This is a genomic window from Loktanella salsilacus (assembly GCF_024206795.1).
Lineage (GTDB): Bacteria > Pseudomonadota > Alphaproteobacteria > Rhodobacterales > Rhodobacteraceae > Loktanella > Loktanella salsilacus.
This window is the reverse complement of the sequence record NZ_CP072995.1, coordinates 117,501-175,171: the sequence shown is the minus strand read 5'-3', so window position 1 is coordinate 175,171 and position 57,671 is coordinate 117,501. Positions and strand designations below refer to the sequence as shown.

General features: G+C 57.5%; 49 protein-coding genes, 1 tRNA gene, 2 rRNA genes and 5 pseudogenes (2 of these 57 cut by a window edge). 25 read left to right on the top strand and 32 right to left on the bottom strand.

Annotated elements, in window-relative coordinates; genetic code table 11:
* The 4 genes in view from argH to KBW81_RS17265 are tightly spaced (at most 26 nt apart) and all read right to left on the bottom strand, a layout consistent with a single transcriptional unit that may run on beyond the window.
* A protein-coding gene (gene argH / locus KBW81_RS17280) for an argininosuccinate lyase (RefSeq protein WP_254249369.1) crosses the window boundary here: on the bottom strand, nucleotides 1–288 show its 5' portion. The gene continues 1,212 nt to the left of window position 1, outside the view; only the first 288 of its 1,500 coding nucleotides appear in the window; it begins with the start codon at nucleotides 286–288; its stop codon lies beyond the left edge, outside the window.
* Nucleotides 285–1,142, bottom strand: coding sequence for a carbohydrate ABC transporter permease (locus tag KBW81_RS17275; RefSeq protein WP_090189083.1), 858 nt, complete (start codon nucleotides 1,140–1,142; stop codon nucleotides 285–287). Before KBW81_RS17275 ends, argH begins: the two co-directional genes overlap by 4 nt.
* A complete protein-coding gene (locus KBW81_RS17270) occupies nucleotides 1,142–2,056 on the bottom strand; it encodes a carbohydrate ABC transporter permease (RefSeq protein WP_245754204.1) in 915 nt (304 codons plus the stop codon). The genes KBW81_RS17275 and KBW81_RS17270 overlap by 1 nt, the downstream gene beginning before the upstream one ends.
* 26 nt (nucleotides 2,057–2,082) lie before the next feature.
* Nucleotides 2,083–3,324 (bottom strand): extracellular solute-binding protein, encoded by a 1,242-nt coding sequence (locus KBW81_RS17265; protein WP_254249368.1) that lies wholly within the window; start codon nucleotides 3,322–3,324, stop codon nucleotides 2,083–2,085.
* A 281-nt stretch (nucleotides 3,325–3,605) separates the two neighbouring features.
* Between KBW81_RS17265 and KBW81_RS17260 the strand changes: the two genes are divergently transcribed.
* From KBW81_RS17260 to nagB, 3 genes are all read left to right on the top strand, one after another.
* Complete coding sequence (locus tag KBW81_RS17260; RefSeq protein ID WP_254249367.1) at nucleotides 3,606–4,844, top strand: ROK family transcriptional regulator; 1,239 nt, start codon at nucleotides 3,606–3,608, stop codon at nucleotides 4,842–4,844.
* Between the two features lie 19 nt (nucleotides 4,845–4,863).
* Entirely contained in the window at nucleotides 4,864–7,221 is a 2,358-nt protein-coding gene (locus tag KBW81_RS17255; RefSeq protein WP_254249366.1) for a PIG-L family deacetylase, read from the top strand.
* Nucleotides 7,222–7,354: 133 nt separating this feature from the next.
* Nucleotides 7,355–8,122 (top strand): glucosamine-6-phosphate deaminase, encoded by a 768-nt coding sequence (nagB, locus tag KBW81_RS17250; protein WP_254249365.1) that lies wholly within the window; start codon nucleotides 7,355–7,357, stop codon nucleotides 8,120–8,122.
* A 391-nt stretch (nucleotides 8,123–8,513) separates the two neighbouring features.
* Here the strand turns inward: nagB and KBW81_RS17245 are convergent, their stop codons facing one another.
* Together KBW81_RS17245 and KBW81_RS17240 are read right to left on the bottom strand one after the other, a co-directional pair.
* Nucleotides 8,514–8,711, bottom strand: a complete 198-nt coding sequence (locus tag KBW81_RS17245) for an MBL fold metallo-hydrolase (RefSeq protein ID WP_254249364.1) — start codon at nucleotides 8,709–8,711, stop codon at nucleotides 8,514–8,516.
* Nucleotides 8,698–9,120 (bottom strand): hypothetical protein, encoded by a 423-nt coding sequence (locus KBW81_RS17240; protein WP_254249363.1) that lies wholly within the window; start codon nucleotides 9,118–9,120, stop codon nucleotides 8,698–8,700. The genes KBW81_RS17245 and KBW81_RS17240 overlap by 14 nt, the downstream gene beginning before the upstream one ends.
* A 13-nt stretch (nucleotides 9,121–9,133) precedes the next feature.
* On the opposite strand from KBW81_RS17240, the gene KBW81_RS17235 reads away from it, so the two are divergent.
* From KBW81_RS17235 to arcC, 5 genes are all read left to right on the top strand, one after another.
* Nucleotides 9,134–10,015, top strand: a complete 882-nt coding sequence (locus KBW81_RS17235) for a LysR family transcriptional regulator (RefSeq protein WP_254249362.1) — start codon at nucleotides 9,134–9,136, stop codon at nucleotides 10,013–10,015.
* A 406-nt stretch (nucleotides 10,016–10,421) separates the two neighbouring features.
* Nucleotides 10,422–11,861, top strand: a complete 1,440-nt coding sequence (locus KBW81_RS17230) for a YfcC family protein (RefSeq protein WP_254249361.1) — start codon at nucleotides 10,422–10,424, stop codon at nucleotides 11,859–11,861.
* Nucleotides 11,858–13,075, top strand: coding sequence for an arginine deiminase (locus KBW81_RS17225; RefSeq protein ID WP_254249360.1), 1,218 nt, complete (start codon nucleotides 11,858–11,860; stop codon nucleotides 13,073–13,075). Before KBW81_RS17230 ends, KBW81_RS17225 begins: the two co-directional genes overlap by 4 nt.
* A gap of 10 nt (nucleotides 13,076–13,085) precedes the next feature.
* Nucleotides 13,086–14,087, top strand: coding sequence for an ornithine carbamoyltransferase (argF, locus tag KBW81_RS17220; protein WP_090189095.1), 1,002 nt, complete (start codon nucleotides 13,086–13,088; stop codon nucleotides 14,085–14,087).
* Between the two features lie 2 nt (nucleotides 14,088–14,089).
* Nucleotides 14,090–15,013 carry a carbamate kinase gene (gene arcC, locus KBW81_RS17215; RefSeq protein WP_254249359.1) on the top strand — a complete coding sequence of 308 codons (924 nt, stop codon included), beginning with the start codon at nucleotides 14,090–14,092 and terminating at the stop codon, nucleotides 15,011–15,013.
* A gap of 220 nt (nucleotides 15,014–15,233) precedes the next feature.
* On the opposite strand, the gene rlmF is transcribed toward arcC, so the two are convergent.
* The gene (gene rlmF, locus KBW81_RS17210) at nucleotides 15,234–16,160 is read right to left on the bottom strand and encodes a 23S rRNA (adenine(1618)-N(6))-methyltransferase RlmF (protein WP_254249358.1); all 927 of its coding nucleotides are present in this window, start codon (nucleotides 16,158–16,160) and stop codon (nucleotides 15,234–15,236) included.
* Nucleotides 16,161–16,577: 417 nt separating this feature from the next.
* Here rlmF and KBW81_RS17205 point away from each other — a divergent pair, with 417 nt between their 5' ends.
* The 4 genes from KBW81_RS17205 (at nucleotide 16,578) to KBW81_RS17190 (ending at nucleotide 23,060) form a co-directional block, all read left to right on the top strand.
* Nucleotides 16,578–19,766, top strand: a complete 3,189-nt coding sequence (locus KBW81_RS17205) for an ExeM/NucH family extracellular endonuclease (protein WP_254249357.1) — start codon at nucleotides 16,578–16,580, stop codon at nucleotides 19,764–19,766.
* Between the two features lie 377 nt (nucleotides 19,767–20,143).
* On the top strand, nucleotides 20,144–20,650 hold the full coding sequence (locus KBW81_RS17200; protein ID WP_254249420.1) for a TRAP transporter small permease subunit: 507 nt from the start codon (nucleotides 20,144–20,146) through the stop codon (nucleotides 20,648–20,650).
* The gene (locus KBW81_RS17195; protein ID WP_254249356.1) at nucleotides 20,650–21,969 is read left to right on the top strand and encodes a TRAP transporter large permease; all 1,320 of its coding nucleotides are present in this window, start codon (nucleotides 20,650–20,652) and stop codon (nucleotides 21,967–21,969) included. The genes KBW81_RS17200 and KBW81_RS17195 overlap by 1 nt, the downstream gene beginning before the upstream one ends.
* A 53-nt stretch (nucleotides 21,970–22,022) precedes the next feature.
* Entirely contained in the window at nucleotides 22,023–23,060 is a 1,038-nt protein-coding gene (locus KBW81_RS17190; RefSeq protein ID WP_254249355.1) for a TRAP transporter substrate-binding protein, read from the top strand.
* 176 nt (nucleotides 23,061–23,236) lie between these two features.
* Here KBW81_RS17190 and KBW81_RS18775 read toward each other — a convergent pair.
* The 6 genes and pseudogenes from KBW81_RS18775 to phnD form a co-directional block, all read right to left on the bottom strand.
* Nucleotides 23,237–23,341 (bottom strand): annotated as a pseudogene (locus KBW81_RS18775) (glycerophosphodiester phosphodiesterase family protein); the annotation flags it as partial.
* Nucleotides 23,342–23,564: 223 nt separating this feature from the next.
* Nucleotides 23,565–24,404, bottom strand: a complete 840-nt coding sequence (locus KBW81_RS17185; RefSeq protein ID WP_254249354.1) for an HAD-IIA family hydrolase — start codon at nucleotides 24,402–24,404, stop codon at nucleotides 23,565–23,567.
* A 59-nt stretch (nucleotides 24,405–24,463) separates the two neighbouring features.
* Nucleotides 24,464–25,273, bottom strand: a complete 810-nt coding sequence (gene phnE / locus KBW81_RS17180; RefSeq protein WP_254249353.1) for a phosphonate ABC transporter, permease protein PhnE — start codon at nucleotides 25,271–25,273, stop codon at nucleotides 24,464–24,466.
* The gene (gene phnE, locus KBW81_RS17175; RefSeq protein ID WP_254249352.1) at nucleotides 25,270–26,064 is read right to left on the bottom strand and encodes a phosphonate ABC transporter, permease protein PhnE; all 795 of its coding nucleotides are present in this window, start codon (nucleotides 26,062–26,064) and stop codon (nucleotides 25,270–25,272) included. The genes phnE (KBW81_RS17180) and phnE (KBW81_RS17175) overlap by 4 nt, the downstream gene beginning before the upstream one ends.
* The gene (phnC, locus tag KBW81_RS17170) at nucleotides 26,061–26,837 is read right to left on the bottom strand and encodes a phosphonate ABC transporter ATP-binding protein (protein WP_254249351.1); all 777 of its coding nucleotides are present in this window, start codon (nucleotides 26,835–26,837) and stop codon (nucleotides 26,061–26,063) included. The genes phnE (KBW81_RS17175) and phnC overlap by 4 nt, the downstream gene beginning before the upstream one ends.
* 54 nt (nucleotides 26,838–26,891) lie before the next feature.
* Nucleotides 26,892–27,875: a phosphate/phosphite/phosphonate ABC transporter substrate-binding protein gene (gene phnD / locus KBW81_RS17165; RefSeq protein ID WP_254249350.1), complete on the bottom strand. Its 984-nt coding sequence runs from the start codon at nucleotides 27,873–27,875 to the stop codon at nucleotides 26,892–26,894.
* 138 nt (nucleotides 27,876–28,013) lie between these two features.
* Between phnD and KBW81_RS17160 the strand changes: the two genes are divergently transcribed.
* Nucleotides 28,014–28,841 carry a DeoR/GlpR family DNA-binding transcription regulator gene (locus KBW81_RS17160; RefSeq protein WP_254249349.1) on the top strand — a complete coding sequence of 276 codons (828 nt, stop codon included), beginning with the start codon at nucleotides 28,014–28,016 and terminating at the stop codon, nucleotides 28,839–28,841.
* Nucleotides 28,842–29,163: 322 nt separating this feature from the next.
* Nucleotides 29,164–31,470 (top strand): mechanosensitive ion channel family protein, encoded by a 2,307-nt coding sequence (locus tag KBW81_RS17155; RefSeq protein WP_254249348.1) that lies wholly within the window; start codon nucleotides 29,164–29,166, stop codon nucleotides 31,468–31,470.
* A 277-nt stretch (nucleotides 31,471–31,747) separates the two neighbouring features.
* Here the strand turns inward: KBW81_RS17155 and KBW81_RS17150 are convergent, their stop codons facing one another.
* From KBW81_RS17150 to KBW81_RS17095, 12 genes and pseudogenes are all read right to left on the bottom strand, one after another.
* Nucleotides 31,748–32,602 carry an oxygenase MpaB family protein gene (locus KBW81_RS17150; RefSeq protein WP_254249347.1) on the bottom strand — a complete coding sequence of 285 codons (855 nt, stop codon included), beginning with the start codon at nucleotides 32,600–32,602 and terminating at the stop codon, nucleotides 31,748–31,750.
* A 135-nt stretch (nucleotides 32,603–32,737) separates the two neighbouring features.
* Nucleotides 32,738–33,258: pseudogene (locus KBW81_RS17145) on the bottom strand (hypothetical protein); the annotation flags it as partial.
* A gap of 383 nt (nucleotides 33,259–33,641) precedes the next feature.
* Nucleotides 33,642–33,920: a hypothetical protein gene (locus tag KBW81_RS17140; RefSeq protein WP_254249346.1), complete on the bottom strand. Its 279-nt coding sequence runs from the start codon at nucleotides 33,918–33,920 to the stop codon at nucleotides 33,642–33,644.
* A gap of 61 nt (nucleotides 33,921–33,981) precedes the next feature.
* Complete coding sequence (nthB, locus tag KBW81_RS17135) at nucleotides 33,982–34,635, bottom strand: nitrile hydratase subunit beta (protein ID WP_254249345.1); 654 nt, start codon at nucleotides 34,633–34,635, stop codon at nucleotides 33,982–33,984.
* A complete protein-coding gene (gene nthA, locus KBW81_RS17130) occupies nucleotides 34,635–35,276 on the bottom strand; it encodes a nitrile hydratase subunit alpha (protein ID WP_254249344.1) in 642 nt (213 codons plus the stop codon). The genes nthB and nthA overlap by 1 nt, the downstream gene beginning before the upstream one ends.
* A gap of 1,022 nt (nucleotides 35,277–36,298) precedes the next feature.
* A pseudogene (locus KBW81_RS17125) lies at nucleotides 36,299–36,484 on the bottom strand (IS5/IS1182 family transposase); the annotation flags it as partial.
* A gap of 73 nt (nucleotides 36,485–36,557) precedes the next feature.
* On the bottom strand, nucleotides 36,558–36,962 hold the full coding sequence (locus KBW81_RS17120) for an OsmC family protein (protein WP_254249343.1): 405 nt from the start codon (nucleotides 36,960–36,962) through the stop codon (nucleotides 36,558–36,560).
* Entirely contained in the window at nucleotides 36,955–37,266 is a 312-nt protein-coding gene (locus KBW81_RS17115) for a hypothetical protein (RefSeq protein ID WP_254249342.1), read from the bottom strand. The genes KBW81_RS17120 and KBW81_RS17115 overlap by 8 nt, the downstream gene beginning before the upstream one ends.
* Entirely contained in the window at nucleotides 37,263–37,490 is a 228-nt protein-coding gene (locus tag KBW81_RS17110) for a thioredoxin family protein (RefSeq protein WP_254249341.1), read from the bottom strand. The genes KBW81_RS17115 and KBW81_RS17110 overlap by 4 nt, the downstream gene beginning before the upstream one ends.
* A gap of 11 nt (nucleotides 37,491–37,501) precedes the next feature.
* Nucleotides 37,502–38,500 carry a permease gene (locus KBW81_RS17105; protein ID WP_254249340.1) on the bottom strand — a complete coding sequence of 333 codons (999 nt, stop codon included), beginning with the start codon at nucleotides 38,498–38,500 and terminating at the stop codon, nucleotides 37,502–37,504.
* On the bottom strand, nucleotides 38,497–38,772 hold the full coding sequence (locus tag KBW81_RS17100; RefSeq protein ID WP_254249339.1) for an ArsR/SmtB family transcription factor: 276 nt from the start codon (nucleotides 38,770–38,772) through the stop codon (nucleotides 38,497–38,499). The genes KBW81_RS17105 and KBW81_RS17100 overlap by 4 nt, the downstream gene beginning before the upstream one ends.
* A gap of 480 nt (nucleotides 38,773–39,252) precedes the next feature.
* On the bottom strand, nucleotides 39,253–40,314 hold the full coding sequence (locus KBW81_RS17095) for an IS630 family transposase (protein WP_254246941.1): 1,062 nt from the start codon (nucleotides 40,312–40,314) through the stop codon (nucleotides 39,253–39,255).
* 81 nt (nucleotides 40,315–40,395) lie between these two features.
* Here KBW81_RS17095 and KBW81_RS17090 point away from each other — a divergent pair, with 81 nt between their 5' ends.
* A complete protein-coding gene (locus KBW81_RS17090; protein ID WP_254249338.1) occupies nucleotides 40,396–40,785 on the top strand; it encodes a thiol-disulfide oxidoreductase DCC family protein in 390 nt (129 codons plus the stop codon).
* A 215-nt stretch (nucleotides 40,786–41,000) separates the two neighbouring features.
* Here the strand turns inward: KBW81_RS17090 and KBW81_RS17085 are convergent, their stop codons facing one another.
* The 4 genes from KBW81_RS17085 to KBW81_RS17070 all read right to left on the bottom strand — a co-directional run bounded on the left by KBW81_RS17085 (nucleotide 41,001) and on the right by KBW81_RS17070 (nucleotide 44,702).
* Nucleotides 41,001–41,372 carry a glutaredoxin gene (locus tag KBW81_RS17085; protein WP_254249337.1) on the bottom strand — a complete coding sequence of 124 codons (372 nt, stop codon included), beginning with the start codon at nucleotides 41,370–41,372 and terminating at the stop codon, nucleotides 41,001–41,003.
* 494 nt (nucleotides 41,373–41,866) lie between these two features.
* On the bottom strand, nucleotides 41,867–42,712 hold the full coding sequence (locus KBW81_RS17080) for a sterol desaturase family protein (RefSeq protein ID WP_254249336.1): 846 nt from the start codon (nucleotides 42,710–42,712) through the stop codon (nucleotides 41,867–41,869).
* Nucleotides 42,713–42,755: 43 nt separating this feature from the next.
* Nucleotides 42,756–44,165: a multicopper oxidase domain-containing protein gene (locus KBW81_RS17075; RefSeq protein ID WP_254249335.1), complete on the bottom strand. Its 1,410-nt coding sequence runs from the start codon at nucleotides 44,163–44,165 to the stop codon at nucleotides 42,756–42,758.
* 165 nt (nucleotides 44,166–44,330) lie between these two features.
* On the bottom strand, nucleotides 44,331–44,702 hold the full coding sequence (locus KBW81_RS17070; RefSeq protein WP_254248294.1) for an SHOCT domain-containing protein: 372 nt from the start codon (nucleotides 44,700–44,702) through the stop codon (nucleotides 44,331–44,333).
* Between the two features lie 409 nt (nucleotides 44,703–45,111).
* Between KBW81_RS17070 and KBW81_RS17065 the strand changes: the two genes are divergently transcribed.
* The 10 genes and pseudogenes from KBW81_RS17065 to KBW81_RS17020 all read left to right on the top strand — a co-directional run bounded on the left by KBW81_RS17065 (nucleotide 45,112) and on the right by KBW81_RS17020 (nucleotide 56,080).
* Nucleotides 45,112–45,615: a rhodanese-like domain-containing protein gene (locus tag KBW81_RS17065; RefSeq protein WP_254249334.1), complete on the top strand. Its 504-nt coding sequence runs from the start codon at nucleotides 45,112–45,114 to the stop codon at nucleotides 45,613–45,615.
* A gap of 615 nt (nucleotides 45,616–46,230) precedes the next feature.
* A complete protein-coding gene (locus KBW81_RS17060; protein ID WP_254249333.1) occupies nucleotides 46,231–47,949 on the top strand; it encodes a putative bifunctional diguanylate cyclase/phosphodiesterase in 1,719 nt (572 codons plus the stop codon).
* A 320-nt stretch (nucleotides 47,950–48,269) separates the two neighbouring features.
* Nucleotides 48,270–48,799 (top strand): annotated as a pseudogene (locus KBW81_RS17055) (site-specific integrase).
* 381 nt (nucleotides 48,800–49,180) lie between these two features.
* The gene (locus KBW81_RS17050; protein ID WP_254249332.1) at nucleotides 49,181–49,672 is read left to right on the top strand and encodes an Lrp/AsnC family transcriptional regulator; all 492 of its coding nucleotides are present in this window, start codon (nucleotides 49,181–49,183) and stop codon (nucleotides 49,670–49,672) included.
* Nucleotides 49,673–49,832: 160 nt separating this feature from the next.
* Nucleotides 49,833–50,972, top strand: coding sequence for a glycine cleavage T C-terminal barrel domain-containing protein (locus KBW81_RS17045; RefSeq protein WP_254249331.1), 1,140 nt, complete (start codon nucleotides 49,833–49,835; stop codon nucleotides 50,970–50,972).
* 29 nt (nucleotides 50,973–51,001) lie between these two features.
* Nucleotides 51,002–51,481, top strand: a complete 480-nt coding sequence (locus KBW81_RS17040) for an OsmC family protein (RefSeq protein ID WP_090191458.1) — start codon at nucleotides 51,002–51,004, stop codon at nucleotides 51,479–51,481.
* Nucleotides 51,475–52,275, top strand: a complete 801-nt coding sequence (locus KBW81_RS17035) for an enoyl-CoA hydratase (RefSeq protein WP_254249330.1) — start codon at nucleotides 51,475–51,477, stop codon at nucleotides 52,273–52,275. The genes KBW81_RS17040 and KBW81_RS17035 overlap by 7 nt, the downstream gene beginning before the upstream one ends.
* 1 nt (nucleotide 52,276) lies before the next feature.
* Nucleotides 52,277–53,980, top strand: a complete 1,704-nt coding sequence (locus KBW81_RS17030; RefSeq protein ID WP_254249329.1) for an acyl-CoA synthetase — start codon at nucleotides 52,277–52,279, stop codon at nucleotides 53,978–53,980.
* A gap of 69 nt (nucleotides 53,981–54,049) precedes the next feature.
* Nucleotides 54,050–54,919: pseudogene (locus KBW81_RS17025) on the top strand (selenium-binding protein SBP56-related protein); the annotation flags it as partial.
* A gap of 34 nt (nucleotides 54,920–54,953) precedes the next feature.
* Nucleotides 54,954–56,080 (top strand): IS3 family transposase gene (locus KBW81_RS17020; RefSeq protein WP_254249328.1). Its coding sequence is split into 2 segments (ribosomal slippage): nucleotides 54,954–55,218 and nucleotides 55,218–56,080, totalling 1,128 coding nucleotides; the frame shifts between segments, so codons are not numbered across the junction.
* Between the two features lie 303 nt (nucleotides 56,081–56,383).
* On the opposite strand, the gene KBW81_RS17015 is transcribed toward KBW81_RS17020, so the two are convergent.
* The 3 genes from KBW81_RS17015 to KBW81_RS17005 form a co-directional block, all read right to left on the bottom strand.
* Nucleotides 56,384–56,460 (bottom strand) — tRNA-Met (locus KBW81_RS17015).
* An 84-nt stretch (nucleotides 56,461–56,544) separates the two neighbouring features.
* Nucleotides 56,545–56,659: ribosomal RNA gene (rrf, locus tag KBW81_RS17010) — 5S ribosomal RNA — on the bottom strand.
* A gap of 153 nt (nucleotides 56,660–56,812) precedes the next feature.
* Nucleotides 56,813–57,671 (bottom strand): 23S ribosomal RNA (locus KBW81_RS17005); it runs 1,982 nt beyond the window's last position.

Below are 57,671 nucleotides of genomic sequence, written 5' to 3'. Positions count from 1 at the left end.
AACACGTGCCTTCAGTTCTGCCTCTCGCAAAAAGAAGTAGTCTTCAACCTCACCGGTATAGGTCAGGGCGTTCGGATCAATCTGGCGGTCAATCTGGATCAAGGCAGCCGCGATTTGCGCTGCGGCATCCGTAGGAAGGATGCCCGTACGGTGCAGCATCACCAGATGGGCGCGGTCGATCCGGCGAAAACCTTCGGCGTGATCATGGCGTGCATGATCAAACAGGGGGCCAAGTACCGTGTCTTTGTAGACGGGATCAGGAAAGGTGGTGGTATCAGTCATGGTCATCCTTTGAGGCCCGCAAGCATGACGCCGCGCACGATGTAGCGTTGCAGGACCAGAAACACGACCAGCGTTGGGATCGTCGCAATGGCGGCCCCGGTCATGATCATTTCCCACTGGATCGCCTGTTCGACAGCAAAGCTGGTTAGGCCGACAGGCAGCGTGTAAAGTTCCTTGGACGTGGTCGAAATCAGCGGCCAAAAGAAAGCGGTCCAGTTGCCCAGAAAGGTAAAGATCGCCAGCGCCGACAGCGCCGGTGTGACCAGCGGCATCGCGATTTTCCACCAGATCGTGAATTCATTCAGGCCGTCCATGCGTGCGGCTTCGATGAAATCATCAGGCACAGTTTCAAAGAACTGCTTCATCAAGAAGGTGCCGAAGGCCGTCATCATCCCCGGAAACATGATGCCCCAGTAGCTGTCGAGCCAGCCAAAGTTGGCCGACATCAGATACCAAGGGATCACCAGCATTTCGGTGGGGATCATCAAAGTCGACAGGATCGCGATAAAGACGAACTGGCGCCCGCGAAACCGGAACTTCGCCAGCGTGTAGCCGACAAGGCTGTCAAAAAAGATGTTGGACGCCGTCACGCAAATCGCAACAAAGGACGAGTTTAAGAACCAGCGCGGAAACTGCCCCTCTGTCAGGACCTCGATGTAGTTGGCCAGTGTCGGGCTTTGCGGGATCAGGCGCAAATCGTAAATCTGGCTCGAGGTTTTGAGCGAGGTCGAGAACATGAACAAGATCGGCGTGATCATCAGCAGGCCGCCGATGAACAACACCGTCCACATCACGATCCGCCCAGGCTTAATCCGCGACATCGGCAGCGGCGGCGATAGGGTTGTGTCTATTGCGGCCATCAGCGTGTCCTTAGGATCCAAAGTTGCAGCAAAGAGATGAACAGCAGGATCGTAAACAGCACGACCGTTTGCGCCGCAGCGGCGCCCATCTGGTATGAATTAAAGGCGGTCTGATAGATCATCAGCACCAGCGGTTTGGTGGTTCCAAGCGGGCCGCCCGGATCATTCGTGGTCATGTTGTAGACTTGATCGAAAATGCGCAGGAACCCGATGGACGAGAACACGACAAGGAACACGGTCGTCGGTTTCAAAAGCGGCAGTGTAATCTTGCGCAGGATGGCGAAGTCACCAACGCCGTCAATCTTGGCTGCCTCGTAATAGGTTTGCGGGATCGACCGCAGACCCGCCATAAAGATGATGATCTGAAACCCCAGACCCGCCCAAATTGCCGTCACCATTATGGACGGCAGCGCCCAAGTGGTAGACCGCAGAAAATCAAGCTGCCCCATACCAACACTGCCCAGCACCGAATTGATCACGCCAGTCGGTGCCGGCTGATAAAACCAGCGCCAGACCCAACCCATCGCCGAAGCGGTGGTGATAAACGGCAGGAAATACAGCGCCCGCAGAAACGTATGCCCAAACCGGATCCGGTCTAGGAAGTAGGCGATCAAAAAGGACAATAGCAGACTGATCGGCGTGCCAATAATCAGATACGCAAAGGTGTTGCGAAACACCTTCCAGAACTCGGCCGAGGCAAACATGTCGCGGTAGTTTTGCAGCCCGATATAGGCGGGCTTTGACATCAGGTTCCAGTCAGTGAACGACAACCTAAAGGCATCGATCGTCGGATAGAACCGGATGACACTATAGAAAAGGACGGGTAGGGCCAAAAAGGCCCAAACCCAGATTGCGCGCCGCGTGCGCATCGACAGGCGCGGCGCGGATTGCGGTGATGTCGTGTCCATCGCCATGTCAGCGTCGCTCCTCTCGCTGCCGCTTAACGCGCGCGGTCGATGATGGCTTGTTCGGCAGCGGCGGCTTCGGCCACGCTTTCCTCAACCGATTGCCCTTGCAGGAACACACGGTTCGCCATGTCCATCGCGACCTGACGTTGCGCCTGTTCTTCGACGAATGTTGTCGTGTGGGCGTATTCTAGGCCTTTCAGGAATGGCGCATAGATCGGATCAGCCAAGTTCGCCTCGGTCAGGGCAACCTCTGGGCGGGCGGGCAATTCGCCAACAACTTCAAGCCAAAGCTGCATCGCCTCTGGCGAGGACAGATACGCCAGGAACTTGGCGGCTGCTTCCAGCTCTTCGCCTTCCGACTTAGCCCCGATGCCGTTCGCAAAATACGAGGCGTAGTTTGACCGCAGACCGTCGGCATTCGCCGGCAGTTCTGCCACGGCCCATTCAAAATCAGTGATGTCGCGGAACGAGCCTAGACGGAAAGTGCCGTCGATTGTCATGGCCGCACGGCCCGCGCGGAACGCCGCCTGCCCTTCGTCCATAAAGCCAGTGTAGCCGACTTCGTGTTTTGTCGTCAGGTCCGTATACCACTGCGTCGCGGCGGCACCCGCCGCATCGTTGTAGGTCACTGTGGAATAATCGTCGCTATAAGGCGCGCCGCCGAACTGGCGAACCAGCACTTCACGCCACCACTGGTGATCCTGCCCGCCCATCTCGACCGTCAGGCCGACGGTGGTGTAGTTGCCACCACTGTCCTTCACCGCCATCTGGGACGCGTAATCAACCAGCTGGTCCAGCGTTTCTGGCGGGCCTTCGATACCGGCCTCTGCAAACAGCGCCTTGTTATAGAACAGCGCCAGCGAACGTACGGCAGTGGGCAGGCCATAGTAATCATCGCCCCGCTTCATGGCGGTCACGATCGGAAAGAAGTCAGCTTCGATCTGTTCTGCCGGGAACATATCCTTTGGCAAAGGCTGCAACACGCCGCCATTCACAAAACTATCGGTCCAGCCATAGAACATCTGCAGCACGTCAGGTCCGTTGCCCGCCATGTTCGCGGCAACAACGCGTGTCTGATAATCCGCGTAGGGAAAAGTGACCTGCTTGACGTTAATGTCGGGGTTGGCCTCTTCGAACTTCGCAATCAACTGGTCCACCGCCTCGACGCGGGTGTCGTAGATATACTGCCAATATTCGATATCCACCGCGCTGGCAGCTGTGGCCGAAGCCATGATTGTTCCGGCAAGCAGTGCTGTCTTGGTAAAGCGTTTCATGTCGTCCTCCGTTGGGTGGGTTGAACCCGGTGTGTTGGTGCAACGTGACGGCTCTGGCGAATCTGCTCCGCTCTTGTAACCGCTCCCCAAACGCTGCTGCGGGACTTCGGGTCAGGCTGGACCAAACGCATGCGGTGCGTCAATAAGATAATTTACTTGAGTTAATTAAATGACCATGCGAGCCTTGTTTTGGGTCACGCCACGGCATGTCCCTTGAAAACGTGGCCGCTAGGCGGTCATGCATTTGCGACGGAACGATGGAAAAACCCAAGGATACGGACATGACATTTCCAAAATCATCCGCCGCACTGGAATCTAAGCCGCCTCCCCGCCCATCGCGGACTGCAAAAGGTAAAAATCCTGGCCGCAGCCGCGAACATAACCGGCGCGTGGTGCTAGAACTTTTGCGGCGGGGCGGCGCGCTTGGCCGCAAGGAGCTTGCCGATCTGGCGCATATCTCGACCCAAGCTGTGACCAACATTATTGATGAGCTGATGGCCGAAAATCTGCTGATCGATATGGGCCGCAAGCGCACCGAACGTGGCCTGCCGCCAATTCAATATGCGATCAACCCCGAAGGCGCGATTACCATCGGGCTGGAAATTGCTGTCGGCGCGCTGACCGCCGTGGTGCTTGATCTTGGCGGCAATCTGCGCGCCAAGCAGCAGCTTCCCCTACCCGATATGAAATCAGATATCGTGTTGGACGTGATCTGCGAAACAGTCACCCGCCTGCGCGCCACCTACCAAGCCCAGCTCATGGGGATCGGCGTCGTCATGCCCGGCCCGTTCGAGATTGAGGGCCTGTCTGGCGTCGGCCCCACCACCCTGCCCGACTGGTCCGGTGTCGACGTCGCCCGCCTGCTAAACCAGCGTTGCGGCGTTCCCGTCACCGTCGACAATGACGCCAATGCCGCCGCCGTCGGAGAGATGCTCTTTGGCCTTGGCCAGAACGTATCGCATTTCTGTCTGCTCTATTTCGGTGCCGGCGTCGGCATGGGCGGCATCGTCGCGGACCAGCCGCTACGCGGTGCCTTTGGCAACGCCGGAGAGATTGGCCATATCGTCGTGGCCCCCGGCGGCTTGCCCTGCCAATGCGGTCAGACCGGATGTCTGGAACGCTATGTCTCGCTTCATGCGCTGACAGAATGGATGACCCGCGACGGTGTCGCGCCGGACATGGGCGCATTGCATGACCTGCATGCAGCAGGCGATCCCGCGCTGCTGGCATGGTTAGATCAGGCCGCGCCGCATCTGTCCCTTATGATTGGCCTGCTGGAAAACATCTTTGACCCGCAGACCGTCATTCTGGGCGGCAAAATGCCCCGCGCCATTCTGGACGATCTGATCGGCCGTCTGGCGATCCCCACCAGCGTCGCCAATCGCCGCAACCGCGCCCTGCCACGTGTGCAGCGTGGTCAGACCGGTCAGGAATCGGCGGCTATTGGTGCTGCCGCCCTGCCCTTTTTCAACGCCATCACCCCGCAACTTCACCAGACCGAGGATCAGTCCACACGCTGACCCCGAGCCAAGGATTGCCATGACTGCCCACGATCGCCTTGCCCGCCGCGAAGCCGCGCCAGCCTTAATGCGCCTGTCCCGCGCCCTGTCGCGGCTGGATAGCGTCCTGACCGTGATGAACACCGGCGCGCACCCTGACGATGAACACAGCGGCCTGATGGCATGGCTGCGATTTGGCTGTGGCATGCGGGTGGTGATTGCCTGCTCGACCCGCGGTGAGGGCGGCCAAAATGCACTCGGTCCGGAACGTGGCGGACTGCTGGGCATGGTGCGTACCCGCGAAATGGAAGAAGCCGCGCGCGTTCTTGACTGTGACGTCGCATGGGTCGGCTTCGGACCCAACGATCCCGTACATGATTTCGGCTTTTCCAAAGACGGCGACGATACCTTTGCACGCTGGGGCGAGGCATTGGTGGTCGAGCGTATGGCCCGTGCCTATCGCAGCTATCGCCCAGATATCGTGCTGCCGACCTTCCTTGACGTGCCAGGCCAGCACGGCCACCACCGCGCCATGACGCGTGCGGCAGAACAGGCGATAGCCTTGGCCGCCGACCCCGCCGCCCTAACCGACCACCCGAACGGGCCTTGGACTGTCACGCATCACTACCTGCCGGCGTGGTCAGGCGGCGGTGCGACCTATGACGACGCACTTCCCCCGCCGCCTGCCACACTGCAAGTCACCGCTGACCTGCAAGACCCAGTGACGGGCGCCGCATATCAGGAAATCGGGCAATGGTCCCGCGCCCGCCACGCGTCGCAGGGCATGGGGCACTGGTCCGACACGCCGCAGACTACATGGCAGATGCACCGTGTCGGCGGCGCGGCAGAAGATACAATCGCCCAGTCGCTTGCCCAGACGCTAGATGATCTGGCCGCGCTGGCGGGTCCGGCGGCAGACGCGATTCAAGTCGCCGCCAAGGCCATCGCACAGGCGCAAGACGCCTTTCCCAAAACCGCGCAAATTCGCGAAGCGTTGGCCAAGGCAGACGCCGCGTTGGAAGCCGCGCAAGTGGCAGCCTTACCAGATTTTCAGTCGGCCCACGGCCATCGCCTGACCCGCAAACGCCGGGAACTCGCTGCCGCTTTGGCCGAAGCGGCAGGCCTGTCCCTGATCGTCACCGCTGAACCTGCCGCCCTTATACCCGGCGGCACGTCAACGCTGCGCGTGGTTCAGACAACACCCATCACCGCCCTTGACGTCACGCTGTCCCCGCATCTGCCCGAAGGTGCCACCGGCCCTGCCACAAAACTGGAAAAAGGCACCGCCGCGCTGCAAATCAAGGTAGCAAAAGATGCACCATTCACCACCCCCTTTGGCGCCAATTTCGACCCTTTGGGGGGGAATGGATCCGGTTGGCTTAACATGTCTGCCACCATCGCTGGCCGGACAATTCAGACCCGCGTTGATACAGAAGAGCCTTTGACTGTCGGCCCCGCCCACCGCTTTGCCGTGCGGCCCTTCCAATTCATTCGGCAAATTGGCGATACCGCGCCGCTGATCGCGTCAGTCGGCGCTGGCCCAATTCCCGACTTTCATTGCCCGGTCGGTTGGGACGTGCAGTACGCGGGGAGCACTTTGATGATCACGCCACCGGACGGCAAAGGCTCTGGCCTTGCGACCATACCGGCGCAGATTGACGGGCGCAGGGCGCAGGCCGTGACGCAGGCGCAGTTCCCCCACATCGGCACCGTATCGTACCCCGAAGATGCGAGCCTGCAGGTTCTGACGCTGGACCTAGCTTTGCCGCAAACCGCACGGATCGCCTATATCGGCTCCGGCGATTCCGTCGGAAGCTGGTTGTTGCGACTTGGCCTTGATGTCACCATGCTAGATGACATCGCACCGGACGAAGACTTCGCCGCCTATACAACCGTTCTGGTTGGCGTGGTCAGCTTCGGCAACCGGCCTGACCTTGTTGCTGCCACCCAAAGGCTGCACGAATTTGTGCATGCCGGCGGGCATCTGGTGACACTTTATCAACGCCCGGATCAGGGCTGGAACGCCGACACCACGCCGCCGCGCCCCTTGAAAATCGGCACCCCGTCGCTGCGCTGGCGCGTGACAGATCCTGCGGCGCAGGTCACGATCCTGACCCCCGATCACCCCCTGCTGACGGGGCCAAATCCCATCACGGCCGCCGACTTTGGCGGCTGGGACAAGGAACGCGGGCTCTATTTCGCAGCGGCTTGGGATGACGCTTACACCCCCCTGTTGTCTATGTCTGACGCATCAGAGGAGCCCCTGATCGGTGCGCTTGTATCCGGCCAGATCGGTGCGGGCCGTCATACGCACACCAGCCTCGTGCTGCACCACCAGATGGACCGGTTGGTGCCTGGCGCATTCCGGCTGATGTGTAACCTCGTGCAGCCCGCCTAAACGCCAAGATGCTGGAAATAGTTTTGGGAACCTACCCAGGCGTGCTGCGGCCTTTGCGGGCATGGCAGGCGTTACCTTGCATTGGGGCCATTGCCCTCCGCTCGCATGCCGTCAGGCGACAAAAGAGGTCTAAATGAAGATACTGATTTTCCCCGACGCTGCCACCGCCAGTGCGGAAACTGCGCGCAGGATTTTGGCAACTCTGGCCGCCCAACCCCGTGCGGTACTAGGCCTAGCCACGGGCGGCACCATGAAGCCGGTATATGAGGCGCTGCGCACCGCGCTTGGTCAAAGCCCTGCTACATTCACCAGCTTTAACCTAGACGAATACGTCGGGCTGCCATCCACACACCCGCAAAGCTATGCCTATTATATGAAAACTCATTTGTTCGACGCGGTTGCCCTGCCCGGCGCACAGGCACATTTACCCCGCGGTGACGCGCCGGACCCCGCAGCAGAGGCTACGCGCTATGAAGCCGCCATCGCCGCCGCTGGCGGGATCGACTTACAACTTCTTGGACTAGGGGCGAACGGACATATTGGGTTCAATGAACCAACGTCGTCTCTTGCGTCTCGTACGCGTATCAAGACGTTGACGCACAAGACGGTGACCGACAACGCCCGATATTTCGGCCCAGACGAAGTCGTTCCACGGCTGGCAATCACAATGGGCATAGGCACCATTTTGGACTCTCGTGCCATCCTTTTGCTTGCCACAGGAGCCGGCAAGCGGGACGCGGTGGCCCGCATGATCGAAGGGTCTATCTCTGCCGCCTGCCCGGCCACTGCGCTACAATTGCACGCCAATGTAACCGTCCTGATTGACGAAGCGGCAGCCGCGAACCTGAAGCTACGGGACTACTATGAAACTGTTCATCCAGGCGGAGCCGATGAAATTTAAACCTAAAACTGGCACCGAAGTCCGGTACCTTAGCAACTGCCTGACCTCGATATGGAGGCGCATCGTCCACATTTTGACGCGAAGGCCATAGAATGGGTCCGCATTCAATGAATGGTAGCATTTCAGTTCTTAGCCCAATCAATGAAGGCCCTAAGACGTTCTAGCATGTGCCGCTTGGTTAGGTCGTTGATGGTGTCGCGATGCCATAATGGGACTTGCCCGTCGAACAGGGGCAGCAGGCGCTTCTCTGCGATCTGGTGACTTGCGGCATAGCTATACATATAAGTCAGCCCCAATCCATCTCGCGCAGTGCAACTTTCGCGCCGATCTCTCGTGTGCCGCCGGTGCCCAGTTCTGGGTAGCGCGCGACCATCGCAGCGATCAATTCCTCTTATGTTGCGGCCCGGTCTAACTCCTCCTCAAAGGCCTCGAGGTAGGACTTTGTGAACGTATTCGCAGCGACGCCCATCGGCGCATCGACGCTCATGTGACCGGGCACAACAACGTCCGGCGCACGTGCGATAAGTGCGTCAAGGTTCGCGACCCAAGCCGCCCGCAGGTCTTTAGTCTCTGTGTCAGCCGTCCACACATGAGTGCCCGAGAAAAATCAGCGCGCCGCCAATGACCGCCTGAAGGTCAGGGACCCAAAGGTAACGGCGATTGATCATGTCCTCGGCTGCGACGATCTCGATTGTGCGTCCGTCGACCATCAACGACGGGCCATCAAACGCGGTTGGGATCACCACATCGTCCATAGACTTCGGCCCATTGTCGCCCAGTTGCGGGCTCCATGTTTCGATCTTTTTCGCGACATTGCCGTTGATTGCCGCAATTGTGTCAGACGCCGCGATGACGCGCGCATGCGGCAAAGCGGCGACGACGTCCGGCGATGTCACGTCTTTTCCGCCCGCGTAGCGGGCCTCTTGGATCGCCTTAAGCACTTCAATTTCGCGCTCTGGTGCGTCTTGTGCCACGGCTGTCAGGGCAAGGGTGGCCACACTGGAATCCAGGATGGCACCCTTCGCTGCTGTTGTAGAAACAGGATCGTTCACCCAAGCGGCTACACGGCTTAGCATCACCAAGGCAGTTGTTAGCCAGCAAATCACCAATCTAGAACAAGAGGTTAAGGCAACGCTTTTGACCCGCTCCACCCGGAGCGTGACCCCGACCGAAGCGGGCCGAGAAATTTACCTGCGCTGTCGTCACATCATCAAAGAGGCCGAAGACGCATTCAATTTGCTGTCACAATCCACAGAGGTCCCAACGGGCACTTTGCGCATAGCCGCGCCTTTGGATTACGGCGCGACAATTCTAACGCCAGTTGTGACCGCGTTTCGCCGTGCCTACCCTAGTTGCCGCCTCGCGCTGAAACTCGGCGATCATATCAACGATGTGTTCGCGGAAGACCTGGATTTGGCGATCCGCGTTGGGTGGCTAAGTGACTCCAGCTTGCAGGCCCGAAAGATCGGCAATTTTCAACAACTCGTCGTGGTAAGCACGGCATATGTCGACAGCCTCGGGCTGCTCAATCGTCCTGAAGATGTATTGGAAAAAGCCGAATTTGTCGCCAACCTCGCTCTGACTGATCCCACTATTTTGACCTTTACCCGCGCCAGTAACGAAACCGCAACGGTAAGGTTTGAAAGTGGCTTAATGCTCGACACCTCGGCCGCATTAATCAAGGCCCTCAAAGCTGATGGAGGGCTTTCCGTTTTGCCAGATTATTCCGTATACGATGCGCTAAAAGCAGGTGAGCTTAAAGTCGTATTGCCTGATTGGACATTGCGGGCAGGCGGTATCTATGTGGTCTATCCGCCAGCGAGGTTCCGCCCCGCAAAAGTTTCAAAATTTGTTGAAATGCTTGTCGAAACCGAAAAGCGGCGTAGAATTTGATGATTTACAAAAGCTGGGGCACCCTTTGCGCTAAGGCTTAAACTAGACAGACAAGCATGCATACGCCCCTGCTTTACTGCCGCAGTTGAATCAACGACGCGTTAAAACGGTACTTTGGGATAGCTTCGCAGCTGTCCATCAAACCCAAGTTTCGCATTGCTACGACACTTGTTGATGACACTGCCAAAGGTGTGGAATGCGACGTCCTTTTTAAAATCATCCAAGGCCGTTTCCGTATGCATCAGCAGCTATGCCGCCGTCCGGGACGGGTTGTTTGCTGCAAACTAAACCTTAGCGGTATTCGGAATCTTGTTTGATCCAGATCAGCGCACCTTAGATTTGGGGCGTCTAAGCAAAAGGTGCCTTAAGGCCCTGCGCTGTTGCAGCGATTTCATAGGAGGTATCCATGTCGACACCATCCGCGCCTACCCCTCGCAAGTTCCATTTCCCCTCGGCCTTTACGATCCTGCTGTCGCTGATTGTTATTGTGGCAGCCCTGACGTGGATCATCCCTGCGGGCCAATATGACCGTGTCGCATCAGAGGTCCTTGGCAAAGACGTGCCCATGGCTGGCACCTACGCACCGATGGACGCCAATCCGCAGGGCTTTTTCGATGTCATTCTGGCCCCCATTGCCGGGTTTTATGATCCAGCAAGCTATACAGCCAATGCCATTGATGTGGCTTTGTTCGTCCTGATGATCGGCGGATTCCTTGGTGTCGTCACGGCGACGGGTGCAATTGATGCAGGCATCAAACGCGCCATGGCCCGCCTTAAGGGCCGGGAAAAGTGGATGATCCCGATCTTAATGGGACTCTTCGCTCTTGGCGGCACGACCGAAGGCATGGCCGAGGAGACATTGGTTTTTTACGTTCTACTGACGCCAGTGATGATCGCCGCAGGCTATGACGCGTTGACGGCCGTCGCGGTGATCATGTTGGGCGCTGGTATTGGCGTGCTGGGGTCTACGGTGAACGCCTTTTCCACCGTGATTGCATCGGACGCCGCCGGCGTGCCCTTTACCGATGGCCTTGTGCTGCGTCTCGTGCTGCTGGCCGTCACCTTTGCGGCAACAGTCGCCTACGTCATGCGCTATGCGGCACGTGTCAAAGCGGACCCATCGCAGTCGCTGGTTCGCGATTTGCACGCCGGGCACGTCGCGCATTTTGTGGGCAAAGATACCACCGATACGCTGTTTACCGGCCTGCACAAAATTGTCCTTATTTTAGCAGGCGTCACCTTTGGCGTGATGATCTGGGGTGTATCCCTTGGCGGCTGGTGGATGGCTGAAATGAGCGGCCTATTCCTGTTCGCCGGCATCGGCATCGGCATTGTCGGACGGCTGGGCGAAAAAGGGCTGGTTGACGCTTTTGTTGGCGGCGCACGCGATCTGCTGGGTGTGGCGCTGATTATCGGACTGGCCCGCGGCATCGTCGTCGTCATGGACGCCGGGCACATCACCGACACGATCCTGCACTGGGCCGAAGGCACCGTGGCTGGCCTGAACCGCGTTCTGTTCATCAACGTCATGTACTGGATCGAGGTCGCGTTGTCGTTCTTCGTCCCCTCCACCTCTGGCCTTGCCGTGCTGTCGATGCCGATCTTGGCCCCCGTCGCAGACTTTGCGGACGTATCGCGGTCGCTGGTCGTCACGGCCTTCCAGTCCGCAGAGGGCGTCGTGAACCTCGTTACGCCAACCTCTGCCGTTGTCATGGGCGGCCTCGCCATCGCCAAAGTCCCCTACGAGCGTTGGCTGCGCTTTGTCTGGCCTGTACTTCTGGGCCTGACCATCATCGTCATGGCCACGCTGAGTATCGGCGTGCTTTTGCAAGGAACCCCCACATGAAATATGGCGTCCATTCAGAGGCGGGCACTTTGCGCCGAGTCCTTGTTCACACCCCCGGCACCGAAATGGCGCGCCTGACGCCCGCCAATTGCGCAGAGCTGCTGTTCGACGACGTGCTGTGGGTCAAACAAGCCCGGATCGAGCATATGACTTTCGTCGATGCGATGCGCAATCGCGGGGTAGAGGTCGTCTTTTTGCGCCAGCTTCTAACCGAAACACTGGCCGATCCAGAGGCGCGGCGCTGGCTGCTGTCGGCTCGCGTGACCGATAACACCGTGGGCGTCGGTCTGGCCGATGACCTGATGGCGCATCTGATGGAAGTCGATGCCAATAAACTGTCCACAATCCTGATCGGTGGTCTGTCCCGCGCTGAATTGCCCATCGCGGACAAGGGCGTGCTGGCACCAATGCTTGATCCAGCTGATTTCGTGTTGCCCCCCCTGCCCAACCATATCTTTACCCGCGACACGACGGCTTGGGTTTACGGCGGCGTTGTGTTGAACCCGATGCACTGGCCAGCCCGCCGGTTAGAGACGCTGAACCTTGCTGCGATCTATCGCTTTCATCCCGACTTTAAGGACGCAGGCTTTCCGGTCTGGTGGGGCGACGCCATGACCGACCACGGCCCGGCCACGTCAGAAGGCGGCGACATCATGCCCATCGGTCATGGCACGGTCTTGATCGGTATGGGCGAACGGACAACCCCGCAGGCGGTCAGCCAGATTGCGAAGGGTCTGTTCGCTGGCGGCGGCGCGACCCGCGTTATTGCGTGCCAGTTTCCCCGCGCACGCGGGTCCATGCATCTGGACACGGTGTTCACCTTTTGCGACCGCGATCTGGTGACGGTCTTTGCCGAAGTCACCGACGCGATCCGCTGCACGACACTGCGACCCGGTGACGACGGCGGCATCATCGCCGAAGTCGAAACAAAGCCGTTTCTGGACGTCGTGGCAAAAGCCATTGGGGTCAAGGCGCTGCGCAGCATTCCCACGGGCGGGGACGCCTACGAATCCGCGCGCGAGCAATGGGACGACGCCAACAACCTGCTCTGCCTCTCTCCTGGTGTGGTGGTGGGGTACGAACGGAACGTCCATTCCAACACATTGCTGCGCAAAGCCGGAGTCGAAGTCATCACAATCCCCGGGTCAGAACTCGGACGTGGACGGGGCGGCTCTCATTGCATGACCTGCCCGCTGATCCGCGACGAAATTTAAGGAATATTCCATGCCACAGAACTTGCACGGCCGCAGCTTTCTTAAGCTGCTGGACTTCACCCCCAGCGAAATTCGCCACCTTTTGCAGCTGGCCAGCAGCCTGAAGATGGCCAAGGCAGGCGGCTATGAACGCCCCATGCTAGAGCGTAAAAACATCGCGCTGATCTTTGAAAAAGACAGCACCCGGACCCGCAGCGGGTTCGAAGTTGCGGCCTACGATCAGGGCGCACATGTCACCTATCTTGGACCATCCGGCAGCCATATCGGCCACAAGGAAACCATGAAGGACACGGCCCGCGTGCTGGGCCGTTTCTATGACGGGATCGAATATCGCGGCTTTGGTCAAAAAGACGCCGAGGTGCTGGCCGAATTTTCCGGCGTGCCGGTCTTTAACGGGCTGACGGACGATTTCCACCCAACGCAAACGCTCGCCGACCTGATGACAATGCAGGAATTCACCCGCAAACACCTGTCCGATATCGCCGTTTGCTTTATGGGCGACGCGGGCAACAACACCGGTGCATCGCTCATGATCGGTTGCGCGTTGATCGGTATGGACGTCCGCCTGTGCGGCCCGCACAGCTGCTGGCCTGACGAAGCATTGGTCACACAGTGCCGCAAAATCGCGGAAACAACGGGCGCACGGATCACCCTGACCGAAAAGCACGCCGAAGGGCTGAAGGGCGCTGACTTTGTCTATACAGACGTCTGGGTTTCGATGGGAGAGCCGGATTCAGTCTGGACCGACCGCATCGCATTGTTGTCGCCCTATCAGGTGAACGCAAAGGTCATGGCGCTGACCGGCAACGCCTATGCCAAATTCATGCACTGCCTGCCCGCGTTCCATAACCGAGAGACCGAAGTCGGAGAGGCGACGTTCAAAACCTTCGGTATCGACTGCATGGAGGTGACCGAAGAAGTGTTTGAATCGGCAGCCTCTATCGTCTTTGATCAGGCCGAAAACCGGATGCATACGATCAAGGCGGTCCTTGTCGCCACGATGGGCAACTAGGAATGCGTATCGTCGTAGCCCTTGGCGGCAACGCGTTGCTTCAACGCGGGCAGCCTATGACGGCTGACGCGCAGGTCAAAAACGTGCGCGTTGCCGCTGCCGCACTGGCGGAACTTGCCCGCGATCACCAGATCGTTGTGGCCCACGGCAATGGGCCGCAGGTCGGCCTGTTGGCGCTTCAGGGTGCAGCCTATGCCCCTGACGCGCCTTGGCCGCTAGATGTGCTTGGGGCCGAAACAGAAGGCATGATCGGCTACCTGATCGAACAGGAGTTGATGAATGCCCTACCAGCGGGCGCGCAATGTGCAACATTGTTAACCCGAGTCGAAGTGGCTGCGGACGACCCCGCATTTCAGGCACCGACAAAACCGATCGGACCCGTCTATGCAAAGACCGAAGCCGATGTCGTTGCAAAAGCACACGGCTGGGCGATGATAGAGGAGGCTTCGGGACACTTGCGACGCGTCGTGCCGTCCCCTCTTCCGCTTCGGATCCTGAGTGTGGACGCCATCAAGCTTTTGATGGGTGACGGCCAGACTGTAATCTGCGCCGGCGGCGGCGGCATTCCAGTGGTCCGGGGAACTGATGGAATGATGACGGGCGTGGAAGCTGTCATCGACAAGGACAGAACGGCGGCCCTTCTTGCGCAAGAACTTCAGGCCGATGCGCTGCTTCTGCTGACCGATGTCGCCGCAGTCTTTCGGGATTTTGGCAGCGCGAGCCAAAGCGCCATCGGGAACACGACGCCTTTAGAGCTTGGCTCTCTTGATCTTGCGGCTGGTTCAATGGGGCCAAAAGTCAGCGCTGCATGTGCCTTTGTGAAAGATAGCGGGATGCGTGCTGGCATCGGTCAATTGTCCGACGCTCTGGCCATCTTAGAAGGACGCAAAGGAACCCTCATTTTACCAGAACCGGCAACTGTTTGAATTGGTGCGACTAATTCGACGCCAGATATCACCACGTCCGCAGGACAGACAAAACGAAGCAAAGCAGGCGTCGGGGATGCGACGGACATCTTGGTTTTTGTGTTCCTGACCACCCTCAAGGTCACACTTGGGGTTGCCGCTATATTTTCCTTGGGTGGCAGATCAGCCACCCGAGGTTTCCCCACGTTTTGCCGACCTGTGCATGAGGTCGCTTTCCATCCTACTTATTAATTCCATTCACAAATATCGATCGCTGACTTTCTTTGATGAAAGTCCATGCAATAAAGCGACTCGTTTTTTGCCCCTGCGCCATTTCGACCACTTTGTATTCTTTAACTTTTGCTTTCCCTAATATGCGATAGAGCGTTTGAAGGTTATCTTTTTTCGATACCAGAGAGCTAAACCAAAGACACTGGTCGGCAAATGCGACGCTCTGCTCGATCATGCTCGCGATAAACTTTATCTCGCCCCCCGGGCACCAAAGTTCTGCGTTCTGACCGCCAAAGTTAAGCTTGCTTGTATCGTCCTTACCAAGGTTGCGCCACTTACGTTCCGTGCCTTTACGCGCTTGTTCGATAGAGGAATGAAAAGGTGGGTTACACAAAGTGACATGAAACGCATCACCGGGTTCGATCACGCCTCTGAAGATATTCTTAGGTATTTTTTGTTGTTTAAGCGTGATTTTTAACTTGTTAGCCTCGCAAATATGCCGTGCCGATTTAATAGCAACAGGATCGATATCAACGCCAGTAAAGTGCCAGCCGTATTCGCTCTGCCCAATAAGAGGGTATACCAAATTAGCGCCGGTGCCGATATCGAGCGCTTTGATATAGCGGCCGCGCGGGATTTCTTGATTATTGCTAGAGGCAAGCAAATCCGCCAGATAATGAACGTAATCAGCCCGGCCGGGGATCGGAGGGCAGAGGTAGTTATCAGGGATATCCCAATAATCAATACCGTAATAAGTCTTTAGCAATGCCCGATTAAGTGTGCGAACCGCCCTGTCGTCTTGAAAGTTAATTGTTGTGCGACCGGCGGGATTGCGGGTCGTAAATGCTTCTAGCTCGGGTAACTGCGCCACCAAACGTACAAAATCGTAACCATCTTTGTGTTCATTACGCGGGTGCAGCTTCGTTTCGGTGGCCATGGATAAGCTTTCGTTTGGGTTCGCGGAGGTGATGCGCGACCTTCATCGTGAATGACCGCTATGCCCTTGGTTCGATTGAACTGCAAATCACGGCCCTAGAAACGCGTTCTTACCCGGCGCGGCGTGATCCTTGCCTATCACATGTGCCTGCCCCGCCCCATAGGTCGCGCGGCGGCCCGCAGCCTGCCGCAAATATGGCAATTTGCCAGTTGTATCAGCACAGATCAGGTTTTCCGCATTCCGCAGAGGCGCTGACCTAACGTCACGCGCAATTTGTCACAAAAACTATGCTGATTTTTAATCAGTTGAAAAAAATGTGAGCCCGCAGGAGCAACTATTCATGAAAAAATCGTTTAATTCGGTCTCTTTTTCGGTGGGTTCGGCCCCGATGTCATTGATGGTACGGCCAATAGTGACGTGATCTTTGGTGGATTCGGCAATGACCGCATTAATTCCGGCGCGGGGCGCGATCGGGTTTTCGGTGGTTTTGGCGACGACACGATCTTGGGGGCTGCGGGTAGCGATACCATATTTGGCGGCGCGGGAACGGATACGGCGATCTATGAGGGCGGCGTCGACGATTACGCGATCTCGCTCAAACCTGTACGCGGATCTGGCCCGACGCAAGTTCAGGTCAGCGACGCGTCCGGCGATACGGACACGCTGCGCAGCATAGAGCAGCTTTATTTTGCCGCCGATGATTACACAGCCGATCTGACAGGGCAGAACAACGCAGTCCTGGCGCGTGACGATGTGGCAGCGGCGGCGGCAGATATGGCCACCGTGCTGGCAGGCCTTAGCGACAATGACTTCGACTTTGACGACGACACTTTGCAGATCACCGCGATCGACACCTCTGCCTTGACGGGCACAGCAACGCTGAACCCTGACGGCACAATTTCCTATGACGCCGCCGGCGCGTTCGATGATCTGGCCGAAGGAGAGGTCGCAACAACGACGCTTAGCTATACCGTCACGGACGGGCGCGGCAGCGTCGATACGGCAACGGTGACGATTACCGTGACGGGCGTCAACGATGCGCCCACGCTGGATCTGTCTGACGTGATGGTCTTTGAAAACAGCACCGCTGTGCTGACTGCGGTTGGCGCGGATGTGGACGGCGACGCGCTGACTTACAGCATTTCCGGCGCGGACGCGGCCCTGTTCGTCATTGATTCGGCGACGGGCGCTCTTGCCTTCGCAGAGGAACCAGATTTTGAGGCTCCGTCAGACCTAGACGGCGATAATGTCTATCAGGTCGCCGTCACGGCGACCGACACTGGCGGGCTGTCCGTCACGTCCGACATTGCGGTGACTGTTGCCGACGTGGACGACGCCCCGCAAAACAGCGTCTTCGTCAGCGAAATTCACTATGACAACGCCGGTGCCGATACTGGCGAGTTCATCGAGGTTGCGGGCACTGCGGGTGCCGACCTAACGGGCTGGTCCTTGGTTCTGTATAACGGCAACGGCGGCGCGAGTTACAAGACGATCAGTCTGGACGGCACGCTGTCAGGCACGTCTGGCCAAGGGTATTTTTCCGTTGATGCGATAGGCATCCAAAACGGTGCCCCTGACGGGATCGCCTTGGTTGCCCCCGACGGCACCGTCATTGAGTTTCTATCCTATGAAGGCACCATGACCGCGACCAATGGGCCTGCTGCGGGCCTGACCTCTACCGGTATCGGTGTATCCGAAACCGGCAGCGACGAGGCCGGATTATCCTTGCAGCGGCTAGAAGACGGCACTTGGACCGGCCCAATCACCGCCACCCGCGATGCGGCGAACGAGGCAGAGATTGACACATCCCCGCCGCTGCCAGACGGGACAACGCTGATTTCGACCATTCAAGGCAGTGGCAGCGCCAGCGCCTATGTGGGGCAAACCGTCAGCGTCACGGCAGTGGTCACCATGGTCGCAGAGAACGGTTTTTACATGCAAGAAGAGGACAGCGACGCTGACGGCAATGCGGCAACCTCCGAAGGGATTTTCGTCTTTACCGGCGACACACCGAACGTCACCGTTTCCTACGGCGTGACCGTCGTGGGCGCGGTGGCGGAATACTTTAACGCCACGCAGATCAACGCACAGACTTTTGAAATCATCGGCCCGTTGGTCGATTTGCCAACGGCGGTGGGGCTATCGCTGCCCTTCGCCACGGATGACGCGCTCGAATCCGTCGAAGGCATGCAGGTGTCCTTGGATATCGGCACGGACGACGCCCCCTTGCAGGTCATTGAGACATTCGAGCTTGGCCGCTACGGCGAAATCGTCGTATCCGAGGGGGCCCAGTATCAGCCGACGCAGCTTTATGATGCGCAAACGCAGGCGGCCGAAGTGGACGCCTTGCAAGAGGCGAATGCCGCAAACCGCCTGACCATCGACGACGGCGTTGCCGCGCAGAACCCGACAGAGTTCGCCTATATCCCCAACACGACTGATGGCGACAACGGCAACGGCTATCTGGATACTGGTGATGACCTTAGCGCGGGCGGCACGCTGCGTATCGGGGCCGAAATCACTGCGCCCATCACCGGCGTGATGAGCTACAACTTTGGTGAATACAAACTAATCGCCGACGGTGTGCTACAGATTGACGAGGCCACCAATACAGATGCCCGCGAAGCGGCCCCCGCAGATGTCGGCGGCACGCTGCAAGTCGCCAGCGTCAACACGCTGAACTACTTTACCACGCTCGGCCAGGACGATTCCAATGCACGCGGGGCCGACACAGCAGAGGATTTTGCCCGTCAAACGGACAAGCTGGTCACAGCAATCACCGCGCTGGACGCCGACATCATCGGCCTGCAAGAGCTAGAGAACAACGGCTTCGGCGACGGGTCTGCCATCGCAACCTTGGTCGATGCACTGAACACCCGCTCCGGGGCCGACATCTACGCCTTTGTCGATCCGACTGGTACCGGCGGCGAAATTGGCACCGACGCCATCACGACCGGTCTGATCTACCGCGTCGATGCGGTCAGCGTCGTAAACGCCGGCATCCTTGACTACACGCCAGAGGGCGAGTCCCAGTTGAACCGTCCCACCGTCGCGGCGCTGTTCGAGGATGCGAACGGAGAGCAGATCACCATCGCCGTCAATCACTTTAAATCCAAAGGTGGTTCCGGCACTGGCGACGACGCCGACCTTGGCGACGGTCAGGGGGCCTATAACGCCACCCGCACCGAAGCAGCGATCCAACTGACACAGTGGCTTGCGTCCGATCCATTCGGGTCTGGCGATAGCGACTACCTGATCATCGGCGATCTGAACGCTTACGGCCAAGAGGACCCGGTGCAGGCGATCGAGGATGCGGGCTATACCAGTCTGCTATCCAGCCTGATCGGCGAAGACGCCTTTAGCTATACCTTCGACGGGCAGCGCGGTGCGCTGGATCAGGCGCTGGCCAGCAGTTCGCTGACCGGTCAAGTGACCGGCATTACCGAATGGCACATCAACTCGCTTGAACCCAGCATTCTTGGCTATTCGTCAGAATTCACCGATCCGGCATGGTTCAACGCCGATGATCCCTATTCCGCATCGGACCACGATCCGCTGCTGATTGGCTTGGACCTTGGCAATTACCTAGATTTAGAAGTCGCCTGACCCGAGACCAGATTTTGAAAGGCCCCTGCCATAGCAGCAGGGGCCTTTTGCGTTTGTACGGGGACAACGGTTTTCGCCAACAAAGTCGCTGCCTATTCAGTTTTTTGGCATGTCTTTCGCTGTCCCATTGCGGCGGGTTGAAAATGCCTTCGCCGCCGCTTTTGCGAAAATCCTATAATCTAGGCAGACGCTTATTCTGCGGGCATATGCTGCTGCATTTTAGCGACTTGGCAGGCTTGAAACTTGACGCAGATCGTGTGCCCGGCTGACGCTCGGATCGGTAGAACCCGAAAGGCCATTTCAATGCCAGCTCGCCCCTTTGCCATGCGCAAGGCTGTAAAAATCGGACCAATTGCGAATAGGGCGAGCGGTCTATGATGCCGAAATGGGCCCGTGCCTATGTGCGCTACGTCGAGGCGTTAAACTACCGCGTCGGCCGCTTTGCCATGTATCTACTGTTCGCCATGATGGGCGTCCTTTTGTGGTCGTCCGTGACCAAGATGATCAATGTGCCGGCCCTTTGGACGTTAGAAATGGCGCAATTCATCCTTGTAGCATACTATTTGCTAGGCGCGCCCTACACCTTTCAACTTGATACCAACGTCAGAATGGATCTGCTTTATGCGCGGCAAAGTCCGCGGAAAAAGGCGATTTGGGATGCGATTACTGTCTTCGTTCTGATCTTCTATCTGGGCGTTATGCTTTACGGCGCGCTTGGCAGCACTGTCTATTCCTTCGAGACGTCAGAGCGCGCACCGACCGCCTGGCGCCCTTATATGTGGCCCATCAAGACCATCATCTGCGCCAGCTTTGTGCTGATGATCCTGCAAGCCATCGCCCATCTGATCCGCGACGTCGCCGTCTGGCGCGGAAAGGTGCTGTGATGTCATACGAAATGATCGCAGCCCTGATGTTTTCAACCATGCTGCTGATGATGCTGACCGGGCAGCGGGTGTTCGGCGCCATCGGTTTTGTCGCCGTCGTCGCGGCGATCCTGCTGTGGGGTCCGGGCGGGTCTGACATGGGCTTTTCGTCCATCATGAAGCTGATGAAATGGAACGCGCTGCTTACGCTGCCGATGTTCATCTTCATGGGCTACGTCATGTCCGAAAGCCGCCTGGCCGAGGATCTGTACAAGATGTTCTACGTCTGGTTCGGCCCCCTACCCGGCGGTTTGGCCATCGGGACGATCATGCTGATGGTGATGATTTCAGCGATGAATGGCCTGTCCGTGGCCGGGATGGCCATCGGTGCCACCATCGCCCTGCCGGAACTGCTGAAACGAAACTACGACAAGCTGATGATTTCCGGCGTCATCCAAGGCGGATCAAGCCTTGGCATCCTGATCCCGCCATCGGTCGTTCTGGTGCTGTTCGCACAAATCGCCCGCCAACCGGTCAGCCAGTTGTGGTTGGCGGGGTTGATGCCGGGCCTGCTGATGGCCACGCTTTTCGTCATCTACATCGTCGTGCGTTGCCGCCTGAACCCATCGTTGGCCCCCGCCATGTCCGCCGAAGAACGGGCCGACATTACGTGGGCCGAACGCATCCGTTTGCTGCGGGCAGCTTTACTGCCCATCATCATCTTTGCCGCCATGATGATCCCTTTCATTAAAGGTTGGACAAGCCTGACAGAGGCGTCAGTCATCGGGGCGCTGACCTCTGTTGCAGCCGCCGTCCTCAAGGGCCGCTTTACCCGCGACGTGTTCGAGACGGCGACACGCAACACGCTGGCGATCACCGTGATGTTCATGCTGATCATTATGGCGGCCCTATCCTTTGGCGCGGTCTTCGACGGGCTCGGCGCAGGCCGCGCGATCGAGAATTTGTTCGTCCAAGACCTTGGCCTAACGCCCTGGCAGATCCTGATCCTGATGCAGCTCAGCTTTCTGATCATGGGGATGTTTCTGGACGACACGGCGATGCTGGTCATCGTGGCCCCGATCTATGTCGGGCTGGCCAAAGCGCTTGGCTTTGATCTGATCTGGTACGGCGTGCTTTACACGATCACCTGCCAGATCGCCTATCTGACGCCGCCCTTCGGCTACAACCTGTTCCTGATGCGCGCGCTTGCCCCGCCGGAATTTACCCTAACGCTGATCTACCGTTCGGTTTTTCCCTTCGTCCTCGTGATGCTGGTGACGCTGATCCTCGTGATGATCTTTCCGCAAATCGCCCTGTGGCTGCCGGAAAAGCTGCTTTGACATTTTAACCAGACCCCGCAAACGGGGCGCCCATTTCAACAAGGAAACAGACCATGACCACCAGACGCAAGTTTATCACGGCCGGTGCCCTTGGCGCCGCGGCAACGACCCTTGGCGCACCAGCCGTCACAGCGCAGACACCAATCAAGTGGCGCATGCAGACCTATGCCGGCACTGCATTGGGGGCCGAGGTCATCAAACCGGCCGTCGATGCATTCAACCTGATCGCCCAAGGCCAGATGGAGATCGAGCTGTTCTACGCCGACCAGTTGGTCCCGACGTCCGAGCTTTTCCGCGCCTTGCAAAACGGCACCATCGACGCGGTGCAATCGGACGACGACTCCATGGCGTCGCCGACCGAAGTCACCGTGTTTGGCGGCTACTTCCCCCTCGCGCTGCGCTACTCTTTGGACGTGCCCGCGCTGTTCAACCACTACGGGCTCGATGAGATCTGGAAAGAGGAATACGCCAAGGTCGGCGTCAAACATATCTCTGCCGGCAGCTGGGACCCTTGCCATTTCTCGATGAAGGATCCGGTGACATCGCTGGCCGATCTGCAAGGCAAACGCGTCTTTACCTTCCCCACCGCCGGCCGTTTCCTGGCGCAATTCGGCGTCGTACCCGTCACCCTGCCGTGGGAAGACATCGAAATCGCCCTCCAGACCGGAGAGCTTGACGGCGTCGCATGGTCCGGCATCACCGAGGTTTACACCGCGTCATGGGCCAAACTGGCACCGAACTTTCTGACCAACAACATCTCTGGCGCTTGGATCGGCCACTTCTTTGCCAATATGGACCGTTGGGACGAAGTGCCGCCGCACTTGCAAGAACTGATGCGCGTCTGCTTCGAGCAGTCACACTACTACCGCCAGCACTGGTACTGGGCAGGCGAAGCTCGGCTACGCGTCGAAGGGGCAGAGACAAATCTGACCTCCATCCCTGACGAGGAATGGGCAACAGTCGAAGCCGCCGCGCAGACGTTTTGGGACGAAATCGCAGCCGAAAGCGAGACAAAGGCGAAGGTTGTCAGCATCTTCCGCCAATACAACGAAACGATGGCCAAGGCTGGACGTCCCTATCGCAACGTCTGACCGCTGATCAATGGGGACTAAGCGCGCGCTTGGTTCCCAATGGCTCACGTTTCTTAAGACGTTGTAGAGGTTTGGTATGCCTTGCCTTTATGTCTGACCAAAGCCCCAAGTCTCCTCCAGCTTTGCACGGACCGCTTAGCGCTAACTCTTTGGCGTTAGGCCGCCGTCGCATCCATATAGGTCACGTCGCATGCGACGATCCCCGCACCCATTTGCGCGGCTGCGGTATAAACCTCGACCGAATGTTCAGGAAACATCATCGCAGCACCGCGGTGGCCGACTAGCCAAATCGCTTTTGGCCACCGCAGGCAGCGCGGTCCCGGCCAATAGCAGCGTCGCCAAAGTCGTTCTGGATATCGTTATTTTAAGGTCTCCTCCTTGATTACGGCGGGACCGCATACCGTACGGCGAGCGATAGTCAAAATGCTTGTTTCTAAATGCGTTTGCTTAGGCTGGCCCTGTACGGTTTACCGATCAAGGGATGGCCGTCTTGGCTAAGAAAATTCATATGAACGGCACGACAAAGTCAGGCACGATCCCGGACCGCGTAATCGCGTCTGGTACGTCAAGACCGGCCAGTGACCCATGTTCAGTGACCAGCACCGTGGCGAACCCCGCCTGAAGCCCGCCTAGGATGTCCGTGTGCAGCGTGTCGCCCACCATCAGAACGCGCGCGGGGGGGACGGATTGCGGGTGCCGCGCCAAGGCCAGATCAAACACCTCTGGAAAGGGTTTTCCCAAGAACATTGGGACGGTCTCAGTCCTGTCCGCCAGCTTATGCGCGAACCATCCCGGCTCTAGCGACAGGCCGCTTTCACGCGGGGCGACCAGATCCGGATTGCCGACCAACACGGGCCGGGGATTGTGCAGCAATGTCGCCTCTAGCAGATCTTGCCGCTGGTCGGTCCAGCCGCCTGCGCCCACCAGCAGGAACCCGTCGACGGCGTTATAAGCGGCGGCGTCATCGGCCAAGACGACGGTGTCTAGGTCACCAAGTGCGTCGGTCCCGGCCGAGGAGTCGACCATCAGACCCCACCGCCGCGGCGGCTCTTGCGTGAGGCGCTGTAGCAACGCCTCGCGGCTCGTGACGACTTCGTCAGGGGCAAAATCAAAGCCTAGCCGTGCATACCGTTCCATCATCTGCATCTTTGGATAGGCGGCAGAATTCGATACCACCGCCACCGCTTTGCCCATGGCCCGCAGCGCAGCGATGGTGTCTGCCGCGCCGGGGATTGCAGTTTCTCCGACGTTCAGGACGCCGTAAGCATCGAATAGGACCAAATCGTAGTCCGCCACGATATCGCAGAAATTACCGTTCTGTGCCGCACCTTGGCGGACAGGCATAGGCAGCCTGTCCCGGATCCTAAGATAGACCGCGAAGGCCTTTTCCGGATCCACGCCAATCAAAGGATGCGGCGCCGCAGATAGGCCGAGATCACTTCGCCGATGATGACCAACACGATAATCGCAATCAGGATCGTCGCGACTTCTGGCCAATTGAACGTGTCGATCGCACCCTGCAGGACAATGCCGATGCCCCCCGCGCCGACAAGCCCAAGCACGGTGGATTCGCGCAGGTTGATATCCCAGCGTAAAATCGCGACAGCCCAGAATGTCGGCATGACCTGTGGCACGATGGCGTAGGCGATGACCTTGAACCGCGACGCGCCTGTCGCCTCCAGCGCCTCCACCGGGCGTTTGTCAATTTCCTCGATCGCCTCGCCCAGCAGTTTCCCGATGAACCCGATAGATCGGAACATGATCGCCACGATACCGGCGACGACGCCAGGGCCAAAGATGGCCACGAACAGCAGCGCCCAGATGATCGTATTGACTGACCGGGATGTCACCAAGATCAACCGCCCAAGCCAAAGTGTGGCACGGTTCGGGGTCGTATTCTGCGCCGAGATATAGGCGACTGGCAGTGACAGAAGCACGGCAAAGGCGGTGGCAAAGGTCGCGATGTTCACCGTGTCCCACAGCACTTTCAGGATAGATTCCAGGTTGCTGGCATCCGGCGGATACATGCGCCCGAACAGATCGCCGATCTGCTCTGGTGCGCCCCAAACCCAAGCCCAGATCACCTCGATCGAGGTTAGCGCCCATGCGATGGCCAAGCCGCAGGTCAGCAGGACCGCATAACGGGTCATGCGTTGTTTAGCGGTGAAGCGGGTCCACTCGTCGCGGCCGAATTGCTGCGCGATACTGGTCATTGGATTCGCTTTCGAATAACGCCGCTGACCGCTTCGGACAGCAGGATCACGCCGACGATGACCATCGTGATGGCCAGCGCAAAGTCATAATCGTAGCGGCCAAAGGCATTGGCCAAAGTCGCGCCGATCCCCCCTGCCCCGACAATCCCCACGACAGCCGAGGCGCGCAGGTTCGAGTCCAATTGATAGATCGTCAGACCAATCTGGCGCGGCATGATCTGTGGAAAGATCGCATAGGCCAGCGTGGACAAATAGGGTGCACCGGCAGCCCGCATTGCCTCTACCTGACCGAAGTCGATTTCTTCGATCCGTTCAGCCAGCATCTTGGCGACAAAGCCGATAGAATAGACAATCAGCGTCAGCACGCCCGCAAAGGGACCAAAGCCCACCGCCTTCACGAATAGGATCGCGACAATGACCGGGTGAAAACTGCGGGCAATGATGATGATCGCGCGGCCCAGATAGAAAATCGGCTTGGGCGCAATATTGCTTGCCGACATAAAGGCGATCGGGATCGACAGCAGAACGCCGCCAGCCGTCGCCAGAATAGCGATCTTGAGGCTTTCCATAAACCCGTCGATCAGCAGGCCGCTGCGCTCAAAGCTTGGTGGGAACGCCCCGCCAAAAATCTTCCCGGCACGGCCTATGCCCTCGGCGACGCGGTTCCAGTCGATCGGCATGGTCAACCCAACCCAACCAAAATAGACAATTGCCCCGATATAAACCGCCCACCGCAGCGCGGTATTGGCGATGAACGGAGGCTTTTTCCAAGTATCCCGCGGCGCACTCATGATGCCGCCGCCATGCCATCGCTGCGGTCCGCATGCGGACTGCCAGCATAGATTTCATCCATCGCAGCCTGATCCAGCTTGCTTGGCAGGTCGTCAAAGATGATCCGACCGTACCGCATTCCGACGATCCGGTCGGTGTATTCCTTAGCTTCGGCCACGTTGTGAATGTTGATCAGAACCGGCAGCTTCAGCTCTCCGGCAAGATCGCGCAGCAGACCCATGATCTGCTCCGAGGTTTTTGGATCGAGCGACGCCGTCGGTTCGTCCGCAAGCAAGATGTCAGGTTCCTGCATCAGCGCGCGCACGACACCAACGCGCTGGCGTTCACCGCCCGACAATTGGTCCGCACGCGTATCGGCATAGTGGGCAATGCCCACCCGTTCCATCAACTCAAAGGCGCGGCGAATGTCCTCTTTGGGATAGCGCCGCGAAATGGCGGACCAAGTTGAGATATACCCGAGCCGCCCCGACTGGACGTTCTCCATCACGGTCAGGCGGTCGACAAGGTTGAAGCCTTGGAACACCATCCCGATTTTGCGCCGCGCCGCGCGCAGATCCTTGCCGCGCAGGGTCGTCAGCTCTGTCCCGTTCAGATTGATCGACCCTGACGTCGGTTCGACCAGTCGGTTGATGCAGCGCAAAAGCGTACTTTTGCCAGCGCCGGACGACCCGATGATCGACACGACGCTATCGCCCTCAATCGACAGATCAAGGTTCTTCAGGACCGGATCGCCAGCGCCATAGCGCTTAACGAGGTCTGTAATTTTCAACATGTTTTCAGCCTTTTGTGTGGGGCTGGCCGGATTGCGACCAGCCCCGACAGGTGGTTATTCAGCAGCAAGACCCTGCGGCGTGTATTCGACACCGTTTGCGGATTGGATCTGGCGGATCACGGCCCACTGGTTCTTGTAGGTGATCGGCACAAACTTGCTGACACCGCTAAACTCTTCACCCAAGGCTGTGCCGGTGAAGTCGTAGCTAAAGAACGCTTCTTTGATTTTCTCCTTCAACTCAGGCGCCAAGTCGTGCGCGACGCCATACGATGTGGTTGGAAATGGATCACTTTCCCAAATGATGCGGACTTCGGCCGGGTCGTAAAGACCGCGTTCTGCCATACGGTCGACAACCTCGGACGCGACTGGCGCCGCGTCATAGTCGCCTGCGACCACACCCAGCATCGACTGGTCATGACTGCCCGAATAGGTCACTTCGTAGTCCTGATCCGGCACGACACCTAGGTCAGGAAACAGCGCGCGCGGTGCCTGATTGCCCGAATTGGACGTCGGCGACGTATGCGCGACGCGCTTGCCCTTTAGGTCGGCCATTTCCTTGATGTCGCTGTCGGCCTGCGTGTAGACCTGCAGCTTATAGCCGAACTGGCCATCCTCGGACCCCATGATCGCAAAGGGCTCTACGCCTGCAAGGTTCACCGCAAAAGGTGTCGGGCCCGTGGAAAAGCCCGCGATATGCAGACGGCCAGAACGCATTGCCTCGACCTCGGCAGAGTTCGACTGCACCGCAAAGAACTGTACGTCCTTGCCTGTGACTTCTTCGAGGTGGGCGATGAACGGAGTCCAGATATCCGCATAGATCGCGGGATCTTCGACGGGGGTATAGGCAAAGACCAGGGTGTCCGGGTCTTTCAACAGAGCCGGATCAGTCGGCGCATCGGCCACCAGATCGCCGTCCGCGTCGCAATACATCTCGTCTAGCGTACCGCGCTCGGCGCATGTGTCTTGCGCAAAAGCCGATGTACCCGACGCGGCCAAAGCCGCCAGAAGTCCAGTCGTGAAAATAGTATGCGTCTTCATTCGTTTCTCCTCCCAAAGAACGTATGCCCCGAACACATTGGGGCAATTACCGCAGATACGAACACCGAAGCTTTCTATTTGCAACATTTTCCCGCATAAATTTTGGTATCTACCAAATTAGGGCGCGCTGAGGTCTTCATGGATACACGGGCAGAGTATAAAAATCTGACGAAGGCCGAGCGGCACCAGCAGATTCTACTGGAATTGCGCCTTGCGCCGCATGTGCGGATTTCTGATCTGGCAGAGACGTTCAGCGTCACAACCGAAACCGTGCGCCGCGATATCGCCGACCTTGCAACGCGCGGCCTTTTACAAAAATCCCACGGCGGCGCATCCCCGCGCGCTCCAGGAACACACCGCGTGCTGGACGAGCGGCAGCGCGAGCATGTGAGTGAACGTCGGCAGTTGGCTCAGGTCGCGGTGACGACTGTCGACAATGGTCAATCCATTATGATCGACGCTGGCGCGACGACGATGGAATTTGCCCGCGCACTCGCACTGTCTGGCAAAACGGTGACGGCAATCACAAATAGTCTTCAGGTTGCTATGATCCTTGGCACAGCGCCGGACATCAATGTGATCATGACCCCCGGTCAATATCTGAACGACGAGGCCGCGCTCGTCGGCACGGAAACCTGTCAGTTCCTGCGTCAATATCACGTCGATGCGTGCTATTTAGGGGCGTCAGGTTTGGACGTCAGTGGTGTCAGCGAGACCATTCAAAGCTTTTCTGCTGTAAAACAAACCATGCTGGAACAAAGCAGCGCCCGCAGGTTTCTGATCGACAGCAGCAAATTTGGGACTCGGCACCTAGCGCTCGTGGCGGGAATTGGCGACGTTGGGATACTCATCTCTGACACAATGCCAACGGACGACCTAGCCGCAACTTTGCAGAATAAGCGGGTCACTGTACTTACAAATCGTGTGCTTGGTCGGTCAAAGACTGAAGCACATTTAGATTTGTAAACGCTTGACCTGTCGCGTGCAGAACCAAGCAGAGATGGATAAAATCAACGAAATTCCATCCACAGAATAGTAAGCGCTAAAGCGCCCTCACCTCCCCGCCCGCACCTCATTGATCCGTCGATCCATCGCAAGAACTGCCCACTTTGTGCAAAGTCGCTCCGGTATGTCTCATACGGCGATGCATTGATGGCCCCGCAAGTGCGGACCTACATTCAACCGAACTGACCGCACCGAAAGACCACTTCCCCGGGCGGGTAAAAAGTGGACTTAATCAGGGAACTGCCTATCGTTGTGTCCAAATGCACTTAGGAGGCAACGTCCCTTGATCCGTGTCGGCGTTCTCTGCACTTTCATATTAGCTCTGTGCTCCAGCCACTTGTCTGCTCAAGCTACAGACGGCTGGTCAGGCAGCTGGGATACCTACTGGCGCGACGGAGAAGCGCGTATGCTGTTGGAACAGCAAGGCGAGGATGTCTCGGGGTCCTACGAGCCGGGTAAGGGACGCATCGAAGGGCGGATTGACGGTCAGGTTCTGCGGGGATCCTGGTTTCAGGATGGCACCTCTGGGCCCATCCTGTTTGCCCTGTCCGAGGAGGGGCAGAGCTTCACCGGTCGGTTCGTCGATGGCGAGTATTGGAACGGCAAGAGGGTTTCCGGCACAACTGATTCCAGTGTGGATCACGTCACGCGTGACACCCCACGGTCTGTCTTTCGCTCGTTTGTCTATCTGCAGAATGCGGCCGTCTATGAGGGCGATATCGCTGCAGGTAACGCAGCTGAAACGCTGATGCTATATGTTGGCGAACCTTCGGGCGAGCGTGACAAGCGTCTTCGGCGGCGTTTGCTGTGGACCATGCTTGATCTGTCGACCTTCCGCATCTACGACGCGCCAAAGCGCGTTGAAGGTGAATCCGCCCAATTTTCCATCGGTCCGGATGCGAGGAATTTCGAATACAAAATACAGTTTCGCAAAGTTGGCGATGCGTGGTTTGTCGTCGTCCCGACCGCATCTGAACTGCGGCGAAACTTAAATGACATGATTGCAGCGCTCGGTTACGACACGCTTTCTCAGTTAAGAGAGGCTTCCGCCAACAGCCCGCGCGCCGCGATGCGCGATTTCATTCAGGGTATGCGAAACTGGCACACCGGTGGACGTGAACAAGCGCTTGCAGCTCTCGATCTTTCATTTTTGCCACCAAGGCTTTACAACTTCGAGGCCCCGTTGCTTGCCGAGTACCTTAAACAGGTTATCGACCGGGCCGGCTATGTGACCTGGCAAGAGATTTCTGACGATCCCGACCGGGCCGGATCCTACATCTTTTACCGGCATCCTTTGGGCTTGGTCGTCATTGAACAAGTGCCGAGTTCTGAAGGAGGGGCTGCCCGGTGGACATTTTCGGCCGAGACCCTGCGCAACGCGCCGCAGCTCTTTGCCGAGATGCAGGACCTGCCAGTCGCCGAAGGGATTTCCGCGTCCGAACCCATCACACGGTTTTTCCAACTCCGCGAGCGTATCCGCGAGGTGTTCCCAGTACTTCTCACGCGCCCCGGTCCTCTGGAGCTCTGGCAATGGCTGGTGATCCCGTTGTCGGTCTTATTTGCTGTCGTCCTTGGCCGACTGACTGGAAAGGGCACGTCTTTTTTGTTCAGCCGAGGTTTGCGCAGAGCTGAACGCGGCCTGCGCGTCGGTGCAGCCAGACGACTGGGCAAACCTGCAGCACTTTTGGTAAGCACGGGCTTTGTCGTTCTTGCGTTCACTTGGTCGGGCTTGGCCGAGACAGTCCTTGGTGGAGTGACCGTTGCGCTTGCCGCGACCGCAGCGACAGCACTTGGTTGGCTGCTATTTACCATCATCGAACTGGCCGGAGGCTGCTTTCAGCGCCGAGCCAAGCGCACAAGTGGCTTGGTAGACGAAATCGCCGTTTCGCTGGTCACGGGGGTGCTCAAGATCGTCATTGTGGCTGCGGGGATCATCGCTATCGCAGACATCACTGGCATGCCCTACGAGGGTGTCATTGCGGGGCTTGGGGTGGGCGGCATTGCGCTGGCCTTTGCTGCGCGTGATACCGTCAGCAACCTGATCGGCGGCGTGATCCTGATGAGCGACCGGCCTTTTCATCGCGGCGATCTAATCGAGACCGAAGGGCAGATGGCGACGGTCGAGAACGTTGGCCTTCGGTCAACACGCATGCGAACATTTGACGATTCACTGTTAGTGATCCCGAATTCCGAGTTGACTGATAAGGCCATCGTGAATTGGGGACAGCGGCGCAAGCGCAAGATACGCCTTGAAATTAGCCTGCACTACGACACACCCCGTGAACATCTAGATGTCTTCAAAACCCGACTGCGGGATGTGTATCTTGCTCAGCCTGCAGCAGATGAAACGACCGGATTTGTCGGGCTAAGGTCATTTGGCGACTCGGCATTGAACATTGAACTCTGGGGGTATTTTAACCTCGCGGATTATAAGGACTATATTGCCGCGCGGCACCAACTGATCGGTGACATAGTTGATCTTGCACGGGATCTGGCGGTCGACTTTGCCTACCCGACACGCTCAATCAGGCTTCTGTCACCAGCAGACCAAAAGACAAAAAATGAGCGAAAGACATCTGATCCTGCCTGAGGGCCAAGGGGACGTTTGCGCGGCGCATCACCCTTAACCTTTAGAGACGAAACAAGGGTCGTCGGCAAAAACCTGTAAGGGGACGCGTCCCCTTTGACTTTGCGAGGTTCAAGCCGGACCTTCCTAGCGCTCTGACTGATGGTCCTCTAAGGGCCGCTCGGACCTAAATGGCTCATACTGCTATCGCGAAAGACTTGTACCTCGTCGCGGTCAATATAGGCTTAGCCCGACCTTCGCCGTACAGACCATGATGATCCGGTGTGAGCAGATATAGCATCTACGTTTCTTTCGAACCCTTCGGGAATGTCCCAAGTTCGGCGATGCGGTACACGCCTGGATAAGTAGGCCGCCGACGCGCGGTGATAAGGCGGGGCCGCCGGCGACTGGGTAACCGGCGCAGGAGAGCCGCTCGAACCTGAAGACCTTTAAGAACGAAACTCTCTAGCCAAGTTGGAGGACTTCGGAATCCCATCGCGGCCCGCAACGGGGGGTCGCAAAGCGCATGGACGATCGGCCGGCCAAGCGGCACGAACCATTTCGGAAGGTAGAAGGAGAGCAAAAGATCTCGGGTTGCTTCCCCCACGTCCGCGTTGCTGTTGGCGTAACGGTAATGGGCCTCCTCGTAAGCGCGACCGTAAGCGTCGAACGCCTCGTAATCCTTTGGGATCGTATCGATACCCATGCGGCTACCCAGCGCACGATGGTAATTTGTCCAGGCTTCGCGCTCCTTGCGGGTCATCGGCCGGTGCCCAAAGCGCTCGAGCCACCGCACCGGCTCGACCACGAAGGTCGTCAGGACATACAGCATGTCGGCGTTTGAGATGCGGTAATGCCCGTGCATTGCGTTAATGCGCGCGAGAGACGCGCGGCCACGGGCACTGTCCTGACCGTTTTCGCTGATCTCTGAGAGCAAGAGCTCGGTGTCGTCGTACCGCTTCCGAGTGTTGCTAAGAAAAGCACCGGTGCGAGACAGAAGACCCGAGATTGAGGGGACCCCATAGGTCCGGAAAAGCGCAAATTCGAGCGCCTTTTCGATATCCCAGGCAAATTCGCAAGAGCCAAGCAGGAACACGATGCGTTCGTAATCCTTCGAGGAATCTAGCCGCTCAATCTCTTTGGTCCAGCGCGACATGTATAGTCTCCCAGGCAGTTGCGCTCAATAATCGTAGGATGTCCCGATACCCACAGGTATTCAATGGATAGCTTTACCTTCAGAACCGACAGCGGCAAACGGTTCCGGTGTTCAATACTGCACGCAGACCAGAAAGACCGCATCCGCCCAATTGAGCTTGCGTTTCACCCGGATCACCAGCGCCTCGTTCGTGGACTCATCGATGATATTTAGCGTGCGGTCGACACGCCCGTTGTGCGTCCGGTCCTGGACGAAGTCGTATGACCAGACATGTTTCGGACGCTCCGGCCTCAGCCGGACGCACGGCCCGTCGTTCAGCCACAGCCGGCCCCTCTTAGGTTGCTTTGCTGGGATTTTTAGCCCCTCCCGCCGCCAGATCCGTTTAACCACTGCCCGGCAGGTGATTGCCTGCAATCACCGAGAGGGGCGCTTGTGATTTACATGCCAGCCACTGTTGTTCAGCATCCCGATAATCATGCGGCATCCATAGCGTCCGAATTACTAGGGCAGAGCGATGGTGACCCAATGGGCGGCAAACCCTACGCTCGCTCGATCCTTGTCCTCTGACCAATGGTGGACATGGCCTCGCCGCTGAGGGTTTGCCGCACATGATCAATGCATTGCCTGCGGCGGAAAGGGATTAAAAAGGCTGCGCGTTCAGGGCGATATCCTCGGGCTTCTCTCGCTTGACAGCCATCTCGTCGTCCTCCTGAAACCGGGATAATTCTATCCCAAAAGGTGGACCACTCCAGTGGGGGCAAGCCATTTCAGCGGTGGCTTCTGACCGACGATGCGGCCTTTGTTCCAAGCGGGCCGAAGCGCGCGAATGGCTGGTAGGTTTGGTGGTTGCATGACGGATCCTCCGATCCACCATACCCTTCCACAGCGACAACCCGACGTTGACGCAGCATCATGTCATGAGATGCTGCGGTGCATCCGATGTCCGGTTCGAGCCTACAATGACCGAAGCTGCATTTGGCGGGAACGTCTGCTCTGCGGTATGCTCTATCAAAACAAGAACACTTTCTCGAATAGAAGTTCAGCTAATACCTTTAGGCGCTCCATAAAGCACCACCGGTTTTCCGTGTGGTGTGTCGTGGTAGGCCTTTGTCCATGCGTCTTTGCGTACCTTCAGATCAGCCTCTGCGATGGGGGTGTGGCGCACAGTCAGCGCTTCGACGGCGTCGAGGACGGCTAGATAATACGTATCTTCGTTATCGGGCGCGCCACTGGCATCGGCGCTGGCCAACAAGGCACCCAGAGCGGTTGCCCAATCGGTTGCCGTGAAATGTCCCCCGCGCACCATAGCGTCGGCCAAAGCTAGTGCCTGAGCGTGCCAGCCTTCGCTAAAATGCGGCTGAGGAGGGGCCAACGGATCTTCAGGTTTGAACAAAGTAGCTTTCCCATAGATCAAGCCGGACCGTGTCTTGTTCCGAGGCGCTATCGCCCCATAACTCTCGTGCGGTGAAGGCGGCAGTGTAGTGATGCTCGTGCTTCGATATGCCTTTGGCATAAGCGTCGGCCAGTAAATAGGCCCCGCGGTAAGCAACAATCTTGCCCGTTCGTCCACGCGCATATTGGGGGAGCCGAGTGTGGTCGGCGCTGATGTCTCGTACAGTGGTCACGGCTTGCTCGACCTCAAAGCGCGGCTTCGTTGTCAGTTCGGACCGGGTACTCGTGGCGACGGTGCGGACGATCTCGACCACGTCTGCCACATTTTTAGCAGGGGGCGGCGCGAGACGTTCGGTTGGCGTGCCGGATAACAATTCGTCCGCCGTGAAAGTCCCGGATGTGATGAAGCCTGTCGTGTAAGTCAGCATCCATTTCTCGAAATAAGGAATGTTAAGGTAGACCTCCGGCGGCAGTCGCTCAATGATGTGACGCCACCAGTCGATCGTCCAGTCTGGATGAAAGAGGTTCCGAGACAAGGCCCACATCCGGTCCTCCCACTCGGCCATTTGGACGTGGTTTTCATGGTCAACCTTAACGGGGCCAAAGCCCTGCATGCCGCCAAGATCATGCACGCCATCCATTATTCGGTTTCCACTTTCAGATCACGATCCGTGCCGATCATCGAATTGCGCGTAACAATGCTGGCCAGTTGTTCCTCGGTCCATCCGTCCGTGCCCACGGGGCGCTGGGGGATCACAATGTAGCGCAACTCTGCGGTGCTATCCCAGACATGAATAGCCGTGCTTTCGGGAAGGTCGACGCCGAATTCCTGAAGGACCTTGCGCGGCTCACGAACAGATCGGGCGCGGTATTCGGATTGTTTGTACCATGCAGGCGACATGCCAAGGAGTGAGAACGGATAGCACGAGCATAGGGTGCAAACGACCATGTTATGGTCGTTGTCAGTATTAAGCAGCGCGTGCAGATCACCGGTTGCGTGACCTTCAAAGCCAAATTCAGCGATGGCCTTTGAAGCATCTTCCAACAGGCGCGCCATATATTCCGTATCTAGCCACGCGCGCGCAACAACCTGCGCACCGCGTTTGGGACCGATCTTTTCAGCGTAGGCCTCGACCCATGCATCAAGAGTTTCCACAGCGACCATACCTCGCTCAACCACAAGAGATTCCAACGCTTTGACACGTAATGCCGGATCAGGCGGCAGGTGGGAATGGAGGTGGCGGTGAACCTGAGCCGCTTCGTCGCCGTCGTATTTTGTCACGTATTCATCCGATCAGTATGAAGTGATTAGGCGATCTGGTACGGCGCATAACGCGCCAGGAGACGATGACGCAAAGGACTCAATTGCGCAACTGCAGCGAAAGATCACGTTGCCCACTTAGCAAACCTCTATGCAGAGTGCAGCTAGGGGCCGATTCCCGCCCGATATGTCGGTGCGATTGCATAAGCCGCTATCGGCCCTTAGTGGACATTGAATTTGAACGCCAAAGTAGCGGTGCATTACCATCATAGTGGTCGGCCACACGCAGCACGCCATGGCTCTTCGGGAAATACGGCGTAATCTGCTCCGCCTGCGCCTCGCTCCGCCAATACAGGTTACCCATGAAGCCCCCTTTCGTTCGGGGCCGGTGAATCAGGCAGGCGTCGCAGATTCAATCGGATTAATAGGTCCTGAGCCTGACGAACGAGGCAATTTGATGCTGCGATATACGAGCGTTGGGCTTTGCCCGGTGTGGTGACGGAGGAGTAGAATCTTATTTACAGGCGATTACCCGAGGCGGCGCACGGTGACCGGAACGTTCGCTCGGACAGGTAGCGCAACAATATTGTCATAGCGTTCAATGAGACATTCAATAGTGTCTTCCTGAGGCTGACGCGCCAATAAAGAACTACAATATGGCGCTGGACGAATAGTCCGGCCACATTGTGGTCTTTCCGCAAGCGCCTCGAGCGCACGAAGGCGGCCGACCCGCGCAATGTCTATTGTCCGATTTGTCATAATATCATTCCCTTATCCCAGTAACTAATACATCGCATACAGCGGCATAGATGTATCGCGCTCGGCGGCATGGTTACTAAACGAAAAAGAGAGGCACCCTACCCCAACGGATAGGATTCGAGGCACTAAGCTCTGGACCCATTGTCGGTTTTCAAAACAAATTGGCCTTTTTTCATTTGGCGCTGACCCAAGACTCTGTTGCGCAAACCAGCTGACGAACGGATCTCCCCTTTCCTCAGACGGATTTACCCCGCGGCTTTCGTGACAAGGATGCCAAGGGCAGTGTAGCCGCTCCAGCTTCGCCAGAGTGCCCGGCCCAGACACTTCGATGCGCGGAGCGCACTATTCTTGACGATGCCAGCGGCGGTTGTTGGGTTCCAAGGCTGCGCATTTCTGCGTGGCGGGATGACTGCGGCCGCACCGCGGTCAGCGATGGCGCTGCGGCATCGGCGCGTGGCGTATGCGCCATCCATTGCCCCCGCGATCCAACCGCTCACCGAAAAGCGGGGCTAATTTTGACGGGTTGTGATCGTGGGCCATAGGTTAGGCTCTCCGGATCAAATTACCCTCCAGCGGCACTGCCGTTGACAGCGTATTTGAAATGGTGCCGTATTTCAGGATGTTGCGGTGTAGCAGGTCCAGTCGCGCGTCCGTCTCTGCGCTTTCCACGATGATTTGGTACCGGATCAGGGTCAGCTTCGGCGGCGCGTCTTGGCGTATAGCCTCGAGCTGGACCTCAGCGCTATCAAACTGGAACGCCAGCAATGGTGTGACCCGCTCAATCCCCTTGAGCATGCACGCGGCCAATGCCGAGAGTAACAGTTCCACTGGGTTCATCGCATCCCTGCGCCCCGCCATGTCGGTATCCAAAGTAATCTCGGCCTCTTTGGCCACTGCAAGGCTGCCGTGGCTGTCAACGCGGCGAGCGGAAACACGATACTCAGTCATTTGAACTCCATCTACGTGAAAGCAACCTCGGCGTTCTTGCGAGATAGGCTTTCGAATTGTTCCAGTGTTGAAAAAAGAGACTGATCCACATCCGCTGCTTCGGCCAAGCCCCCTCCAGATCAATCAGGACGACACCGTCATCAGTGACGACGACGCCAAATGTCGCAGTGTTGGCCAGATTAACTGCGGATCGCTGGTCTTTTTCACCCACCAGTGCCCCGACGCCATCGGTGACGGGTTGGACCTCGAGCCCGCCTGCCTGTGCTGCCATGGGGAAGAAAGCCAGCAGCGTGCTGACCTTCACAGCAGCAATTCAATCTCTGCGGATGTCAGGACCTTACCCATCGATAGCACCTTGTCATCTACGACCAACGCGGGCGTGGACATGACGCCGTAGCCAGCGATCTCGGCGAAATCGGTGACCTTAATGACCTCCGCTTGCTTGCCTGCCGCATCTGCTGCGGCCTTGGCGTTTTCTTCTAATGCGAGACACTTTTTACATCCCGAGCCGAGGATCTTGATGATCATAATATGTCCTTTCAGAGGAAAAGGTGAGTGATCTCGTTGAACGTAAAGCCGATGGTCAGGATGCCAATCGTTACAATTCCGGTGAACGTGACCAGCAACGGCATTTTGACCACGCGCTTGAGCATGATGAGGGACGGAAGCGACAGCGCTGTCACGGCCATCATAAACGCAAGCACCGTACCAAGCCCGACGCCTTTGCCGACCAGCGCCTCGGCAATTGGTAGGGTGCCGAAAATGTCCGCATACATCGGAATGCCCACAACGGTCGCGACAGGCACTGCCCACCATTTGTCTTGGCCCAAGAGGGCGGAAATCGTTTCAGCAGGCACCCAATTATGGATACCAGCGCCAATCCCGACCCCGATGAGCACATAGGGCCAGACCTTCTTGACTATATCGAGCACTTGTTCGCGTGCGAAATCGATGCGTTCTCTTTTTGTCATTGCCTCATCAGCATCCGTGACGGGCGCGTTGCGCACAAAGTCTTCGACCTGATCCTCCATCCCCAATTTGCCGATGATCGTTCCGCCAATAACCGCCACCAAGAGTCCGACCCCCACATAGGCAAGCGCAATCGGCCAGCTAAAGATTGAGGCAAGCAGAATGACCGAGGCCATATCGACCAAAGGCGATGAGATTAGGAAAGAGAATGTCACGCCCAGCGGCAAGCCCGCAGCCGTGAAGCCGATGAAGAGCGGGATTGACGAGCAAGAGCAGAACGGCGTGATGGTGCCCAGCAATGCACCAAGGATATTGGCGCCAATGCCCGAGCGCCCGCCCAAAATACGCCGTGTGCGTTCGGGTGGAAAATAACTTTGCACATAGGAAATTGCAAAGATCAGGACTGAAAGCAGAATGAAAATCTTGATCACATCATAGACGAAGAACTGGATCGATCCGCCCACGCGCGATGCAGGGTCCAGCCCAACCCCCTCCACGCCCGCCGCAACCACATCGGACAGCCATTGCATCCGCAGCAATTGATCGTTCAGCCAACCAAAAATATTCATGCTATCACGCCTTCAACCCATGCTGCGTCCAGTAGACGGCGCAAATGCGGTGCCAGATCCGGCTTGATCCGGTAGCGCAGCCATTGCGCATTACGCCTGTCGATCAACGGACCAGTCTGTTTAAGCACCCGCATATGGCGCGACATTCGGCCTTGCGTGACGCCAAGGCGACGCATCAAGTCGCAAACGCAATGCTCATCGCCATGGTGCAATATTTGCGGCGCGGCCAAGCGGGTAGGTTCGGCAAGGGCCGATAAGACAGAAAGTATCATAAATACACCTCAGCTTTTGCGCAGTTGCGCATAACCGAATAGACGACGCTTTGATCCAGATCAGGTACCGAGCTGGTTACATGACAAGCGTTCAGTCTGACGCGATTAAAGTCCGTTTTTGTTCCCACATATTGGATAACTTACTGTGTCGAAATGGATGCAAATCGGTCATTTGCCGCGAAACAGAAATCCGCAGTTTAGCCTCACTGCCGACCTTCGCTGCGTTTGCACAAAAAAACTGGTTCGCAGCCCCGTGCGTCCGCTTTGTTCTAGTTGCCCAATTTGGTTTGCGCTTGCTGCGAATGTCTACTCTCCGGCCCTCTCGGCGTTGGCAGGATGTAGCGTAGTGCCCCCAAGCAGTCGTCCATAAGCCATACTGGTGATCATTCGGCTTTGACGGCGATGGTGGTTCAGCACAGGGCAGCGACCTGCGCGACACAGTGACACTTGGACTTCAGGTTTTATGGGACTATACCGCCACTACTTCAAAACCCGAAAGTTTTCGTAGGTTATGACGCGGAAGTTGTCTGAGACCTTGTCGCGGAACTTCGTCCATTCCTGCGGGATGGTTTCACGCATGAATGCAAGGATGGCGTCGGCGAACTGCTTTTGACTTGGGTAGTAGCGATTGTGGGTAACGTATTGATGCAAGACGGCCCAAAGCCGCTCAATGGGATTGAGATGAGGGCAGTAAGGCGGCAGCTGGATCAGATGGATACGGCAAGCTGCCCTGGCGAGGAAGGCTCTGACATCGGGCCCTTTGTGGTAGGCCGCGTTGTCCCAGATGACATGAATGATGCGCTTGTCAGGGTTGCGCACTTCGATCTTGGTCAGAAGCTGTGCTGCACTGACGCCATCAACGGTTGTGGGCTCGACAAAGGGTGCATCGAAGGTTTCAAGGTTCACAGCCCCATGAATATTCACACGACCGCGCCCTGCCGTGCTGAGAACCGCTGGATTTGATCCTACTTTCACCCAGCCAAACGCAGGCTTGGTCTGGTATTCCGGATGCACCGCATCGGCGAAGTAGACGGCTTCATCCGCTGGTAACTCACGCATCAGGCGGTCGTATAATGCGATAAAAGCGGCCTGCTTTTCCGCTGATGCCACGCGCGGCAGGGACTTGGGCTTGCGGTATTCAAAGCCCAGTCGGGCCAGAAGTTTGATGCAGCCAGAATGGGAATAGTTCAGACCGCACTCAGCTGCGACATGGGCCCTGATCTCGACCGTCGAGCGACAGAAGCGTGCTTCCAGCCAGGCGCATAAAGCAACCTCCTGTGCCTGTGTCATACGGGACTGACCGCCTTTCCAGCCGTCGAAAGCAAGCGCATCCCAACCATCTTGCAGAAAGGTTTTATGCCAGCCCCGGATGGTATCGTCGTCCAAGTAGAGAAACTTTGCGATCCGAGCACAGCTTTCCCCGTCGTCGAGCAGCAGGATCGCATTTGCCCGGCGGGCAATGCCGTGGTCCTCGCGCTGGCAACGCACGCAAGCCTCAAGCTCGAGGCGGTCTGCTGAGGAAAGAAAGCCGGGGCGGATCATAGGCATAGCTGAATCGTTCCAAACCCAGCCGTCAAGTCACCAAATTCGGCTTCCGCAGGACTCGGAGTATACCTCAGTTTTATGGAAAATAATCCCAAGACAGCTGTTCTTTACAACGCCGACTGCCCCGTCTGTAACTTCGAAATACAGCACTACGCGCAGTACTCGGGTGACAACGAATTGCCGATCCAGTTTGACGAACTGAACTCTGACGCTCGCCTGCAGTGGGGGCTTGATGCTGACACAGCAGCGCGCAGGCTTTACGTGTTGCATGATGGCGCGCTGACATCGGGCATCCCGGCGTTTCTGGTCCTTTGGGCACAAATGCCGAAATATCGGTGGCTGGGCAAAGTTGTAGGCCTGCCAGTGATCAAACAGTTCGCTTCGGCGCTTTATGACTACGTCTTAGCCCCGGTCATCTACCGCTGGCATCTGCGCCGGTTGCGCAAGAAGACTGACCTGCGTCCCTGAAAATTCCGCGATTTAGGGTTGGTCTGTTATAAAGGGGACGGCGTTGAATTGTCCGAGACAATAAACCCAGTTTCACGAAACGTCGCACCCCAACAGCCGTTATGAATTCCACCGACTTTCTATTCGGTTATCATAAGCTGGAGGGGTCAACACGAAATGAAAAAACAGGTTAATTCGACCCGGAATTCAGAAAACTTGGCAATGCCTTTGAATGATTAAACGCGCGTCAATGACGTCAATTTTGCGTCGGGGTTTTTGAGAAGCGCCTGCAACTCGTTATAGCCACCAATAAGCGTTTGATCCACGAAAATCATTGGGAACGTTGCCCAGCCTGACCACATCTTAAGCGATAGTCGTTTGTGCCACTGTGAAGTATAGCTGCCATACTCTAGATATTTGAATTCAATTCCCGCCTCTTGAAGGGTTTTGCGGGCCTTCTTAACGAAGGGATTATGTCTCATGCCCACGATTACAACACCGTTCGCAGCTATCGCTTCGCTGACCTCTTGCACAATGTCACTATAATATGTGCTGACGGTACGGTCGATGTCAGGGTGAATAGCGTCATGGCCTAAAAGTGGTCGCATTAATGTAACTCTCTGGTGGTTCCGCTGGGTGATTTTAACGTATCGAAGCTTGTATGACACCGGAAGCACTAAATCTGTTTTGAACCCTTCCTCATGTCATATCCATAATATCCACGAACATGTGGTAGCGGGATGCGGGTCGCCGCCGCTTATGTAGAACGACGCTTAAGGCCCTTAGCGGACATTGGACACGCACTCCGCCTCAGCAGTGCAGCTTCCCGAAAGCAGACCGTGATCGTTCACGCACCGTCTGAGAGACTTGGAGGGCAGCTATGCGGACAAGCTGTGAATTCGCTGCGCTTGCGGCATGTCTGCTTTTGTGCAGTGACTAGTTATCATTCTACCTCAGTGTTCTTCCACTGATATTAACTGAACGCCGGGCGGGTCGTGTTACACCGCACAGCACATCGGCAAGTCTACCGTGTCTAACTTTCTCTTTATCCTCTGCCTCTTAAAACAGTTGGCGGTCGGAACGCGACCACCAGCATGTTCGCTTAAGACTTCTTCCCTGTCTCACGATTAATCGGATATCCGCTTGCCGGACCTTTGATCGGTTGAACCAACATCCGGTCAAGCCACAGGTCACGCCCTGTCCGAAATTGCTCGATCCCGATCGTCATCCCTTCGTGCCCAGCTTTTGGCTGCGCCTTGTAGGTCCCGAGCAGCCTATCCCACCAGGGAAGGTTGAAGCCGAAATTGCTGTTCGTCTCCTCTGGAATGATCGAATGATGGACGCGGTGCATATCTGGCGTGACCACGATCAAGCGAAGGAAGCGGTCCACAAGCATCGGCAGCCGGATATTGGAATGATTGAACATCGCAGTTGCGTTCAACAAAACTTCGAAGATTAACACCGCGACGGCGGGTGGCCCCAATGCCGCGACCACCGCCAACTTGATCCCCATCGACAGTAGGATTTCGACCGGATGAAAGCGCAGGCCCGTGGTGACATCGAATTCGAGGTCGGCGTGATGCATCCGGTGCAGCCGCCACAGCGCGGGCACCGCATGGAACATGACGTGCTGCAAATAAATGACCAGATCGAGGACGACGATCGAGACGATAACCGCAACCCACCCCGACGCATCGATGATATTGAACAACCCCCAGCCACTGTCCTGCGCAATCACGGCCAATCCGACCGCAAGGATCGGAAAGCTCAATCGCAACACAATGGTATCGATCACCACAAGGCCCAGATTGTTCGTCCAGCGGATGACTCGCGGAATCTCTCGCCTGCGCCGTGGCGCTGCGAGTTCCCATAGGGCCATCGCCACCAAAACACCGAGGAACACAATGAGGCGAAGTTGCGGTTCAGTAGCAAGTAGGGACTCTGTCATCGGCACTCCCGACGCTCTTGTGACGGTCCACGCGGCGCGGGCGTCAGGTTACAGTAAACTGTCCCATCATGCCTGCATCTTCATGTTCGAGGATATGGCAATGGAACATAAATGGTGTGTCGCGGCTTGCGGGTTGGTCGAACCGTGCGAGGATCTCGGCCTCTCCGGTCACCAACACGGTGTCTTTCCAGCCGGTGTTCTCGGGCCGCGGAGGGCCGCCGTTCTCAGTGACCACGCGGAAGCGTACGCCATGGACGTGGAACGGATGCGCGACCATGGTGCTGCGGATTTGCCAGCGTTCTACCGACCCGAGGGCGACTTCAAAATCGATCCGGCCCATGTCATAGGGCCGCCCGTTGATGGCAAAGCCACCGCCGCCCATCATCATGCCACCCATCCCCATATCGAGAGAGACCTGCCGCGTCGCAACCTCTGCTCCTGTCAAATCCTCTGGCGCACCATCCAACTGCTCTGGCAGGCGGGTAATCCGCGCGGGCAGCGTGCTGTCGGTGGCGAACTGCAGGACACCGTAGGCTTGGTCAGGATCGCTCATCAGTACGGGCGCGCCACCATCCGAGAAATCGACAAGAACCTCGGCCCGTTCTCCGGGTGCAAGGCGCAGCACATCCAATGCGACGGGCGCAGGCAGGAAGCCACCATCTGTCGCTACCAGATGCATCGGGCGCGTATCATCGAAAAACAATGCGTAGTTGCGCGCATTCGAGCCATTCAGCAGGCGCAGGCGGGCGAACCCCTCTGGCACGACCGCTGTGGCACCCGCCTGACCATTGACCAGCATCCGGTTTCCAGCAAACCCGTGCATGACGTCCATCATGGACGGATCATAGGCCATACGTCCGGCGGCATCGAACTGACGATCCTGTAAAACAAGCGTCAGATCGTCGATCCCGTAAGCGGACGGCAGTCCGCGCGCATCGTCCTGCCCGTCCGTCACGTGGATGACCCCGGCCAGCCCGAAATAGACCTGTTCTGCAGTGCGTTCGTGAATATGCGAATGATACCAAATGGTTGCCGGATCCTGTGCAATCGACATTTCTGGCTGCCATGTCGCACCGGGCGCGATCGGAAGGTGCGGGCCGCCATCATGCTCTCCGGGCACTAGAAGGCCGTGCCAATGCGCGCTGATGGGTTCATCAATGTTATTCTGCACCTCGGCCGCCAAATCGCCGTTCTGCATGATGATGGTCGGTCCCAGATAACCCTGATTGAACCCAGCGGTCGGTGTGCCGGGCCCGCCGAAAAAGCTGCTGCTGCCTGACGTTGCCGTCAGCGATAACCGGCCAGTCGGACGCGTGTCCAAAAGAGGCGGCATTGCAAGGCGGGTCAAAGCCGGTTGGCCTTGTGCAAATGCACGCAGGCCGAACATTGGTGACACAATACCCGCAGTCATGATCGCTGCGGAGGTAGAGGTCAGGAATTGGCGTCTTTTCATGCTGATCTTTCAAGGCTTGGTTAGAAGCGTTGCAATAGCAAACCACGTCTGTGGTTAAGGCGTATGACCCAGCGCTTCACAAGGCAACAGCAGGCTGAAGCCCCGCGCATCAATGACGGAATCGCCACGGTACCGCGAGGCTTGAACCCACACGAAAATAGCAGGTTAGTCAGCCAGCAGCTTCTTGCGCTCGGCGAACTCGGTCGAGTCGATTTCACCTTTGGCATAGCGTTCCTTCAGCAGCACCAAGGCACGGTCTTGCGCAGCGTGACTGCTGGTGGCAGGTCCAGTCGCACCAAACAGGCGCAAAAGATATATGATCGCGGCGACGATCCCGACGACGGTCAGGATCATAAAAATCGGCCCAATGACCATGCCGAAGCCGCCCCACTGGTTGCTGCCCCACATCATGTCATGTCCATGATTGTACTGGCCAAAACGCTCTGGGATTTCCCCGACCTGCGCCATTGCAGAGGTGGCGGTCGTGTAAAGTATGCCCGCGACAATCGGGGCAATCGCCCTATTTTTGAATTCCATTCTGCGACTCCTTTTGCACGGCATCAACGCTGGCCGCCTATTGCGTGTGTCAGTGTAGGATGGAAACGGCGCGAAGGCCTTGATCTGCATCAGGGCGGCAGGACTGAGTTACGATAGTCTGATGCACAAAGGTTCATGCGTGGATTGTGGACCGTCGCATCTGATTTGGGTGCGCAAAGCCGATTTTCGTGGTGCCTCACCAACTCATCGCCCTTGAACTGATGCCCGTTGCGGGCCAGGTCCGGGACCTTCAGGCAAAGGCGGTAGAGGCGATCCGAGATGCGATTACGCATCGGCATCCTTACTGCGATTGTAGCCTTGGGGTTCGGGGCCTGATGCAGCGCGAAACGCTCAAGATGCCGAGGACGCAGGCTGCTTAACGAAACAAAACCGGACTGGAGATCGACGAATGGTTCAACTTCTCAACATAACGGCGGACGAGACGAAACGGGTCGTCAACTTGGCTGGCGGACCGGTTGAAATCGAACGCCACCGGAACGACATGCAGCTGATTACAGGGTATCTGCAACCGATGGTCCCGATAGCCGGTGTCACCCCCGTCGGCGAGCTTGAGGTTCTGGCCTGCTTGGCGGATGACGACTACGTTGTGGTGGACATGCGCGATCCCGATTGGCGATTGAAGGGCACGATTCCGGGAAGCATCTCGATTCCATTTGAAGAGGTGGCAAACCGTCTGGATGTGCTCGGATGTGTGCGATCATCGTCCGGCTGGAACTGCGACGCCGCTAAGAAAATCGTGGCGTTTTGCAATGGCCCGGCCTGCCCTCAAAGTACGCGCGCGATGCACGCGATGGTCGACAATGGCTTTCCGCCGGACAAAATCTACTACTACCGCGGCGGCATGCAGGACTGGCTGGTACTGGGACTGACGACACAGGCTTCGGATGCGTGACCGTGCCTGGTCCTTTAGGCATTGCAACGGCACTGGATCGCGACCCCACGCAAAACCGATGCGCCCCAAAAAGCACGGGGGCGCATCCCCGACCGTCCGCTTTCTTCGGACACACCATTTAAGTATGCAGGCGCGGCGAATGGCGGCTCTCTGCCCCCAGTAGCGGCGGCAGCGAACGGCCCTTAGCGGACATTGAACACGCACTCCGCCCCTGCAGTGCAGCTTCCCGAAAGCAGACCTTGATCGTTCACGCACCGTCTGGGATCCTTGAGGGCAGATCGGCGGACAAATTGTGGATTCGCTGCAGCTGCGCCAATAACTGCTTTCGGAACCGTTCCAAAACGGTTCTCTGATTGCGGCGAGGCGCGAGGGCGCGAGGCCAGTTTACGCCAATAATTCCAACATATCTTTTTGAAGGCCGCGATTTTTGACTTGAAAACCCAAGTTATTGACGGTCATGGTCAGGTTTTGGGAATGGGCCATAGGAATGGTTGCTGAGACTCTGTCATATTTTAGATAACTTCCGCTCATAACAACTCGCTTTGTAAACCGGAAATTGACGCTAATGCCGCACTGGCTAGGAGAGGTGAACGAAAAACAGCGGAGATCATATGCATGGGCAGCAAGGGAAAGGGACTGAACAGCATACCGGTGCGCTTCGGGCTGATGGGTGCCATGATCGGAGGGCTCGCGATATTAGGCCACCTTTGGGTCGTTGAAGCCGGATTTGGCGGTTGGCAGATCGGCCTAGCCATCGGGCTGTGCATCTTGCTACCGGCGTTAATTATGGTTTTGGCGGCAGGTAACCTGACATCTCAGATCGCGGCCTTGCATCGCAGCACCGAGGCCCTCGTGGCTGGTGACTTCAACACCCCCGTCGACGTCGATTGCGCCTGCGAAGTTGGTGGGCTGGCCGATAGCTTCCGCAAGATGGTCAACCGCCTGAACAGCAATATCGTCCGGATGAACGTTCTGGCCTACTCCGATGGTGTGACAGGCTTGCCTAACCGTGCGGTGGTCTTTCACCTCCTCAGCCGATTGTCCAATGGCGGCGGCATCAACCGTGCCACCGTCCTGTTTATTGATCTGGACGGCTTCAAACGCGTCAACGACATGCATGGGCATGAGACCGGGGACGAGTTGCTCCGCCGCGTAAGCGTTCGCATTGCCAAGGCGCTTGGACGACGTTTAGACGAACTGGAAAACTGCATGACGCCGATGGGTGATCTGTGTGACGAACCCCCGCGTGATACGGTGATTGCCCGCGTCTCTGGCGACGAATTCGTCGTTATTCTACCTCAATCGTCGGGAAATCCTGAGGAGTTATGCTGTGCAATCCTAGAAAGCCTCATGGAGCCCTTCGAAATCGATAGCGCCAAGGTACATGTCGGTGCGAGCATTGGCCTCGCCCGTTTTCCGGAAGATGCGAACAGCCCCGAAGACCTTCTTAATCTGGCAGACCTTGCGATGTACGAAGCCAAGCGAACTGGGCGAGGTCGGATGGTGGCCGTGTCTGCGGCCCTTCGTGCGCAGTGGCGGGACCGGCGCGACGTCGAGGGTGACCTTAGGCGTGCGATGGAATGTAACGAGATTACGCTTGCCTATCAGCCGCGCTTTTCAACGACCGATTTGAGTTGCGTCGCCGTTGAAGCGCTGGCGCGTTGGACTCATCCCGAACGCGGTTCAATCTCGCCCGAGGTATTTGTTCCCATCGCCGAGCAAGCCGGGTTGATGCCGCTGCTTGGTGCCGCCGTTTTTGAAAAAGCCATTAAGCAGTGCAGCATCTGGCAAAGACAAGGTCTCTCCCTATCCGTGTCGGTTAACGTGTCCCCTGCTGAATTCGCGGATACAAACTTGGTGCCACGGCTACTAACGATCCTGAAGAAATACCGTGTCGATCCCAATCTGGTGGAGATCGAGATTACCGAAACAATGGCCATGGGTGATTTCGAGTCAACACATGGGCAGATGATTGCGTTGAGAAGCGCAGGTCTCAAGATTGCAATCGACGATTTTGGGACCGGATATTCGAACCTGTCGCAACTATCCCGCTTGCCCTACACGTCTATGAAGTTGGACCGGTCCCTCATTCTCGATATTACGAGCCGCGACAGTAGCCTCGATATTTTTCGGGCGGTCACGGGAATGGCAAAAGCGCTCGGTCACGTCACGATCGCGGAGGGGATCGAAACGCAGGAGCAATACGATGCGCTTGCGGAAATCGGTTGCGATGAGGTTCAAGGATTTCTATTTGCAAAGGCAATGCATCCCGATGCGATCCCGGCTGTCGTTGCCAGGTCGAGATTTGACGTCGCTGATTTAAAGAAAGCTTAGGACGTTAATATCTCGGCAAGCCATGGGCTCAAGTTTTCTTTGCTCTACGCCTCAATTAAATAGGATGAGGAAGGGCATCATGTGTTCCGACGAGTTCTGTCTGATGTTCGGGAACTAGGTAAAGTATTGCGTGTGTAATTTCATGAACGGCAACCTCAAATGAGTCGACCGTTCACCTGAGCTCCCATTCATGCAAGCCTCAGGATCGGTCAAAATGGGCTCGGAGCGGACATCGGATGCGCCGCAGCATCTCATGATATGATGCTGCGTCAACGTCGGGTTGTCGCTGTGGAAGGGTATGGTGGATCGGTCGATCCTTCATGCAAACACCAAACTTACCAGCCATTTGTGCGTTTCGGCCCGCTTGGAACAAAGGCCGCATCGTCGGTCAAAAGCGAGTGTTGAAACCCAAACACGTCTGGGCGATCCGCCTTCGGCTAGAGTTGGCCCAAAACCATCGCGACCTCGCTCTGTTCAACATGGCGATCGCCAGCAAACCTCGCGGCTGTGATCTTGTCCGCATGAAGGTCGTCGATGTCATGGCGTCCGGTCAGATCAAGGAACGAGGGTCCGTCCTTCAAAGCAAAACGGAAAAACCAGTCCGGTTTGAGATTTCCGAAGGCACCCGCACTTCCGTCATGAAGTGGATGACATATTCACTGACGGCTGGGTCCGAATATCTTTGGCCCGGCCGCTTCCACGAGTGGCTCCACACATCAACGCGCCAGTATGCAAGGATCGTGCGTGCTGTTCAGCTTCTGCTAGGCACACAAAATTGGACAGCATTGTCAGATACCTGGATGTCGAACCTGAAGATGCACTGGCAATATCCGAAGCTATCGAAATCTAGGCGTCTGGCCCGTTGGGCATGGACGGCCTAAACCAACCATTCACCGCCTCCTAAAGATGCTGCCGCGCGGCTCGTCATTGCAGACATCTATGCATCGCGCAGCATTTGCTAAGCTAAAACGTCGTTCTGCCGGCAAAGCTACGACGCGAGTTCAAGCAACCGATGCATGCTTAGATACCAAAAATGAAGTTCGTGCCTAGCGCCCAAAAGCCCTTCGCTGCGCATTCTGATCCCTGGTGGACCCGGATAAATCCGTCTTTTGCCGCTGGCAAAGGAGAACCCGTCGCAAATTCAACTGTCACGCCGAGATTCGCGCGTTAGCTTTGTCAAAACGTGCGGTGTGTTGCCGCCATGACCTTGATGCAATGTGGGTGCCGACGGATGAAAAGGATTGGCCTCGACGCGACCGACATTCGCATCCTCTGCGCGGTGCAGCAGCATGGGCAGCTTAGTAAGGCCAAGCTTGCTGAGATTGCCAACATTTCCGCAACGCCGTGCTGGGCACGACTGGATCGCCTTAAGGCGGCTGGTCTGATCCGAGGCTATCACGGTGACATCGCAATAGACCGGATCTGTGATGTGACACAGGTGATGGTCACCGTATCCCTGACCCATCATCGCAAGGCCGACTTCGATCGATTTGAAGCCTTCATCATGGACCGGGAAGAGATCACGGAATGCATCGCCACAGGCGGCGGGATGGATTACGTGCTGAAGGCTGTCACTTCCAATCTCATGTCGTTTCAGGCCCTGATGCAGGCGATGCTGGAAGCAGAGCTGGGTGTGGATCGATACATGACCTACATCGCGACTCGCATCGTTAAGGCAAATCGCCCCAACCTTGCCAAACTGGCGGTGAAAAACATCAGCTGACCTGGGCAGACTGATTGGTCTCAACTCTGCCCCTAAATGAGCCCGTGCGGTCTGAAAATGCCACTTTTTCAGACCGAACATGCGCATCGCTCGGACCTAAAGTCGCTCAGGTTCAATCGATCCCGGCCTATCCGACCGGTGACGCATGAGGGGGAACAAGATGCACGCAGACGACTTCGGCTTTGGCACACAGATCCGCAAATCACCCTATTTCGATGCAACTGTGCGTTGGGGTGCAAAGGGATTTTCCGTCTACAACCACATGTATATCCCCCGCGATTTCGGTGATCCGGAACAGAATTTCTGGACTCTCGTCAACGATGCGATCCTGTGCGACGTGGCGGTAGAGCGTCAGGTAGAGATCACGGGCCCCGATGCGGCGCGTTTCGTCCAGTTGCTGACGCCGCGCGATCTATCAAAGATGGCCGTCGGCCAGTGCAAATATGTCCTGATCACGAACGCGGAAGGGGGCATTCTCAACGATCCGATCCTGCTGCGTCTTGCCGAAAACCATTTCTGGATTTCCCTGGCCGACAGCGACATCCTGCTGTGGGCGCAAGGCGTGGCCGTGCATGCCGGCTTGGACGTCACGATTGGCGAGCCGGACGTGTCGCCGTTGCAGTTGCAAGGGCCAAGGTCTGGCGAGATCATGCAGGCCCTGTTCGGCGACAGCATCCTCGATCTGAAATACTACTGGCACCGCGAACTTGAGTTGGATGGCATCCCCCTCCTCGTATCGCGCACCGGCTGGTCCAGCGAACTGGGTTACGAGATATATCTGCGCGACAGCACCCATGGCGATGCGCTGTGGGAACGGATCATGGCGGCGGGCATGGCGTTCGGTCTGAAGCCGGGGCACACCTCCTCGATCCGCCGGATCGAGGGCGGGATGCTATCCTACCATGCCGACGCGGACATCAAGACGAACCCTTACGAACTTGGGCTCGACCGACTTGTGGACCTCGACATGGAAGCGGAGTTCATCGGCAAGGCCGCGCTGCGTCGCATCCGCGATCAGGGCGTAAGCCGTATCCAAGTCGGCGTGATCGTCGACGGCGCACCGATGAAAGGTCCGAACACCAATTTCTGGCCGATCAGCAAAGATGGCACGGACATCGGCAAGGTCACGTCGGCGGTCTACTCTCCGCGGCTTGAACGTAACATCGCGCTGGCGATGGTGGCGGTTGCGCACGCGAATATCGGGACCGAAGTGGACATCTTGACCCCGTCCGGGCTGGCCCGCGCGACCGTGGTCGAGCGTCCGTTCTACGACCCCAAGAAGAAACTTGCCGCCGCCTAAGCGTCCCGGCCAATCAAGAGACCTGACACATGTCCGACCTTTCGATCCAGTTACACTGGCAACGTGCGGAACCCGCGCTGTTGACCGGCAAGTATTCCAATGCACATACGGTGCAATTCAACAGCGATTGCGACATCCAAGTGGACGCGGCCCCCGATTGGGGCGGCGATCCGGCCAATACCAACCCGGAACAGGCGCTTGCCTCGGCCCTGTCCAGTTGCCACATGATGACCTTTCTCGCCCTTGCGGCGAAGGCGGCATGGCCGGTGGCGAGCTATAGCGATCATGCGGTCGCACACCTTGGCAAAAATGCGCAGGGTCAGATGTCGGTGACGCGGATTGATCTGCGCCCGCTCGTGCGGTTCGACACCGGATTTTCGCCGTCGGATGCCGAGCTGGAAAAGATGCAGCACCGCGCGCACCGCTACTGCTTCATCGCCAACACTTTGGCCGACAGCGTCGAAATCAATATCCTGCACCCTGCGCAAACGGACCTGATGCCATGTTGACTGGTGATATCCTGACGCACGACTTGGACGTGGATGGCATCCTGCGTTTAACCCTGAATGACCCCGGGCGGCGCAACGCGCTATCAGAGGCGATGCTGGCAGAATTGGCGGGTGCTTTTGCACGGGCCGGGGCCGATCCCGCGGTCCGGGTCATCATCCTTGCCGCGAAGGGTCCTGCTTTCTGTGCGGGCCACGACCTCAAGGAAATGACAGCAGGTCGCGCGGGTGCGGACGGGGGGCGCGCCTATTTTGCGCAGGTCCTGACGCAGTGCTCCGGCGTGATGCAGGGCATCGTCACCTGCCCGAAACCCGTCATTGCGGAAGTCACCGGCGTGGCCACAGCCGCGGGCTGCCAGCTTGTCGCAAGCTGCGACCTTGCCATAGCGGCCCAGACGGCAACATTCAGCACCCCCGGTGTTCACATCGGGCTGTTCTGCTCGACCCCCATGGTCGCCCTGTCCCGCAATGTGGGCAGCAAACACGCGATGGAGATGCTGCTGACAGGCGACATGATCCCGGCGGACCGCGCGGCAGAAATGGGACTGATCAACAGGACCGCCGCAGTCGAGGATCTGCGGGACGCCGTGATGGAACTGGCACGCAAGATCGCGTCGAAATCCAGCATGACGCTGGCGACCGGCAAGGGCGCATTCTACGCTCAGCGCGACATGACCCTGTCAGAGGCCTATGACTACGCCACGCAGGTCATGGTCGACAACATGCTGGCCCGTGACGCAGAAGAAGGCATCGGAGCCTTCATCGCGAAACGGCCCCCCGTTTGGCTGGATGCATAAGATGAAGAAAGCGAACCCCTACGACACCGGACTGGATCGCAATCCGGCGAACTATCAGCCCCTGACACCGCTGACATTTCTGGAACGCGCGGCCAGCGTCTTTCCAGATCATACGGCCATTGTGCATGGTGTGCTGCGGCGCAGCTACGCCGATTTCTATCGCCGGTCGCGACAGTTAGCATCAGCGCTGACGCAGGCCGGGCTCGGGCGCAGCGATACGGTGTCCGCTTTACTGGCGAATACGCCCGCGATGTTGGAATGCCACTACGGTGTGCCGATGTGCGGCGCGGTCCTGCATTCAATCAACACCCGGCTGGATGCGGCGATCATCGCGTTCCAGCTTGATCATGCCGGGTCAAAGCTCGTTATCGTGGATCGGGAGTTTATGTCCCTCATGCAGGACGCACTTGCGCTGGCTACGGTCAAACCCGTGCTGATCCAATATGACGACCCGGAGTTCACGGATCAAACGGTCGCGGTCGACGCCATGGACTACGAAATCTTTTTGTCCGGGGGTGCGCCAGATTTTCCGTGGCTGATGCCGGATGATGAGTGGGACGCGATTGCGATCAACTACACCTCTGGCACGACGGGCGATCCAAAGGGGGTCGTGTCACATCATCGCGGGGCCTACCTGTTGGCGCAGGGGAACGCGCTGACGGCTTCGATGCCGAAACATGCGGTCTATTTATGGACCCTGCCGATGTTCCACTGCAACGGCTGGTGCTTTCCTTGGACGCTGTCCGCCATCATCGGGACCCATGTCTGCTTGCGGCAGGTCAGGGCTGAACCAATCTGGTCGGCGCTCGCCAATGAGGGCGTGACCCACCTGTGCGGAGCGCCGATTGTCATGTCGCTTATGATCGCAGCCCCTGCGGCGGTCAAACGCGACATCCACCGCAACGTGCAGTTCTTCACCGCCGCTGCACCACCCCCAGAAAAGCTGCTGGCCGATATGAAGACGGCGGGCTTCGATGTCGTCCATCTGTATGGATTGACCGAAACCTATGGTCCCGCGGTGGTGAATGACTGGCACGATAGCTGGTCGAACCTGCTGCCTGCTCAGCAGGCGCGGCTGAAGTCCCGGCAAGGTGTCCGCTATCTGGCGCTGGAACAACTGGACGTGATGGACCCCGAAACGATGACGCCGGTGCCGCGCGACGGCCAAACCATGGGAGAGGTCATGTTTCGCGGTAACGTCGTAATGAAAGGCTATTTCCGCAATCCGCAAGCCACGCAGGAAGCGTTTGCCGGTGGCTGGTTCCATTCAGGCGACCTCGGCGTGATGCACCCCGACGGCTATATCCAGCTCAAGGACCGGTCCAAGGACATCATCATCTCTGGCGGCGAAAACATCTCCTCGATCGAGGTCGAAGAGGTGCTTTATCGTCACCCTGACGTGGCCGTTGTGGCCGTCGTCGCCATGCCGCACGACCGATGGGGCGAAACACCCTGCGCATTCGTCGAGCTTTGTGCCGATGCCGAACCGAACGCGGATCAGCTTCGGGATTGGTGCCGGATGCAACTGGCGGGATATAAGATGCCCGGGCGTATCGTTTTCATGCCGATCCCGCGCACGACAACGGGTAAGATCCAGAAATTCGTTTTGCGTGAACAAGCGCGGGCGCTGGCCGCAAAGGTCGCGCCAAGTCTCTCGCCCGATACATCCGAAACCGCGGCTAAGAAATTACACCCCGCAGGTTGAATCCGGGATAGGGTGAGATCGAGGAGATCGCGCAGGAAGATAGACGTTTTTTCAAGGGAGGAACGACCAATGAACCTGAGACCAGATCCAACATTTCACGCGACGCCGAAACTTGCGATGGAGGCCCCGCCCGAAACCCTGGCTTTCACACTGATGCTTAGCCCGGACGGATCGCGCCCCGACGGGCTGGCGGTTGTTGATGTGGACCCGAAATCCGACACCTACGGCCAGATCGTCCATCAGGTGATCATGCCCAATACCGGCGACGAGTTTCACCATTTCGGCTGGAACGCCTGTTCGTCGTCCCTGTCACCCCTGTCCGGCCATGCCTTTCTGGAACGCCGCTACCTGATCATCCCCGGCATCCGGTCGTCGCGCATCTACATCATCGACATGAAAGAGCCGTTGAAGGCGAAGATCCACAAGATTATCGAACCAGAGGAGGTCTTTGCAAAGACCGGCTATTCGCGCCCGCACACGATCCATTGCGGCCCCGAAGGCATCTACGTCTCGACGCTGGGCGGCGGTGGCGTCGATGGCACCGACGGTCCGCCAGGTATCTTCATCATGGATTGCGAAACCTTCGAGATCCTAGGTCGCTACGAAATGGACCGCGGCAGCCAAGACAAGCACTATGATTTTTGGTGGAATCTGCCGCGCGACTATATGATCAGTTCCGAATGGGGTCTGCCGCCGCAGTTCGAGAACGGCATCGTCGCCGAGGACCTTCTGGCCAACAAATACGGGCATTCGATCCATTTCTGGAACCTGCGGCAGCGCAAGAACGTCCAGACCATTGATCTGGGCGAAAATTACCAAATGGCGTTGGAAATCCGCCCCGCGCACGACCCGTCAAAGGACTACGGCTTTTGCGGCGTGGTGATCGACACCACGAACCTACAAGGTGGAGTGCCCCCACTGAAGTGGTCCACCTTTTGGGATAGAATTATCCCGTTTTCAGGAGGACGACGAGATGGCTGGCAAGCGAGAGAAGCCCGAGGATATCGTGCTGAAGCTGCGACAAGTTGAAGTGCTACAAGGGCAAGGCAAATCAGTTCAGGAGGCCGTGCGGCAGATCGGTGTCACGGTTCAGACGTACTATCGGTGGCGCAAGGAGTATGGCGGCATGAGCCGCGATCAGCTCAAGCGGCTGAAAGAGCTGGAGGCTGAGAATACCCGGCTCAGACGTGCCGTGTCGGATCTGACGTTGGACAAGATGATCCTGGCCGAGGCTGCACGGGGAAACTTCTAAGCCCTTCCCGCCGCAGGCAGTGCATCGACCATGTGCGGCAAACCCTCAGCGTATCGGAGCGCCGGGTTTGCCGCACATTGGGCCAGCATCGCTCGACGCAGCGCAAGGTGCCCTGTGGTCTGCCGGACGAAGCCCGGCTGACCGAGGACATCACCGCGTTGGCCGAAGAGTTCGGCCGCTATGGGTATCGCATGATCACCGGGCTGCTGAACAACAGCGGCTGGCATGTGAACCATAAAAGGGTCGAACGGATCTGGCGGCAGGAAGGGCTGAAAGTCCCGCAAAAACAGCCGAAGAAGGGCCGACTCTGGCTCAATGACGGGTCGTGCGTAAGGCTGCGGCCGGAGCGCCCGAACCATGTCTGGTCCTATGACTTTGTCCAGGACCGGACTCACGACGGGCGGATCCTCCGCACGCTAAATATCATCGACGAGTTCACGAAGGAGGCGCTAGTGATCCGCGTTAAGCGCAGGCTCAATTCAACGGATGTGGTCGATGCTTTGACGGATTTGTTCATCCTACGCGGCCCGCCGGAATACATCAGGTCGGACAATGGCGCAGAATTTATTGCCAAGAAGGTGCGTGCCTGGATCGGTGCCGTGGGCGCGAAAACCGCATTCATCACCCCAGGCTCACCGTGGGAGAACGGCTACTGCGAGAGCTTCAATGCTCGTTTCCGGGATGAGCTGCTCAACGGCGAGGTCTTCACCACGTTACGCGAGGCCCAGATCCTGATTGAACGCTGGCGACGTCACTACAATACGGTCAGGCCCCACAGCGCCTTAAGATACCGGCCGCCGGCGCCTAAGAGCATCGTCCCGATAGACCAAAGACCGACCATGCATTAACATTCAAACTGGACCACCCGATGGGGGCACTCCACAGATCGTGGTGCCGGAGATTGAACTACCGGACAGTCTGCCTGAGCTCTACCGCGCGATGGTCAGCGATCTTGCATCCAGCCTCTCGGACGAGGCCGTCGCCGGTCGTGCGGCAGACGAGTTGCACGAGCTACTGGATAGGATTGTTGTAGATTGGGACGCGGAAGCGAACGGCCACCGCCTGACGATCAATGGCAACTTATTGGAGATGCTACGCAAATCGGCCCCGAGTGAACTCGAGGCCGTATCTGGTCGTATTTTAGGGGAAGTTGGTTGCGGGAGTAGGATTTGAACCTACGACCTTCAGGTTATGAGCCTGACGAGCTACCGGGCTGCTCCATCCCGCGCCATTATTGGACGTTATTTTTGTCCATATGTCGCTGTATTTGTTTGTTTTATATCGTTGAGAGATACGTGTCTGTGTTTATTAGGTGTGGCAATGACTTACTCTCCCACGTCTTAAGACGCAGTACCATCAGCGCGGTGGCACTTAACTGCCGAGTTCGGGATGGGATCGGGTGTTTTGCTCACGCTATGATCACCACACCAAAAAAACACAGACCGCGGGGGATTTTATCCCCCGCGTTTTCACATCAGCGGCCTGCGTTTTCACGCAAACCGTCGTTCAAGTCAGCACAACTGATGTTGTGGTGTGTATGTATTTTGATTTGGTCAGTGGAAGTCTTGCTTCTACTGGATCAAATCAAGCCTATTGGACCATTAGTACCAGTCAACTGAACACATTGCTGCGCTTACATCTCTGGCCTATCGACGAGGTGGTCTACCTCGGTCCTCAGGGATACCTTGTTTTGAGGGGGGCTTCCCGCTTAGATGCCTTCAGCGGTTATCCTGTCCGATCATAGCTACCCTGCACTGCCGTTGGCACGACAACAGGTCCACCAGTGGATCGTTCACCCCGGTCCTCTCGTACTAGGGGCAACTCCTCTCAAGTATCCTACACCCACGGAAGATAGGGACCGAACTGTCTCACGACGTTCTAAACCCAGCTCACGTACCTCTTTAAACGGCGAACAGCCGTACCCTTGGGACCTGCTCCAGCCCCAGGATGAGATGAGCCGACATCGAGGTGCCAAACGGTGCCGTCGATATGGACTCTTGGGCACCATCAGCCTGTTATCCCCAGCGTACCTTTTATCCGTTGAGCGATGGCCCTTCCACTCGGGACCACCGGATCACTATGGCCGACTTTCGTCTCTGCTCGACTTGTCAGTCTTGCAGTCAGGCTGGCTTCTGCCATTGCACTCAACGAGCGATTTCCGACCGCTCTGAGCCAACCTTCGCGCGCCTCCGTTACAATTTGGGAGGCGACCGCCCCAGTCAAACTACCCACCATACAGGGTCCCGGATCCGGATAACGGACCGCGGTTAGACATCAAGCAGAGCAAGGGTGGTATCTCAAGGGAGGCTCCACCGAGACCAGAGTCCCGGCTTCAAAGCCTACCACCTATCCTGCGCATGCTGTACCTGATGCCAATGTAAAGTTGTAGTAAAGGTGCATGGGGTCTTTCCGTCTAACCGCGGGTAGCCTGCATCTTGA

Excerpts from the sequence above, each read along its gene's own strand:
- KBW81_RS17040 (WP_090191458.1), top strand. The coding sequence starts at position 51,002 with ATGTCCGACCTTTCGATCCAGTTACACTGGCAACGTGCGGAACCCGCG.
- KBW81_RS17235 (WP_254249362.1), top strand. The coding sequence starts at position 9,134 with ATGGCACCCTTCGCTGCTGTTGTAGAAACAGGATCGTTCACCCAAGCG.
- KBW81_RS17045 (WP_254249331.1), top strand. The coding sequence starts at position 49,833 with ATGCACGCAGACGACTTCGGCTTTGGCACACAGATCCGCAAATCACCC.
- nagB (WP_254249365.1), top strand. The coding sequence starts at position 7,355 with ATGAAGATACTGATTTTCCCCGACGCTGCCACCGCCAGTGCGGAAACT.
- rlmF (WP_254249358.1), bottom strand. The coding sequence starts at position 16,160 with ATGGCCACCGAAACGAAGCTGCACCCGCGTAATGAACACAAAGATGGT.
- KBW81_RS17230 (WP_254249361.1), top strand. The coding sequence starts at position 10,422 with ATGTCGACACCATCCGCGCCTACCCCTCGCAAGTTCCATTTCCCCTCG.
- phnD (WP_254249350.1), bottom strand. The coding sequence starts at position 27,875 with ATGAAGACGCATACTATTTTCACGACTGGACTTCTGGCGGCTTTGGCC.
- KBW81_RS17150 (WP_254249347.1), bottom strand. The coding sequence starts at position 32,602 with ATGTCGCGCTGGACCAAAGAGATTGAGCGGCTAGATTCCTCGAAGGAT.
- KBW81_RS17080 (WP_254249336.1), bottom strand. The coding sequence starts at position 42,712 with ATGACAGAGTCCCTACTTGCTACTGAACCGCAACTTCGCCTCATTGTG.
- KBW81_RS17030 (WP_254249329.1), top strand. The coding sequence starts at position 52,277 with ATGAAGAAAGCGAACCCCTACGACACCGGACTGGATCGCAATCCGGCG.
- arcC (WP_254249359.1), top strand. The coding sequence starts at position 14,090 with ATGCGTATCGTCGTAGCCCTTGGCGGCAACGCGTTGCTTCAACGCGGG.
- KBW81_RS17095 (WP_254246941.1), bottom strand. The coding sequence starts at position 40,314 with ATGATCCGCCCCGGCTTTCTTTCCTCAGCAGACCGCCTCGAGCTTGAG.
- KBW81_RS17265 (WP_254249368.1), bottom strand. The coding sequence starts at position 3,324 with ATGAAACGCTTTACCAAGACAGCACTGCTTGCCGGAACAATCATGGCT.
- KBW81_RS17090 (WP_254249338.1), top strand. The coding sequence starts at position 40,396 with ATGGAAAATAATCCCAAGACAGCTGTTCTTTACAACGCCGACTGCCCC.
- KBW81_RS17275 (WP_090189083.1), bottom strand. The coding sequence starts at position 1,142 with ATGGCCGCAATAGACACAACCCTATCGCCGCCGCTGCCGATGTCGCGG.
- KBW81_RS17085 (WP_254249337.1), bottom strand. The coding sequence starts at position 41,372 with ATGCGACCACTTTTAGGCCATGACGCTATTCACCCTGACATCGACCGT.
- KBW81_RS17110 (WP_254249341.1), bottom strand. The coding sequence starts at position 37,490 with ATGATCATCAAGATCCTCGGCTCGGGATGTAAAAAGTGTCTCGCATTA.
- KBW81_RS17105 (WP_254249340.1), bottom strand. The coding sequence starts at position 38,500 with ATGAATATTTTTGGTTGGCTGAACGATCAATTGCTGCGGATGCAATGG.
- KBW81_RS17255 (WP_254249366.1), top strand. The coding sequence starts at position 4,864 with ATGACTGCCCACGATCGCCTTGCCCGCCGCGAAGCCGCGCCAGCCTTA.
- KBW81_RS17035 (WP_254249330.1), top strand. The coding sequence starts at position 51,475 with ATGTTGACTGGTGATATCCTGACGCACGACTTGGACGTGGATGGCATC.
- KBW81_RS17070 (WP_254248294.1), bottom strand. The coding sequence starts at position 44,702 with ATGGAATTCAAAAATAGGGCGATTGCCCCGATTGTCGCGGGCATACTT.
- KBW81_RS17160 (WP_254249349.1), top strand. The coding sequence starts at position 28,014 with ATGGATACACGGGCAGAGTATAAAAATCTGACGAAGGCCGAGCGGCAC.
- KBW81_RS17225 (WP_254249360.1), top strand. The coding sequence starts at position 11,858 with ATGAAATATGGCGTCCATTCAGAGGCGGGCACTTTGCGCCGAGTCCTT.
- KBW81_RS17065 (WP_254249334.1), top strand. The coding sequence starts at position 45,112 with ATGGTTCAACTTCTCAACATAACGGCGGACGAGACGAAACGGGTCGTC.
- argF (WP_090189095.1), top strand. The coding sequence starts at position 13,086 with ATGCCACAGAACTTGCACGGCCGCAGCTTTCTTAAGCTGCTGGACTTC.
- phnE (WP_254249352.1), bottom strand. The coding sequence starts at position 26,064 with ATGAGTGCGCCGCGGGATACTTGGAAAAAGCCTCCGTTCATCGCCAAT.
- KBW81_RS17260 (WP_254249367.1), top strand. The coding sequence starts at position 3,606 with ATGACATTTCCAAAATCATCCGCCGCACTGGAATCTAAGCCGCCTCCC.
- KBW81_RS17200 (WP_254249420.1), top strand. The coding sequence starts at position 20,144 with ATGCCGAAATGGGCCCGTGCCTATGTGCGCTACGTCGAGGCGTTAAAC.
- KBW81_RS17195 (WP_254249356.1), top strand. The coding sequence starts at position 20,650 with ATGTCATACGAAATGATCGCAGCCCTGATGTTTTCAACCATGCTGCTG.
- phnC (WP_254249351.1), bottom strand. The coding sequence starts at position 26,837 with ATGTTGAAAATTACAGACCTCGTTAAGCGCTATGGCGCTGGCGATCCG.
- KBW81_RS17050 (WP_254249332.1), top strand. The coding sequence starts at position 49,181 with ATGAAAAGGATTGGCCTCGACGCGACCGACATTCGCATCCTCTGCGCG.
- KBW81_RS17100 (WP_254249339.1), bottom strand. The coding sequence starts at position 38,772 with ATGATACTTTCTGTCTTATCGGCCCTTGCCGAACCTACCCGCTTGGCC.
- KBW81_RS17060 (WP_254249333.1), top strand. The coding sequence starts at position 46,231 with ATGGGCAGCAAGGGAAAGGGACTGAACAGCATACCGGTGCGCTTCGGG.
- KBW81_RS17190 (WP_254249355.1), top strand. The coding sequence starts at position 22,023 with ATGACCACCAGACGCAAGTTTATCACGGCCGGTGCCCTTGGCGCCGCG.
- KBW81_RS17120 (WP_254249343.1), bottom strand. The coding sequence starts at position 36,962 with ATGACTGAGTATCGTGTTTCCGCTCGCCGCGTTGACAGCCACGGCAGC.
- KBW81_RS17270 (WP_245754204.1), bottom strand. The coding sequence starts at position 2,056 with ATGGCGATGGACACGACATCACCGCAATCCGCGCCGCGCCTGTCGATG.
- nthB (WP_254249345.1), bottom strand. The coding sequence starts at position 34,635 with ATGGATGGCGTGCATGATCTTGGCGGCATGCAGGGCTTTGGCCCCGTT.
- KBW81_RS17075 (WP_254249335.1), bottom strand. The coding sequence starts at position 44,165 with ATGAAAAGACGCCAATTCCTGACCTCTACCTCCGCAGCGATCATGACT.
- phnE (WP_254249353.1), bottom strand. The coding sequence starts at position 25,273 with ATGACCAGTATCGCGCAGCAATTCGGCCGCGACGAGTGGACCCGCTTC.
- KBW81_RS17185 (WP_254249354.1), bottom strand. The coding sequence starts at position 24,404 with ATGCCTGTCCGCCAAGGTGCGGCACAGAACGGTAATTTCTGCGATATC.